Origin of the sequence: Marivita sp. S0852 (genome assembly GCF_046591575.1) — a bacterium.
GTDB lineage: Bacteria > Pseudomonadota > Alphaproteobacteria > Rhodobacterales > Rhodobacteraceae > Marivita.
Genome location: NZ_JBIQWA010000001.1, coordinates 566,086 through 623,756 on the forward strand (window position 1 = coordinate 566,086; position 57,671 = coordinate 623,756).

Here is a 57,671-nt window from a genome sequence, read left to right on the forward strand (position 1 = left end):
CAGGGGCAAGGCGGCAAGGCGGCGATCCTGTCGGGCTCGTGCTCTACCGCGACGCGGGGCCAGATCGCGCATCACCTTGAACGGCATCCGGGGTTGAAGATCGACGTGGCACAGGTGATCGACGGCACGCAAACGCCCGAAGAGGTGGCGCGCTGGCTGGTCGGGGCGGATGGCCTGCCGCTGGCCTACAGTTCCGCCGACCCCGGAGAGGTGCGCGCCGTGCAGGACACGCATGGGCGCGAGGCATCTGCCGATGCGCTCGAATCCTTCTTCGGCGCTGTCGCACGGCATCTGGTGGAGATGGGCGTGACCCGGCTTTTGACCGCGGGCGGCGAAACCTCGGGCGCGGTGGTCGAGGCGCTGGCCCTCGACAGCTTGCGTATCGGCCCCGAGATTGACCCCGGTGTGCCTGCGCTGCGCGCGCGCGACGACCTTGTTCTGGCGCTCAAATCCGGCAATTTCGGCAGCGAGGATTACTTCGAAAAAGCCGCCGCGCTCCTGGAGCGGGACGCATGAGCGACACCGCGCTCCGCGACCAGATCTGCCTGCTGGCCAAGTCCCTGTTCGACCGGGGCCTGACGCATGGCAGCACCGGCAACATCTCGGCCCGCACCGAGGATGGCGGGCTGCTCGTCTCGCCCACCGGGACCAGTTTCGGCAGGCTCGATCCCGCGCGTCTGTCGCGTTTCGATGCGCAGGGCACCCTCGTCGACGGCGACCCGCCCACGAAGGAGATGCCCCTGCATACGGCGTTCTATGACACACGCAGCACGGCGGGGGCGGTGGTGCATCTTCATTCATGCCATTCCGTCGCGTGGTCGATGATGCCCGACGCGGACGCCGATGATTTCCTGCCGCCGCTCACACCTTACGCGATCATGAAGCTGGGCCGTGTGAAGCTCTTGCCCTTCTTCCTGCCCGGCGATCCGGCCATGGGCGAGGCGGTGCGCGGGCTTGCGGGCAAGCGCAGCGCGGTGATGCTGGCCAATCACGGCCCCGTGGTGGCCGGCAAGGATGTGGAAGCCGCCTGCAACGCGGTCGAGGAACTGGAGGACACCGCGCGCCTTGCGATGCTGCTGCGCGGCACGCAGGCGCGGGCGCTCACCGATGCGCAGGTGCAGGCGGTCGTCAACAAATTCAACGTGGAGTGGGACACATGATCCGCCTGTCGGCCAATCTTGGCTTTCTGTTCACCGAACTGGCCCTGCCCGACGCCATCCGCGCGGCCGGGGATGCCGGGTTCGATGCCGTGGAATGTCATTTCCCGTACGATACGGACGCCGGGGCCGTACGGTCTGCGCTTGAGGAAACGGGCCTGCCCATGCTGGGTCTCAACACCTGGCCCGGCGACCGGGACGCGGGCGATTTCGGGCTGGCCGCCCTGCCCGACCGCGTCGACGAAGCCCGCGCCGAGATCGTCCGCGCGGTGGACTATGCGGCGGCGACAAAGATCCAAGCGGTGCATGTCATGGCGGGGCGCACGGATGGCGGTGCCAAGGCCGAAGAGTGTTTCCGCGACAACCTGACATATGCTTGCGATCTGGCGAAAGAACATGGTCTGACCATTCTGATCGAGCCAATCAATACCCGGGATGTTCACGGCTATCACCTGTCGGACACAGATCACGCAGAACGTATTCTGGACGCGCTGAACAGGCCCGAGCTAAAAATCATGTTTGACTGCTATCACATGCAGATCATGCAGGGCGATCTGGCGACAACGATCCAGCGACTGTTGCCGAAGATCGGCCACATTCAAATCGCAGCGGTGCCTGATCGCGGCGAACCAGATCAGGGTGAGGTCGATTACACATGGCTGATGGGGCAGCTGGCTCTGCTGGGCTATGAAGGTTTTATTGGTGCGGAATACCGCCCAAGGTCTTCGACATTGAACGGATTGGGCTGGCTTTCTGCATATCGCGACCAGGCAATTGATCAAAAGCCAAACAAATGACGGTCATGAGACCCTGTCGCGGGTCTCATACTCTCTTTGTGCGAACGGTGCGGTTAGACGCTGAGGCAGACATATTTCATTTCAAGGAATTCCTCGATGCCGTGATGGCTGCCTTCGCGGCCCAGACCGGATTGTTTGACCCCACCGAATGGGGCTAACTCAGTTGAGATGATGCCGGTGTTCACGCCCACGATGCCGTATTCGAGTGCTTCGGCCACCTTGTAGACGCGGCTGAGATCCTTAGCATAAAAATAGCTGGCAAGCCCGAAAATCGTGTCATTCGCCATCGCGATAACATCGTCTTCGTTTTCGAATTTGAACAGGGGTGCCAGCGGGCCAAAGGTTTCTTCGGTCGAGAACGCCATGTCCTGCGTCGCGCCGGTGACGATGACGGGGTTGAAGAAGTTGCCACCGGCTTCATGCGCTTCACTGCCAAGGATCACATCCCCGCCTTTGGCTTTTGCGTCGGCGATATGCTCTTGCACTTTGTCCAAAGCATCATTGTTGATCAGCGGGCCAAGATCGGTGCCGTCTTCAAGCCCGTCGCCGACTTTCATCGCGCTGACCTTGCTTTTAAGCTTTTCAGCAAAGGTATCATACACACCTGCCTGCACATATATGCGATTGGCGCAGACACAGGTTTGACCATTGTTGCGGAACTTGCACATGATCGCGCCTTCGACGGCGGCATCTATGTCAGCGTCATCAAACACAATGAACGGTGCATTGCCGCCCAGCTCCATAGAGCATTTCATCACCTGATCCGCCGCCTGACGCAGCAGGATACGGCCCACCTCGGTCGATCCGGTGAAGGTGAGTTTGCGCACCGCCGGATTTTCGCAGAATTCCTTGCCCACTTCAGAGGAGGACGAAGACGGAACAACGTTGAACACACCTGCCGGAATGCCTGCGCGGTCGGCCAGCACGCCCAGCACAATGGCCGACAGCGGCGTTTCAGCCGCAGGTCGGGCCACAAAGCTACAACCAGCCGCCAAGGCCGGGCCAGCCTTGCGCGTGATCATGGCGTTGGGGAAATTCCACGGGGTGATCGAGCCCACAACGCCGATTGGCTGTTTCATAACCATGATGCGTTTATCGCGCTGGTGGCCCGGAATTGTCTCTCCGTAGACCCGCTTGGCTTCTTCTGCGTAGAACTCGACGAAAGACGCGCCATAGCCGATTTCACCTTTGGCTTCGGCCAGGGGTTTGCCCTGCTCTGCAGTCAGGATTGTTCCAAGGTCGTCTTGGTGTTCGATCATCATATCGAACCATTTGCGCAGAACGGCGGCCCGTTCCTTGCCTGTCCATTTGGCCCAGTCTTTCTGGGCGGTTTCAGCAGCGGCAATCGCTTCGGCGACCTGACCTCGAGACAGATCAGCCACGTCAGCAATGGTGTCGCCGCGGGCCGGATTTTCGACGGAAAACGTGCCATCCGCGCCATCGACCCAAGCTCCGTTTACATAGCCGCGTGTCTCAAGCAGCGACGGGTCATTCAACAGGCTGGCCAGGTTTGTGGTTTGGTCTAACATAGTCCCCTCCGATTTTTGCTGACAACGGTGGTACACTTGCTAGATGCAATGGCAAGGGTTGATCTTTTGGAGAACAGACGTGGATTGGGACGACGCCTACGCCAATGCAACGCACATACCGGGGGGTGCAGACTTTCCAGCGCAATGGCGCAGGGACTCGGATGCATTTCGCAAGACCATGTCTGTTCTGGGTCGCGCGCGGCTGGGGGTGATGTATGGCCATGGTCCGCGAGAAGTGGTCGACATCTTTTTACCGGACAGAACACCCAAAGGCGTTTTGATCTTTGTGCATGGCGGGTTTTGGCGGATGTTTGACGGCGCGTCCTGGTCTCATTTTGCAAAAGGTGCCCAAAGCGCCGGTTGGGTGGTCGCAATGCCGACCTATGATCTGTGCCCCCGCGTGCGTATCGCCGATATCACCCGTCAGATCGCGCAGGCGATTTCGGTGGTCGCGCATGAATTTGCGGGGCCGATACGGCTTTGCGGACATTCCGCCGGAGGACATCTTGTGTCCCGCATGCTGGCGCCTGGGCTGTTGCCGAAGGACGTTCTGAGCCGTATCCAGAAAAGCGTCCCGATCTCGCCGGTGGCGGATCTGCGACCCTTGCTGAACACCCGTATGAATGACGATTTCCAACTTGACGCAGCCTCGGCAGCGGCGGAAAGCCCGGTTCTTATGCCCGCACCTTCCGTTGCGGTGACGGTTTGGGTCGGTGGCGATGAACGGCCTGCATTTCTGGATCAGGCCCGTTGGCTGGCCGAGGCGTGGAATTGTGAGCACATTATTGAGCCGGGAAAACACCATTTCGACGTGATCAATGGGCTTTTGGATGCGAATAGCCCGCTGATGCGGTCACTTCTGGAACCGGTCGACGCATAACACTGTACCCTTTGCCAAAGGGGGCCACAACTGTGCGCAGCTCTAGGCGTGCCGGTTTATCGGCTGGCTCTGATTTACGCTTGCCCAAACGATGTTTTCGGGCATTGTGCGCCTGTTGCACACGCATGCAGAAAGGGGCCCGTGTCTGGTTTTCAATCTGAAAAACGCCTGATCCTGGATTATTATGCTGCTCTTTCACAGGCAGGACAGGATCAACTTCCTGGTGTTTTGTCGCAATTCTGCGCACCTGACCTGATCTGGCGCGGTTATCATCCATTCGGTCTGTTGACCGGGCCAGAGGCCGTGGCCAACCGGTTTTGGTGCCCACTCAAGCAAGCGCTGACGTCACTCCAGCGTCGCACAGACCTGTTTTTTGCAGGTCGACATCTTTTTGACGCCAACGGCGCGGTCTGGGTTGCGTCGATGGGGCATCTGATAGGCCTTTTCGACACGCCGTGGCTGGGCATCCGCCCGACCGGGAAACTCGCCATGCTGCGCTACGGCACCTTTCACAAGATCGAGGATGGCAAGATCACCGAAGAGGCGATGTATTTCGACATTCCGCATCTGATGGTGCAGGCCGGGCAAAACCCGTTCTCGCCTCAAACGGCACAGCATCTGGTGCAACCCGGTCCGATGACCCATGACGCGGTGCTGTTTCAGGATGCCCCCGAAGCCGAGGGACGCGCAACGCTGGACGCGATCGAAGCCATGACGCGCGATCTTGGGACCTGGCAACTGGGCCTTCCGCTTGAAGAGGAATTGCGGCGCACCTGGCATGAGGACATGCTGTGGTGGGGGCCAGAAGGCATCGGCGCGACCTACACGATCCCGCGCTACGCGCAGCAACATTCCGGCCCGTTCAGGGCGGCCTTTGCCAACAGGTCCAAAACCAGCCATATCTGCCGCACCGCCGAGGGGCATTTCGGGGGGTTTTTCGGCTGGCCCAACTTCACCGCTGAACACAGGGGCGGGTTTATGGGAATGCCGGCAACGGCGGGGCCAATTGAATTTCGGGTGATCGATTTTTATCGCCGGGAGGGGGATAAACTGGCTGAAAACTGGGTATTCATTGACCTGCTGCACGTCTGGGCGCAGCAGGGAGTTGATATTCTGGCGCGGACCACCGAAATTGGCTGAGCCCTGATAACCGGGCTCAGACCATGGATTGAACGGCGTCTTTATTGATGCGGGAAGTAATCTTCACACTCACCATCGCGATAGACATCAGCCGTACAGCAATGCAGGCCGCCGCCAAACGCATAGGCATCGCGCAACTCCACAGGGATCACTTCCATGCCAAGCTTGTCCATCTGTTCGGCCTGATAAACCTCAGACGCTTCGACGCAGACGGTCTTGGGATCAAGCACCAGAACATTCATGCTGAGCCAGGTTGAGGAATAGCACAGCGGTGGCGGCGTGTTATGGGCAGGCTGGGCTGCATCGACGATTTCCCAATCGTTCTTGTTGAAGTATTCACGCTGCTCGTCCGGAAGGCGGCGGTTGGGATTGTTCAGGATCAGACCAGGACGCAAGGGCGTAAAGGTGGCGTCAATGTGGATCGGGTAGGGATCACCGGGGAAATTCACGGCGCGCACACGATGGTCCGGATAATGGCGGCGCAGCCATTCGATGCCTTTGAGGTTTGTCGTAAACCCGTGCTGCACGATCAAATCCTTGCCGAACCGCAGCACATCGGCGGCATCGAACAAGGGTTCTTCCTCGGTTGTCACAAAGTGCTTTTCCGCCGTCCATTGCAGACGTTTTTCGATGCCGATTTTTTCCGACAGGTAGTCGTCGTGATAATCCGCATCTGACAGGCGGGGCTTGGGCGCGGTTTCGTGCCGGAAATTACGATCTTCATCGAAGTATTGCTGCATCAATGGACGATAACACAGATATTCGAACCAGCGGCAGCGATAGGACATCGTCGCCTCAAGGATCTCATGACCTACAGTCAGCAGCACATCGCGCGGGGGCATGCAGCCGAATTGACTGTCGGTGTGGAAATCCGGGGTTGTGACCGGCAGGCTGAAATCTGTCGGCGTTGGTCGATCCACCCGCACACCGCGCTTGGTCAGCATGTCTGCAAAATTGTCCAAAAGCTCGTTCGCACGATCAATGGTTTCCTGAGGCCGCCGCCCCCACTGACCGCGCATGTCGCTGTCTTCGGGAACCTTCGCATCCAAGGCAGGTTCTTCCGGTGGGATGTGACAATCATCCGCTTTGCCGACGATCACGTGGCGCAATGTGTCCCATTCATTCCAGCTTTTGACTTGTGTTTTTTCTGGCGACCAATCCATGTCAGTTCCTTTCCGTCTTTTGCGCAAGCCATGCGTGACACGGCCTGGAACAGCAAGCCCAAGTTCGCAAAAAGCGGCTGTTTGTGGGATTCAATCCAGACAGGCCAAGGGGAGGCTTGACCGTCAGTCCGGCTTATTGTCCAAAATCTGCAAGAGCGTCGAAATCAACCCGCTTCATCGCGTCCAGCAGCAACGTATTGTCCCGTCCCTCGACAGTGACAAGAATGCGATTGTTCACCATGGCCATCGCCTGACCGTCACCCACCGCGACACGCTGGCGGCCGATCCGTTCCAGTTGCATGCCCATGGCCGCGGCATTCGCAACCATCGCGCCCATGCTGGATACCATCGCGTTATCGGCCATCAACGTGATCGAATAAAACTGCGACCGGTCTGCGGAATGATAGCTGGCACGTGCCCCCATACCGCCGCCCATCATGGCCAGCCCGGCCTGCGTGTCATCATCCACCTGGCGCTCCCAGCCTTCTGGGGCTTCGGGGAGAAATTCCTGAAAGGCCTCGGCCTGAATCGCCATCATTTTCTGGCGGGCAAAATCCAGTTCTTCCAGCGCATAGGTGATATCGCCCTCATTATAGGCTTCGATTGCCGCTTGCAGCGTATCGGATATTTCATCGGCTTGTGCGGTCAAAGGCAGGATCAGCAATCCGGTCATCGCTGCGGAAATAAGAAGGTGCATGGCAAAATCTCCTGTATTGAAACACCCAGCAGCGTGACCCGTGGTTGTGCGCAGTTCAACCAAAATGCGCATCACTCCGCTATTTTCGACCTGTGATTTGCGAGATCTGGAAAACCGATCCCAAGGAGACGTGTGAATCACAGTGATAACCATCGCGTTCAAAACACAGATTTATCCGGCAAAGCGGCGACGCGCCGCTTGTGGAACCGGTGCCAATCCGCGACGATGCCCTCACGCGGGTTGCCGCCTGGGGCCCGGTTCGGAGGTAGGGTATGTTTGCATTTGGTCGGCTTTTGGTGATCGCGTTCCTGGTGCTGAGCGTGGTCTATATCAGCCTTTCGCTCTATTCCCGCGCAGTGCGGCGGGACAAGCTGGAGAAAGAATGGGACGAAGAGATTCAGCAAGGCGATAAGGACACGTTTGTTGAAGCCGGATTGCGCGAATATGATGGGTCTTTGCGGCGCAAGCTCATTCTGGGGGTGTATATCGTGCCGCTGACGCTTATGTCTGCGATCATCTATTTCACGAATTTCCACTAAGGGGGCGTGACCGTGAGTTATATCAAATGGGCAATTATTATCGTGTTTTGGGCCGCGTTGGGCTCGCTTTTGCACTACACCCTGCCCCAGAATGATGTGGTGCGGATCGTGAACACCTATGAGGAACGCCAGGACCTGACCGACTGGACACGCATTTTCTGGTCCGTGCCCGACAATCAATCGGTCAACCTTGCCAATCGTGATGTGCAGTTCATTCAAGCCGTGCTGCCCAATGGCAGCGCGATGGTCTATCGCAACGAGGACACCGGGTGGGGTTGGCCGCCCTATTTCAAATTCGATACCGCAAATCTGTATACCGAAGCCAATGATGCGATTTCCAACAAGGCCGAACCGGAATGGTATGCGATCAAGCATTACGGATGGCGCAATGAATTTCTGTCGATTTTCCCCAATGCGATCAGTGTGAAACCGGTGGCGGGCCCGGATGTGCGGATCATTCCCTGGGTCAGCATCATTGTCCTGACGCTGCTTGCCGCGCTGTTCTGGGCGATATGGGTCCGCTGGCGACGGTTCCGGCGCGCACGGATTGACCCGGTTCTGGAAGATGTCGAAGGCGGGTTCGAGGCGATGGGTGACGGCATTGCACGGCGGCGCAGCCGCTTTCGCCGGTGGCTGGACAGCCGGAAGTCGCACTAACGCGCTTGCCAAAACCTGCGCTTGGGGTCAGAGTTTTGCAAACGCGTGCAAGGGGGAACGATGGTTGGTGCAAGACCCGAACAGGCCGCTCTGACGCGGGATACGGACCTGTCCAAAACCGACGACACCCGTCGCGTGATCGAAGCGATGGTGGATGGTCTGAACGATCATCGGATTGCCGATATCGGAGAGTTCTTTGCCCAGGGCTTTCGCTGGATGGGCAACACCGGCTGTGGCACAAAGGACGGCCTGCGGGAATTTCAGGACAATTGGCAAAAGCCGTTTCAGGCCGCGTTCTCTGACAAGGTCTGTATCGACGAGGCGCGCCTGTATATGGGCGAATGGGCCGCTGCGTTCGGGCGACAGGAGGCTGTGCATTCCGGCCCGTTCATGGGGGTCGACGCGACCGGCAAAAAGGTCACGATCCGCTATATGGATTTCTGGAAAGTGGTCGATGGCAAAATCGTCGACAACTATGTGATGGTCGATTTTCCCGATGTTCTGGCCCAGCTTGGTGTTGATGTGTTCAATGGGCAAGGCTGGGAAGCATATGACCGGGGTGACCGGACCCCACCAGAGCCATGAGCACGGCAGGCAAAGTCACATCGCTTGATGTGGCCAAGCGCGCGGGGGTGAGCCGGTCGGCGGTCAGCCGGGTGTTTACCCCGGGTGCATCCGTCAGTGCGCGCACCGCCCAGAAAGTGCGCGACGCAGCCGACGCATTGGGATACCGCCCCAACGTGCTGGCCCGCGCCATGCTGACCGGCAAAAGCAAGATCATCGGCCTCGTCGTGGCCTATCTTGATAACCATTTTTATCCAACAGTTCTGGAATTGCTGTCAGACGCATTGGAACGTGAAGGCTATCACGTTCTTGTCTTCATGGCCTCGCACGCGGCCAGCGACGTGGAAGAGGTGGTTGGCCAGATCCTGGATTATCAGGTGGATGGTCTGGTTCTTGCCTCGGTCGCCCTGAGCTCTGATTTGGCGGACCGGTGTCGCGCCTCGGGGGTGCCCGTGGTTTTGTTCAATCGCAGGGTGGAAACAGAGGGTGGCCTCGCCATTGTATCCGACAATCACACCGGCGGACGGCTTGCGGCCGCGCATCTGGCACGTTTGGGTCGCACCCGGATTGGCCATATCGCCGGATGGGAAGGGGCCAGCACACAACGCGACCGCGAGGCAGGGCTGATGGAGGGTCTGCGCGAGGCAGGGCTTGGGCTTTTTGCGCGCGAGGTCGGGGATTTTCGCCTTAACCGCGCTCAGAACGCGGCGCGGCGAATGTTCGATACGGATGTTCGACCAGACGCGGTGTTCGTGGCCAATGACTATATGGCGTTTGGCGTGATGGATGTTTTGCGTGCTGAACTTGGGCTATCCGTGCCCGACGATGTTGCGGTGATCGGCTTTGACGATGTGCCGGCAGCCGCGTGGCCCGCCTATGGGCTGACAACAGTGCGCCAGGATGCAGAGGCCATGGTCGCGGCAACGGTCAAGGCGTTGATGTGCGACATTCAGGGACACAGTACCAAACCCAAGCCCCCTCTGCCCGTTACCCTGATCCAGAGAACCAGCGCCTAGACATCGCCGGTGGCAAGCAGGATCTGTTTCCAGATCGCAGTCTCGTCAATCAGTGTCCATTCCCTACGCAGGCCGTATGGCCCGAATTCTGCGTGGGTGATGCCCATGATGTAAACCGGGGCCTGGGTCGGCGGGCCGAACATGCCCCAACCGCTATGCGCTCCGAAAAGCGACCAACGCACAGCGGCGCGCGGCGGTGACAGTGGGTCTTCCACGCCAATCTTGTGGTCAATCGAGAATTCCGCATTCGGAAACGCGGCGTGCAAGGCCATCCAGAACGCGTCGGCATCGCCATGCCCCGCACCATCCCTATGGCCGGGATAGGCCAACTCTGCCGCGCGGTCGTATTGTTTGGGGATGATCGAGAACTCGGCCTGTGCGATGCGGGTCAGCAGGTCTGCCAGCGTGTGCCCCCATGGATCGTCGTTGCCGGTGCCTTGATAGGGGCCGGGCATGTCCGTCTCGGGGGTGAGCGGTTTGACACAGGCCTCTGGACCACCTTCGCGCACGATCAGGGCGCGGGTCCAATCCACAAGGTCGTGGCCCATCTGGCGCACCACGGCGCCTTGATCCCGCACCAGCCATTCGTCTTGCACACCGTTGTCGCGGCACCAGCAATCGGCCAAAATGCGATAGGCCAATTTGCGCCCGGTTGGCGCGCCGTACATGCCCGCGCCTTCATGCGTGGCGGTGCAGTAAAGGCGGTGCGACGACAGGAAACTGTCCTCGCCGGTGGCGCACCAGATCACGTCTTCGCCCAGCAATTCGCGGTCGGGAAACTCGGCCAGTGTTGCTTCGGTGGCAGCAATGATGCCCCTGTTGCCTTTGATCACCGACGCAGGCGACCGCACGATCAGGTCAGGCCCGTAATAGTCGTGCAGGGTGTGAATGCCCCTGTCTTCCCAGATGTCCTTGGTGATCCCCAGAATGTAGTCCGGCACATTGGCCCAGCGCGGATCGAACCCCGGCATGAATGACATGGTTTAGCGCATCCCGTAATAGAGGCCGACAACGTGTTCGGCTTCGGCAAAGAACAGCCAGCGCGACACCAGCACGCCAGCGATATGGCTCAGCAGGGCCAATACGCCAAACACATGCGGATAGGGAAGCATCAAAAGGATCACCGGAATTACCAGCATCAGCGCCAGCGCGATGAGACGCAGCTTTTCGGCGTGGCGGCGGCCGATGGTGTAGACCATTTCATCAAGAAGATAGTTGGTGCCGGTATGCGGCGGCTCGAAGGCGCGGACCTCGCCGATGGTGCCAAGGCCGGTGGCGGTTTTCATGTCGGTGCCGCTTTGCTTGAACCGCGTGTCGCCGGTTTTCCACCACAGGAATTGCAGACCTCCGGCGATGACCAGAAGCACCAGCGCGATGGTCACGCGCCCCGACAGAAGCGCGCCACCCGCGATCGAAATGGCCAGAAATAGCGCCGAGGTCAGCGCCGTGTTCCAGCGCGGCACTGTCTTGAGCTGCGCATAGATCATCGACGTGGTGTAGACCGTCAGCAGGCAAAACACCGCGCCGATCCAGCCGAGGACGTGGATTTGCGTGTCAAAGAAGACCAGCAGAAACGCGTAAATCCCCATCGTGACAAGGGCTGCGACCGCGCACCACGCCTCGCGCGACAGCCAGCTTGTCTGCCATTGCGTGAACGCCTTGATCGCGCGTTCCGGGCGGCCAAGGTGGAAGGTGGACGAGATCAGGCCGCCTACGGCCAGCACGTATCCGATGGCGAAGAACGCAAAGCCCACCCAGCCGGTTGGCGCGGTTGTGTCGATGCCCAGCCAGAACAAGAGGCCAAGGCCAAGGCCCGAGAAGGTGCTGAAGGCGATGATAGACGGGGCTGGATGCATCAGAGCTTCTCCAGCGTTTTGTCGAGCCAGCCGAGGAAGCCCTTGGGCTCTTCCGCGACCGGGGCAAGCAGCGGTGCAAGAATGTCGATCTCTTCGCGCGGGCCTTCGTTCAGCGTGTCCTTGGGACGCGGTGGCAGGTACTTGTTGACAGGCTTGGTGCCTTGTTCCGGCATCAGGTCCATCCCGCCGCGTTCGGCAACCAGTTGGCTCACCTCGCTGTCAGGGTCGCCTAGATCGCCGAAATGCCGCGCGTTCGACGGGCAGGTGCGCACGCAAGCGGGCACGCGGTCTTCCTCGGGCAGGTTTTCGTTATAGATGCGGTCCACGCACAGGGTGCATTTCTTCATCACCCCTTCGGCCTGGTCCAGTTCCCGCGCGCCGTAGGGGCAGGCCCACGCGCAAAGGCCGCAGCCGATGCAGTCCTTTTCATTGACCAGAACGATCCCGTCCTCGACCCGCTTGTAACTGGCCCCGGTGGGGCAAACCGTCACACAAGGCGCGTCGTCGCAATGCAGGCAGGACTTGGGGAAATGGATCAACTGCGCCGGGCCACTTTCGGGCTGCACCTCATAGGAATGGATGCGGTTGAGGAAGGTGCCGGACGGGTTCGCGCCATACGGGTCCTGATCTGACAGGGGCGCACCGTAGTTTTCGGTGTTCCAGCCTTTGCAGGACACGACGCAGGCGTGACAGCCCACGCAAGTATCAAGGTCGATCACGAGGCCCATCTTGCGCTCGGTCTTTTGTGGAAGCTGGGTCATGGATGGCCTCCGTCGGATTTGCATATTTTTGAAAAGAAGAAGCAGGAGGTCATGCCTGGGCCTCCACGGGTGCGGGCATCAGGACAACGGGCTCTTCCGCCTCTTTGTCCCAGGTGCTGACGAACCAGATGAAGGACACAGCCATGCCGATCAGGACCACGGCAATCAGGATCAGGGTTGCTTTCATCGCGGTATTCATGGGTCTACCTTCCAACGCAGTTCATCGGGGCCTTGGCCTACCGGCGATTTGAGGGGCGGCTGTGCGGGTTGCGCCTCGGCCGGGGCGGCGACCTTTTCGATCTTCACGCGCAGGTCGAACCACGCGGCCTGCCCTGTGACTGGGTCCGAGTTGGCCCAGCGCAGCCCATCGCCTTTGGGCGGCAGGAGTTCGTGGATCAGGTGGTTGAGCAGGAAGCCTTTGGTCGCCTCCGGCGCGTCGGTGTCCAGTGCCCAAGCCCCCTTGCGTTTGCCGATGGCGTTCCATGTCCAGATCGTGTTCTCGTTCAGCGCGGCCATATGGGCGACCGGGACTGTGATCTTGCCATGGGCAGAGGTCACGCGCGCCCAGTCGCCGGTCTTGAAGCCCTGCTGTTCCCAAAGCTTCGTCGGCAGGTACATCGGGTTATGCCCATGAATCTGCCGCAGCCAGGCGTTCTGGGTGCCCCAGGAATGGTACATCGCCATGGGCCGTTGGGTCAGCGCGTGGATCGGGAATTCGGCGGTATCGACGCTGTCGTCCTCGAACGGCGGATACCAGATCGGCAGCGGATCGAGCGTGTGTTTGATCCGCGCGCGCAGGTGGTCCGGCGGTTGGCGGTCGCCATGCCCTTCGGCGGCAAGCTGGAACTTGCGAATGGGTTCAACATAAAGCTGGAAGATGTAAGGCGCGGGTGCGTCGTAGAGGCCGATATCGACCGCCCAGTCCTGATAGGCCTTGTTCCACGGTTTGTAGTAAAGACCTTCCTCGGGAACGTGGCTCATCCAGAAGCCGCCATTGGCGATGTAGCTGTCCAGCTGCGCCTCGTTCACATCGCCGCGCCCTTCGGTCAGCCCGTCCTCGCCCATGCGCCAACCCGCCAGTGGCCCAACACCGGGGCGGCGTTGGTGGTGGGTGATGTAATCGGCGTAATCGGCGTATTTCTGGGTGCCGTCCTCGTTCACGAACCCCGGCAGGTTCAGCCGCGCGCCAAGATCACACAGCACCGACTGGAACCCGCGCACATCGCGGTCAGGTTCGACCACAGGCCAGCGGATCGCATCGGCGGCGGCATCGGCCTCGCAGATCGGGCGGTCGAGGAGCGAGATGCAATCGTGCCGCTCAAGGTAGGTCGTGTCCGGCAGGATCAGATCAGCATAGGCCACCATTTCCGAGGAATACGCATCCGAGTAGATGATGCGCGGGATCACGTAATCGCCGTTTTCATCCGTATCCGTCAGCATCTTCATCACGCCGGTCGTGTTCATCGACGAATTCCACGACATGTTCGCCATATACATGAACAACGTGTCGATCTTGTAGGGATCGCCGGCATAGGCGTTCGAGATGACCATGTGCATCAGCCCATGCGCGCTCATCGGGTTTTCCCAGGTGAACGCCTTGTCGATGCGGGCAGGGGTTCCGTCGCCTTTCAGGCAAAGGTCATCGGGGCCGTGCACAAAGCCCAGATGCGGGCCGTCGAGCGGCGCGCCGGGTGTGACCTTGCAATGCGGCTTCGGGTGCGCGGTTGCAGGCTTGGGATAGGGCGGTTTGAAGCGGAAGCCGCCGGGGACTTCTACACTGCCCAGCAGGATTTGCAGCACATGCAGCGCGCGGCAGGTCTGGAAGCCGTTGGAATGCGCGGAAATCCCGCGCATGGAGTGGAACGACACGGGCCGGCCGACCATCTTGGCGTGTTTTTCACCGCGGAAGTCGGTCCATTCCTGATCAATCTCGATCGCCTGATCGAAGGCCACATGCGCAATCTCGGCCGCGATGCGCTTGATACGCTCGGCGGAGACGCCACAGGTCTCGGCCACTGCTTCGGGCGCGTATTGTGGATCAAGGTAGCGTTCGGCCAAGAGGTGCATCACCGGCTTGTGCGTGACCCCGGCATGGCGGTAGCTGGCGGCAAGGTCGGGCTTGACGCCCGGCTGGTCAAACGGCGTCAGCTTGCCTGTCACGCGGTCTATGACCAGCGGCTTGCCATCGTCATCTTTCAGGAAGAGGCCGTGCTCCGGCGACTTCGGATCGCCATTCACCAGAACCGGCGCATTGGTGAAGCGGGCAAGGTAGTCGAGGTCGATCTTCCCGGCTTTCAGCAGCTCATGCACAATGGCGAGGATGAACAGACCATCGGTGCCGGGTGTGATGCCGACCCAATCATCCGCCACAGCGTTGTAGCCGGTGCGGATCGGGTTCACGCCGATGACCTTGGCCCCCCGCGCCTTGATCTTGCCGATGCCCATCTTGATCGGGTTGCTGTCGTGGTCCTCTGCCACACCGAACAGCATGAACAGCTTGGTATGGTCCCAGTCGGGCTGGCCGAATTCCCAGAACGCGCCGCCCATGGTGTAGATGCCAGCGGCAGCCATATTAACCGAACAGAAGCCACCATGCGCGGCATAGTTCGGCGTGCCGAAGTTCTGTGCCCAGAAGGAGGTAAAAGACTGCGACTGGTCGCGGCCTGTGAAGAAGGCCAGCTTTTCGGGGGCTTCGTTGCGGATCGGCTTGAGCCACCCTGTTGCGATCTCAAGCGCCTCGTCCCATGAGATCTCTTCAAACTCGCCCGACCCGCGCGGACCAACCCGTTTCAAGGGCGCGCGCAGGCGGGACGGTGCGTTGTGCTGCATGATGCCGGCGCTGCCCTTGGCGCACAGCACACCCTGGTTCACGGGATGGTCGCGGTTGCCTTCGATATAGGCCACCTTGCCATCCTTCATATGCACGTTGATCCCGCAGCGGCAGGCGCACATATAGCAGGTCGTCTTGCGGATTTCGTCTGACACTTTCGGTGACAGATCAAGCTCTGGCTGGACGTGACCCATAGGTTTCCTCCCTTTCCTGCCCGGATGCCGCCCCGTGCAGAGTTTGCCATAGTGTTCATGTTTCCGCGCCAATCGTAAAGCGGCAAAATGCAAGCGCTTACATGAGATTTGTTTACTCCGGTTTTTCTTGACCTTCCTGACGGACGGTGGCTCCTCTGACACTAAATTTGGAGGTCAGTATGAGCGCCTTGAACACCGCGCGTGCAGTCGCCGCATCGGTTAACGCCAGAGTTGTGTTTCCAGAGCTTAACGATCCGCGCGTCGCAGAGGCCGCGTCCCGCCTGCGCACCGACGGCCTTTGTACGCCCATCCCGGTTTCCGATGAGATCACCGAGGATCTTGTGGTCGCAATGACGCAGGCCCGTGGCACCAAAGAGGCCATTGCCCGCAGGCTGTTGCATAAGCCGCTATATCGCGCCGCTGCCATGGTTCGGGCGGGCCAGGCAGACGCGATGATTGCCGGGGCCGATAGCCCCACGCGGCGGGTCATAGAAGCGGCCAGTATAGGTATCGGGTTTGCCAAGGGCGTCAGCCTTCCATCTTCTTGTTTTTTGATGGTATTTCCGGACGGACGGGAATTTATCTTCGCAGATTGCGCTGTGAATGTTTCGCCCGATGCCGTCGCATTGCAAGCCATCGCACAGGCATCAGAACGCACCGGGCGCGTCTTGTTGGGAAAGGCCAGCGTGGCGCTTTTGTCGTTTTCAACCGGAAGCAGTGGCGCAGGCGAAAGCGTGGATAGAGTGCGCGCGGCAGCAGATGCCACCGGTTTTTTGGGTCCGATCCAGGCCGATGCCGCCTTGAACGCGGCAATTGCACACAAGAAAGGCTTGGGCGATGGGGCGGCAAACGTGCTGGTCTTTCCGTCGCTCGATGCGGGCAACATTGCATACAAGTTGTGCCAGGAACTTGGAAACGCCCAGGCGATTGGCCCGTTTTTGCAAGGGTTTGCCCATCCCATCTGCGATCTTAGCCGTGGTGCAACGGTCAACGATATTGTTGAATCAACTCTTGTGACCATTGCATTGACCCAAGCCAAGTAAATCATTCGGCTGACAAAAGAGCCAGCGCATCCAGCGCAATCATCTGCTCTTCTTGGGCCGGAATGACCCAGGCTGCGACAGGGGACGCGTTGGTGTGCAAACGCGAGCGACTGCGCCGATTGCCATCTGGATCAACCTGCACACCCGTCCATTCCAACCCACGCAAGATCCGCGCGCGCACATCGACCGCGTTTTCGCCGATGCCGCCGGTAAAGGCGATGGCGTCCACGCCTTCCAAGGCGGCAATCAAAGACCCGGCGTGACGCAATGTCCAATAGCAGAAATGCTCGACCGCAAAGGCGCTATCCTCAGACGCATCAAGCATCAGCTTGCGCATGTCTGACTTGCCGCCTGACAGGCCCAGCAAGCCGCTTTCGTGGTTCAGAAGCTCTTTGGTGCGCTCCAACCCGTTTTCCTCGACCAACCGCAGCACCGCATTGGCGTCGATCCCGCCAGAGCGTGTGCCCATGGTCAGCCCATCCAGCGGCGAATAGCCCATCGTGGTTGCAATGGACTGCCCATCCTTGATGGCGCACAAGGACGCACCATTGCCAAGGTGAAACGCGAGCAGTCGCGACGGAAGTGGCATCCCCGAAATCTCGGGCAGACGGCGCACTAGGGACGCATAGCTTAACCCGTGGAACCCGTAGCGCCGGATTCCCTTGGTTTCGATCATCTTGGGGATGGCATAGCGCGTGGCGACACTTGGATTCGTCGCATGAAAAGACGTGTCAAAACTGGCAAATTGCGGCACGTTCGGGGCCAAACGCGCAAGGGCATCCATCGGGGCGAGGTTGTGCGGGTTGTGCAGCGGGGCAAGCGGTGTGCAATTGGCGATTTCGGCGCGCACATCGTCGGTGACGCGCATCGGGCGGGTCAGGTTCGGCCCGCCATGCACAACGCGATGCCCCACCGCGCGCAGGGTATCGGGCGTGATACCCCGGTCCGCCAGCGCGTCAAGGATGGCCGCAAGCGCCCCGGCATGATCCGCCAGAGCGACATCGCGCGTCTCATCCCCGATCCGAAGTGTTGACGCGCCGCCGATGGCGTCTGTCATGCCGGACAGGGTTTCCGTCAGGTCCGCGTCGAACACCGCGAACTTGATCGAGGACGACCCCGCATTCAGCACCAGAATGGAGGCACCGGAAGCGGGGTCGGTCATGGTCAGGCGACCTTTTGCGGGCGCATATCGGCAGGGTCGATCCCCGCCACGGCAACAGGCGCTTTCATCGCGTCACGGCGGAACGGCTCACCGAGTTCCTGATTGATCATCGCTTCGATCAGGGTGGTTACGCCGTTCTCCATCTGGTCCTTGATCGCGGTGTTCAGGGCATCGGTCAGCTCTTCCATCGTGCGCGCGACAACGCCTTTCAGACCACAGGCCGATGCAATCGCGGCATAGCTGACGCCTTCATCCAGTTCGGTGCCGACGAAGTTGTCCTGATACCAAAGGGTCGAATTCCGCTTTTCCGCGCCCCACTGGTAGTTGCGGAACACGATCTGCGTGATCGCGGGCCATTCGGGGCGGCCAATCGCGGTGAGTTCAGGCACAGAGATGCCAAACGCGCCGTCGCCTGCAAAGCCCACCACGGGTGTGTCCGGGCACCCGATCTTGGCGCCGACGATTGAGGGCAAGCCGTAGCCGCAGGGGCCGAACAGACCGGGTGCCAGGTATTTGCGGCCTTCCTCAAACGATGGATAGGCGTTGCCGATGGCGCAGTTGTTGCCGATGTCGGACGAAATGATCGCCTCTTTCGGCAGCGCAGACTGGATCGCGCGCCAGGCCATGCGGGGGCTCATCCAATCCGGTTTCGCCGCGCGGGCGCGTTCGTTCCATGTAGTGCCGGGATCGTCATCTTCGTGATCCATGCTGGACAGCTGCTGCGCCCATGTCGATTTGGTTTTGGCGATGGTCGCCTTGCGCTCTTCCCGGCCTGCATCCCCAGCGCTGTCGGACAGGCGCGCAAGGATACCTTCGGCCACCTTCTTCGCATCGCCGACAATGCCGACACTGACCTTTTTGGTCAGGCCGATGCGATCCGGGTTGATGTCGACCTGAATGATCTTCGCGTCCTTGGGCCAGTAGTCGATGCCGTAGCCCGGCAGGGTCGAGAACGGGTTGAGGCGCGTGCCAAGGCACAGCACCACATCCGCCTGAGAGATCAATTCCATGCCCGCCTTGGACCCATTGTAGCCCAAAGGCCCGGCAAACAGCGGGTGCGAACCCGGGAACGCGTCGTTGTGCTGGTAGCCCACGCAAACCGGGGCAGTCAGACGCTCGGCCAGTTCCATCGACGCCGGGATCGCGCCGCCAAGGACAACGCCCGCGCCGTTCAGGATAACGGGGAATTTGGCGTCGGACAGCAACTCCGCCGCTTTCTGGATCGAGCTTTCGCCACCAGAGGGACGCTCGAATTCGACGATTTCGGGCAGGTCGATATCGACCACCTGAGTCCAGAAATCGCGCGGCATGTTGATCTGCGCCGGGGCAGAGGCGCGCTTGGCGTTCAGGATCACGCGGTTCAGCACTTCGGCCACGCGGGTGCGGTCACGGACCTCTTCCTGATAGGCCACCATGTCTTCGAACAGTTTCATCTGCTCGACCTCCTGAAACCCGCCCATGCCAATGGTTTTGTTCGCGGCCTGCGGTGTGACCAGCAGCAGCGGCGTGTGGTTCCAGTAGGCGGTCTTTACAGCCGTCACGAAGTTGGTGATGCCCGGCCCGTTCTGTGCGATCATCATCGACATCTTGCCGGACGCGCGGGTGTAGCCATCGGCCATCATCCCGCCCGAGCCTTCATGCGCGCAGTCCCAGAAGGTGATGCCCGCTTTGGGGAAAATGTCGGAAATCGGCATGAAAGCAGACCCGATGATGCCGAACGCATGTTCGATGCCGTGCATCTGGAGGACTTTGACAAACGCTTCTTCGGTGGTCATTTTCATGGTGGCTCTCCCAAACAAGGACGCAGGCCAAGCAGCCAGCGCGATTGCGGCAGACATAACGGCGAGTCAGAGTCGCCGATAGGTCCACCTGGCACCCCAGGTTATAGCCAATTCACAGCAGTTTCAGCAGCCGCGATCGGATAAAAGACCGCCTTTCGCACCATGGTTTTGCTACATTCCGGTGCTATTTGAGACGAAATCAGGATGCAGTATACAGGTCTGCAAGGGTGACAAGCCCGTCCGAAACGTTTCGTAGGGTCGCAAAGACACAGTCGCGACCTTGTATCAGGCCAAAGGCAGGCAAAACGATGCCAAACGCACTGGCAACCCTCACGTTGGCGCTTTGGCCGGTGGTGACGGTGGTCCTTTTTCTGAAACTTCCGCCGGGGCGTGCTGTGATTGCGACGCTGTTGATCGGTTATCTTTTCCTGCCTGAACCCCCCGCCGGGTTCGATTTTCCGCTTGTCCCCCCTTTGACGAAACATACGATCCCGGCGCTGAGCGCGCTTGTGATGTGGCTTTGGCTCTACGGACATCAGAAGAACTTTCTGCCTCGATCGCCCGTGACCAACGGATTGTTTTTGCTGTTTATCTTTAGCCCCATCGCCACCACCATATTGAACACGGAACCCGTGGAATGGGGTCAGTTTCAAATTCAGGGCATGGGACTTCGGGATGCGCTGGCCATCGTCATTCAGCAAGTTCTTTTGATCATTCCGTTCTTGCTGGCGCGGCGTTTCCTGGCAACAGCCGAGGATCAACGCGATCTGATGTACGCCTTTATGATCGGGGGGGTCATTTACGCGCTGCCTATGCTGATTGAAATTCGGCTGTCGCCGCAATTGAATTTCTGGATCTACGGATATTACCAGCATGACTTTATCCAGACGATCCGGTTTGGCGGTTTCCGACCGATGGTGTTTTTGTATCACGGCATCTGGGCCGCGTTCTTCTTGCTTATGGCGATCTTGTCCGCCTATGCCTTGTGGCGAACGGAAAAAACAAAACGGAACTGGATTCTTCTGATTATCGCCGTAGCCCTGACCGGCGTGCTGATTCTGGCGAAATCACTTGGAGCGTGGCTGTTTGCGGCTGTGCTGATACCTGTCGTTCTGTTTATCGGGTCCCGATGGCAGATGCGACTGGCGGTGTGCATCGCCACATTTGCCGTAGCCTATCCGGCCTTGAAAGGCGTTGATCTGGTGCCCCAGGACCGTCTTTTGGAATTCGCCGAACGCATTGATCCGGCGCGCGCGCAATCGCTGGGCTTTCGGTTCGGGAACGAAAACCAACTGCTGGAACGCGCGAGCGAGAAGCCATTTTTTGGTTGGGGGAACTACGACCGAAATCAAATCATGAACCCCGCAACCGGGGAAATCGAAACCGTCACAGATGGCCGCTGGGTGATCTTGATCGGCCAATTCGGATGGCTGGGCTTTCTTGCCGAATTCGGGCTTTTGGTGTTGCCGATCTTTATGTTGTGGCGCGAAACGCGGTATCGAACCCCCGACAGCTATTCGCTTTTGATCGTTCCGATGTCTTTGATATTGGCGGTCAACGTGTTCGACATGTTGCCCAATGCGACCCTGACACCCCTGACATGGTTAATGGCAGGGGCATTGACGGGCTACGCCGAAACACTGAAAACAACGCGGTACACCTACCCGACGGAAGACAGGTTGCAGTGGAAACCAGTGCTTTGAACCAGCGCGGTTCTGGTCGGTTTGTCATGCAGATTTCAACAATGTCGCGATTTACGGCAGGCAGGAAACCCGCCTCTCGAATGTCGCAAAGCAGCGCCGATCCCAACCAATATTGACGTTACGTAACAGACTGTTTCCAGATTACTCATTGCTGACACACCGGCGCAACGGCTATCAAGGCTGAACGGTGTGGGGCCGTAATGTAGTTTAGTGCTCTGGTGAAAACCCGAATAGACGAAGACTCATCAGCCATAGTGCATGTGCCGGACACAGTGTCGTCCCGATCCGAGGTGCGCCAGTTTCTGGTTGCGCTGGCGGGCGTCGCCTTTGTGCTTTCGACGTTGGGAACCCGTGACGGTGGCCCGATGGCCTTTGCGGCCGACATCGTTCTTGTCTTGTGCGGTGGCTGGTGCGCGAACCAACTGATCCGTGGAATTCCCATTTTCAAGGAACAGGCCATCTGCGTTCTGCAGGCCTATTTTGTTGGACTTTTGTGCTGTTCAACCGTTCTGTTTCTGGTTGGGTGGCTCGTCTTTTTGCCAAGCGAGTATCTCCACCTTGGCCGGTCCCTGCTGTTTGCAGCGACATTCACCACCAATTTTGAACTCGCCCTTCTGCCCCAAGACGCGCTTTTGCGCTTTGATGGGCTTTTGGACCATCTTTGGGTTCCGGCATTGATCGCGCAATGTTGCGGGCTTCTTGTTGTGTTATGCTGGCTGTTTCGGAAAAACACACAGCGGTTGTTGCTGACACTTGGCGTGCTTGCCGTGGCATCTTTGATCGCCTCCACGTCCGAGTCTCCATTTGTAGAATTGCTTCCCATCGGGGGATTGTGGGCCTTTTTATGCGGGGCCACTCCGTTTTTTGCGTCAAACCGTTACCGCATCTTGCGATATTCCCTATTGCTGGGGATCATCAACCTTTTGACAGGAATACTGGCGGTCACGGCGACCGGGGATACGCTTTTTGCAAGGGTGTTTTTCGCACTTGCAATCGCATTCCTGTATCTTGGAAGCCGGCCCAGAGCATCAAGAGCAGGTGACACGCAACGCCGCCGCCGGTGGTTTGGCATGGCGCTGCATTTGTTTTTGTGGGCGGTTCCTTTGGCGCAACTGACCGCGGCGCTTGATATCATGGACCCAAGCGGACCGGCCTTTACCGCACTTTTGATACCCTGCCTGCTTTTGGCGCTTCTATCCTGGTCTGTCTGGCAAAAGGTCGAACACAGCATGAAACTTGACCGGATCACGCCAACGGCCGTGATCGCGGGAATTCTCTTTGCCAATGGAATCATCAGCCTAAGCGCGCAAGGCATGCAATTGCGCTATTCGGAACGCGCCAGCGCCTATATTCACGCCCTCGATCAGACGCGCCACACCGAGCTTTGTCCGATCCGCGAAGACGGTCCGCTGGCGGGATTGCGCGTTTGCCAGGCAGGCCCCAAAGGGCCTCCGACTGTGCTTGTTTGGGGCGACCATCAACTGCTTGCCATGAAGAGCGGCTTTGCCGAGGCTGCGCGCCGTGCGGGTGTCTCGACACTTCTGATCGCGCAACCGAATTGCGTGCCGCTTGACGGGTTGCAAACCCGCTTTGCCACGGCGGGCAAAGTCAGCGGCCGCAGCTGTGACCAGCACTCTGCACAAGTGCTGCAGGCATTGCCCCATCTAAGCAGCATCCGGCAGGTCACCCTGGTTGCCGATTGGCTATACTATCTTGGTGACACCCAGGCAGAGTTTCAGCCACGCCCGCCCCTGCGGCTTGGTCCGGTGGACGGGACACCGTTTAACATCTCTCGGCAGTCTGAATATGTAGAGACAGCGGTTCGCCACACCGTTCAGTCGCTGGTCGATACAGGTCTGCGGGTTTCGGTCTTGCGCCAGGTTCCGGCGCTTCCTCGGTTCAACGCTGAAATTGCCGCCCGCTCCAGCGCGCCTGGACAATGGCTTTACCATTCTATGCCGTCGCTGGCGGATTTCGTGCCTGTCAATCAGGCGCAAGAGCGGCACACGCAGGTTGATGATATGTTCCGCATATTGTCTGCCAAAGGCCGCTTGACCTATGTCGACAGCTGGCCCGCATTTTGCACAGCCTCGCGATGCGACGCGCGGGGGGGGCTGTCGAGCGACTATGCCTCATCCACCTTGCTGACCCCATCCGGGGCATTGTCGCTCAGCGGCATCCTGACTAAAGACCTCAAACGCGCACAGACGCATGTCGCGATCCGCCGCGACACGCTCAACTGATCCTCGGCTGCAAAAGTCGCACTTACGCCGCTTCGGATGTCATCAGTTCCTTCCACCGATGGCAGGACACATCATGTCCTGACCCATCGGTTTCCAACGTCGGTTCGACCCTTTTGCAATGGTCAATCGCAAACGGGCAGCGGGTGTGAAACTTGCAACCTGTCGGCTGATTGGTGGGCGACGGGATTTCCCCGGTCAGCTTTTGCGCCGAACCCCGGTCATCGGGATCAAGAGACGGGATCGCCGAGAAAAGCGCTTTTGTGTAGGGGTGGCGCGGCGCTTCAAACAGTTTGCGGGTTGGCGCGGTTTCCACCAAGCGCCCCAGATACATCACCGCGACGTGGTCACAGGTATGTGCCACAACTGACAGATCATGGCTGATGAACAGAAAGGTGAGGCCCATGTCGGACTGGATCTGTTTCAACAGGTTCAGCACATCCGCCTGGATCGACACATCCAACGCCGCCACGCTTTCATCCGCCACGATAAACTTGGGCGCAGACACCAAAGCACGCGCGATGGATATGCGTTGCCGTTGGCCGCCCGAGAACGCATGAGGAAAGCGGCGCAGGTGTTCGAGGTTCAAACGGCATTTCGCCGCGATCTCGCGCACGCGGGCATCCGTTTCCTCGCGCGTGCGGGTCAGTTTCATCACCTCCAACGGTTCGGCAATGATATCGCGCACCGTCATGCGCGGGCTAAGCGCTGCGTAGGGGTCCTGAAAGATCAGTTGCGCCCGTTTGCGATAATCTTTCAGTTGCTCTTTGGTGATGTTTTCAAGGTCATAATCGACCTCGCCATCGCTGTAATGCGCACCACCCGAGGTGATTGGCGCCGCCTTGAGCAACGCGCGCCCCAGCGTTGTCTTGCCAGAGCCGCTTTCGCCAACCAGCCCAAAGAACGATCCCTTTTCGATATCAAGCGACACGTTATCGACCGCCTTCAGCACCTGTTTGCCGAACAGCCCGCCCCCGATAGGAAAGCCCACCGACAGTTTATCGGCGCGGATCAGGACATCGCTCATGCGGGCACCTCGTCATAGATGTGGCAGGCCACGTGATGTGTTGCATCCACAGCGTGATCTTTCGGCACCGATTGCGCGCAAACATCGCCGACCACCTGCTGACAGCGGGTGTGAAAAACACAGCCTGACGGGCGTTCCAAAGGCGAAGGAATATCCCCCGGCACAGGCGTCAGCGGCGCATCCAGATCATCGAGTTTCGGCAACGCCGCCAAAAGGCCCTGCGTATAGGGATGCTTGGCGTTGCGGATCACCTCGCGCACCGGGCCTTCCTCGATCATGCGGCCCAGATACATGACGTTCACCTTGTCCGCGGTTTGCGCGACGACACCCAGATCATGCGTGATGAACACGATTCCCATGTGAAACTCGGCCACGAGGTCTTTCATCAGGTCAATCACCTGCGCCTGAATGGTCACGTCAAGCGCTGTGGTCGGTTCATCCGCGATCAGCAGCTTGGGCTGCGTTGACAGCGCCATGGCGATCATCGCCCGCTGACGCATGCCGCCGGACAGTTCAAACGCGTATTGATCAAACCGCTTGGCCGCGTCGGAAATACCCACGCGGTCCAGCATTTCAACAGAAATCGTCTTGGCCTGTTGCTTGGAATAATCGCCATGCAGTTGAAGCTGCTCGACCATCTGTTTGCCAATGGTGATGGCGGGGGCAAAGCTGGCCATCGGTTCCTGAAAGATCATCGACACCGCGCCACCGCGCACGATGTTCAGCTCGCGCGGCGTTTTCAGCGACAGCACATCCACTGCGCCGGCCTCAGAGTGCAGCGTGATCTTGCTTTCCGGCGTATAGACCGCGTTTTTGGCGTTCAGGTGCATCAACGCCTTGGCGGTCACGGATTTGCCCGACCCGGATTCTCCGACCAAACCCATCACCTCGCCTTTGTTTACCGAAAAGCTGACGTTATCGACGGCAGTGATCAGACCTTCGTCTGTCCGGAATTTGAGCGTGAGGTTTTCTACTTCTATCAGCGCAGTCATTTGTTGTTATCCGAGTAAGGGTCTGCCGCGTCGCGCAAGCCGTCGCCGACAAACACAAAGGCCATCACCAGCGCGATGAAAAAGATCACCGGGATGAAGTACCATTGGTAGTTCAAAAGCACATCAGCGCTGGTCACATTCTGAAGCATCACACCAAGACTGTTCACCGGGTCTTTGAGGCCAAGACCGATAAAGCTCAGCGCGGTTTCGGACAGCACCATGTAGGGGAATGAAATCACCAGATCGACGATGATGTAGCTGGTAAAACTGGGCAGCAGATGCCGCCGGATCGTGTGGCCCGAAGACGCGCCGCACAGTTGCGCGGCAAGCACATATTCCTGATTGCGTTCTGTCAACAGATGCGTGCGAACCCGTCTTGCCAAGGTGGGCCAGCCAATTAAACCCAGTATCAGGGATATATAGAAGAACCGTTGCTCCGCCGTCATCTCGGGCGGCATAAAGGCCGCGACCGCCATGAAAAGTGGGATGGCAGGCACGGTTCGCACGGCATCGGTGATCATTTGTAAGAAACTGTCGATCCATCCGCCGTAATACCCGGATATCCCCCCGATCACGAGCGCCAGCACAAAGGCGATGAACACGCCAATCGTCCCGACCTTCAGGGATGTCCAGATCGCGTGGAAGGTACGCGAGAAGATATCTTTGCCACTGGCATCTGTGCCGAAGACGTGGACAAAGCCCTCTTTGGTGCCGAACAGATGCGTGTCCATCGGGATAAAGCCAAACAGCTTGTACTCCCATCCTTCGACGAAAAAGTAGACATAATTTCGTTCGTCTTCATTGATTGTGGTCACCCACCGGAAATTGGTGGCCAAAGACCGCTCTCGTTCGACGGCATGCACAAACGGGCGCATGGAACAGCCGTTCACGTCACAGAACATCGGAACCTGCGGTGCGCCATTCAGATAGGCGTCGTTTTTGCCCGCAATCGTTGGGTCGTATGGCGATAGAAAAGGGGCGAAAATTCCGGATAGCACAAGAACGGCAAGCACACAGGCCGCAACCATCGCAGCACGTTGCTTTTTGAACCGCGCCCAGATGAGCTGTCCTTGCGACGCGGTAAAATACGCTTCTTTTGACTTTTGAATCGAAGTGTCTTCGTTGGGCAAAGACAGGATATCGTCGGGTGTTGTTACCATATCATCACCTCACAATGCTTTTGCGGACACGCGGATCAAGCACCGCAAGCAACACGTCCGTCAGGAAATTCAGCGTCACAATCGACGCGGTCAAAAGGAAGATGATCGCACCGGCCAACTGCTGGTCATTGGACCGCGCCAGCGCTTCGATCAAAAGAGCGCCCGCTTCGGTCAGCGTCAGGATCAACGCGACAATGGGCAATTCGTTAAAGATCCGGTTCAGGTCAAAGCCAAGGCTGTTCACAATCGGGCCCAGCGCGTGCCGGGCTGGATAGTTCCAGAGCAACTTGCGCCCGTGCACACCACGCGCGGCGGCGGCGGTCACGTAGAGCTTGCCGATCTCGTCCGACATCAACGCGCGCACGGTTTGAAGCGCAAAGGCGGTTGCCGACCAGCCAAGAATAAAGATGGGCAGCCAGGCGTTGCTCAGCAAATCTTTCACCCGGCCCCAACTCCAGTCTGCGTCCCGGTATTCGGCCGAAAACAGGCCTGTCAGGGTGTCCCCGAAATAGACGGTCGAAAACAGCATGATCATCAACGCCAAAAGAAAGTTGGGCATTGCCAGACCAAGATAGCTGAACAGTCGCAGCGAATTGTTCAGCACCGCATTGTCAGACGCGGCGGCGATGATGCCCACCGGCAATGCGATGGCATAGGCCAAAACGAGAGACGCCAGGCACAGACCCAGCGAGATCCAGAACTTGTCACCCAGAAGCTGGGCGATGTTCACACGCAGGATACAGCTGTCGCCGAATTCACCCTGAAAGGCCCCGACGATCCACTTGCCCCAACGTTCCAGAAACGGGCGATCAAGCCCAAGCCGGATGCGTTCGTTTTCGATATCGGCAACCGAAATACCGGAACCTTGTGTATTTTTGAACGCCAGATAGCGTTCGGCACAATCCCCTGGCACCAACTCCATGAGCGAGAACACAACCAAAGACACGATGACCAAGGTAATCATCGCGAGAATTGCGCGCGTCATCACGAAACGTGCGAAGTTTAACATGTAGTTTGTCCCTGCATGGCGTCTGGCCTCTCGTTCGTGTCGAGATGTGATTCAGACTGCGGTCGTTGCCTTGAATGGGCACGGGCGGCCAAAGCCGCCCATGCCATGATCATGTGGATCTATTCGTCCAGCCACCACTGCGACGCCCGGTATGGATATGTCCGGTAGTACTCGTAAGAATGCGTCTTGAAGTCAGTAAAGTTTTTCAGATCATTATTCTGATAGATCGGCGCAGGCGCGTTGACGGTGCCGATGAACATCATGTTTTCGACCTTGGCCTTCACCAGATCATTCGCAAGCTGCTCAAACTCCGGCGTGCCCTGTGCTGCGGACTGAAGCGCGTTGATGTTATCCATCATGTCTTTCGCCCATTGCGGCGGCTCGACTCCTGCGGACCCATCGGAATCCACCCATTCGGCCCAAAGCATCGCGTTGCGGACGCCAAAGTAGTTCTCGTATGGCGGCACCCAGAGCTCGTTGTTGCCCAGAACAATCGCCAGCGGCTGCGACTTGCGCCACATTGCGACGTCCAGCTGGTTCGAAGATTGCGCAGACCGGTATTCATCCGGCGTCACCTCTTTGACCACTGACTGAATGCCCACATCGGCCCAGCTTTGCGCTACAAGCTCAACTGTCTGACCGGCAACGCCCTGGGTCGAGAAGTTGAGGTTCAGCACCAGTTTTTCCCCATTCGGCAATTCGCGGAAACCGTCGCCATCCGTGTCCGCCATGCCCAGCGCATCAAGCGCCGCATTGGCCGCATCGGGGTCATACTCGGCTTTATAGTTCAGCCAGCTTTGATCAACGAATTCCGGCAAAGGCGAAAAGCCGACATATTGCTGGGGCGTTCCCTGACCGAAGAAGCCGATCTCGTTCAGCTCTTCGCGATTTATGGCAACTGACATCGCTTCGCGGAACGACAGATCGCTGAATACGGCGCGCTTGGCCTCATCGGGGTGCGTGACGTTGAACGCGAACACCGACTGTGTGATCTCGGGCCGAAGGTGGATTGTGTAATTCCCGCTTTCCTGGTTCTCAAGAAGGATCGGAGCAGACGCCAGCTGCAGCGACTGCGATTTATAATCCACCTCACCATTCACAAGCTTCAGGATGCGCACTTCGTTGTCGTTGATGAACAGCTCATCCTGGGTCGAGATATACGGCAATTGCTGACCGGTTGGGTCAACCTGAAAGAAATACGGGTTCGCCACCAGTTTCCGACCTTCGGTCGTGTCGCGAATGTAGATGTGGCTTTCCAAGGTTGGATAGGTTGATTTCGGCAGACCATCGGCAATGTCCGCACGCGACAACATCGGTGTTGGCGTATCCGTCCAGTCCGAATTGCCGTAATAGGCAAGGATCGCGTCATAGCCGTTCTCAAACCCAAGGCTTTGGGCATAGCTGTCCGCATCGGGGTTAATGTCGGGATGGAACTGGCCAAGAAAGTGCTTGGGCATGAACGGTTGCGAATAATGGGTCGCAAAATGCGCAATCAGACCGGGCTTTGGCGCTGGCAGGTTGAAGATCAGCGTCGTGTCATCCGGCGTTTCAAGCGTCATCGGCTCACCAGCAACAGTGATATAGTCCTTTGGCGTCTCGAAAATGTTGGTGTCTAGCATCAGATTGTCATGCCAGAACGCAACATCCGCAGATGTGAACGGCGCACCGTCAGACCACTTATGACCTTCGCGCAGCTTCATCGTCAGCTGGGTGTAATCATCGTTCCATTCCCATGACTTTGCGACATTGGGCACGATTGTCTGCAGGTCATCGGAGTACCGCACAAGGCTTACGTGCCGCACCGACAAAAAGTCGGAGGTTCCCGCTTCGGTGGCGTTCGACAGCACGTTCAATTCACCGCCATAGGTTCCAATGCTGTCATACGGGATGACAACCAAAGGCTCCGACGGCAAACGCTCGGCCAATGGGGGCAGGTCCGGGTTGCCCTTGATCATCGCGTTCAGCGCTACGATCTCGGGATTGGCTGAAAACTCCATCGTGCATCCGGCAGCTTCCTGAAAGGCGGCCGCTTCATATTGCTGCGGGAATTCTCCGGCTGCGATACCTTGCATGTCGGCCACTGTCACAGCCGGGCAATTGGCATAGGCCGCAGCCGGCAGCGCAATGAAGGCCACGCCTGAAAGTAAAATCCGTTTCATTTTATCTCCTGTTGGTTCCAAGTGGTGTCGGGGGTTTTCCCCCTTTTTGTTGTCCTGACCCGGTTACAGGTCAGTCAAAGACGTGGTTGCAGATCGCACGTATGTTTTGGCAGTTCGCATCGCACGAAAACTGCATCAGCTCAGCATCTCCTTTTCTTCCTGGTTCGGCATCGCATCCGCTGAACGGTTTATGTCTGACAACGGTGACACCCACGTGACACGGCCTACAGTCATCTATGAGGCCACCTTCACGCCGTCTTCCGTAATCAGGGTTCGCGAAAACGTGCCGTCTGTGTTAATCATTCGATGGCAAAGCAATTCTTGCATCAAATCAAGCATTGTCTGCATGTGATCCGGCTTTTTTGCCAAATTATGGTCTTCTTTGCCTTCGGAAACATCCATCAGGATCGGATCAAGCCCTTCGGCAAACTGGACCAGACGCATCGTGTCTTTGCGCAGCACAGCAAGATTCGCACCATCCAGCGACACACCAAGCCTCTGTTGCCACAGGGTCGGAGCAACCGGATCGGCAAAGTCCAGCTCTGAAATGGTGACGCGTCGCCAGTCTGGTGGGGGCGCACCGTTCAGGAAAGGCCGAAGGCTGCGCCCGTCCATCGAGTGTGGAATCTTTGCGCCCAGACAGTCCAGAATTGTCGGGGTGACATCAATGGATTCCGTTGCAGCGGTGACCGTTACACCTTTCTCGGACGCCTTTGGGTCGCGTATGATCAACGGGACGTGAAATGCCGCATCGTGAAATGTGCGTTTGCCCCAAATCCCATAATCGCCAAGCAGTTCACCATGATCAGAGGTCACCACGATCAGCGTGTCATCATATTGCCCACTGCGCTTGAGCCAGCTCACAATGCGGCCGATGTGATGATCGACCTCGGTCGCCAACCCGAAATACAAAGCGCGGATCATCTTTGTGGTGTCGTCACTCTCCTTTAGATCAGGAAATCCTTCAACGACACGAGACACCGGCGAAACCGCACGCGCCGGACCAAGGAAATCATGCCAGTCCGGATCGTTAGCCGCTTTTGGTGCGGGCATGGCATCTGATGCGTAAAGTGAATTGTAAGGCGCGGGTGCCACAAAAGGCGGATGCGGTCGAATATAGGTCAGATGCGCAAACCATCCCTGTGGCTGATCGGCCAGTACGTCCAGGGTGCGATTTGTCAGAAACGCCGTATCGCTGTGTTCGGCGGCATAGAACGCCGGTGTATCCGGTGTATCGCCGACAGGCTGGTACAAATCGGGAAACGGAGCGGGTGCGTATCCCTGTGCTTTCAGATAGGTCTCCCACTCGGAATAGTCGCTTTCAAACCGCATCCGTACGGCTTCGCGGAAACCTGCCGCCAGCTCTTCATACGAAAACAGACGCGGATCATCCGGGGCCAGAAAACGCGGGTCATGTGCGGTGTCGGTATATCCGAACAACAGCGGATCATACCCGTGGTCGCGTGCTGCCGTGGCTAGGTTCGGCGTATCGCGCTTGAGCGGCGTTCCATTCCGTATGGCCCGATGGTTCGACGCGTATTGCCCGGTCAGCATTGACACGCGCGACGGGCCACATGGGGCGGTGACCGAATAATGATTGTGAAACGACACCGCATCAGCGGCCAATGCGCGAATGTTTGGCAGCTCAAGATACTGCGCCAGAGGGCCGAACACACAATCGGCGCGCAACTGGTCAATGACAATAAAAAGCGTATTCAGCTTTGTTTCAGTCACGATACATCCCAAATATTGGCCGATCATGACAAGTCAGCAACATATGTAAAGATGCATCATTACTATACTTCCATAGCCAAAGCCTATGGATGATCCGATCGCGCCGATACTTGCACCGCTTTCAAAAAGCCTCGGATCAGGGGCACATCGCGCCGCACCGACAGGGTGATGAGCGATTCAGACATGCCAATGTCGACATCTGTGAACGGGATAGCCCGCAATCGCCGGTCATGGCCGAACTCCGCCTCGCTGATGAATCCGATGCCCGCACCGGACGCCACCACTTCGCGCATCGCTTCGCGCCCTTCAACTTCAATCGATGGCGACAGGGCCAGTTTCAGGCGCGCGGCCTCTTCGACAACCTTTGACCGGGTGCGAGACCCCTCTTCGCGGTAAATCAACGGATAGGTGCCAAGATCACCAAAACGCAATGTCGTGACAGAGCGTGGAAAGAAATCATTTGCCACTAAGGCAAGGATCGGCGTGCGGCCCAAATCCACACGATCAAGGTCAGGGGCGGAAATCGCACTGCCAACAACGCCAATCTCGGCCTCATAGTTTCGCAAACGCCGCAACAGATCTTCGGTATTGCCGGTCTGGATTGTGACAAAGACGTCAGGATTGGCCTCACGAAAACGTCGGACCGCATCTGTAACGTGCATCGCTGAATCCGCCATGATCCGCAACGTCCCACTTAACACGGCGCGGTTTTCGTTGAACAAGGCACCAATCCGCTCTTCCACCTCGAACATCTCGCTGGTCAGGCGAAACAAGGCTTCACCGGCTGCGGTCATGCGCACTTGGCGGGCCTCCCGATAGAACAGCAGAACATCATGGGCTTGTTCCAACTGGCGGACCTGATCGGAAACCGAAGGTTGCGAGATATTGAGCGCCCGTGCTGCCCGCGAAAAACCGCCATGCAATGCAACATGGTGAAAGGCACGAAGCTGAGTGTAGCGCATGAACTGTCCTCAAGACGCAATGACGTCATATAAGTTTACCCTATCAATCAATAGAAAACAAAGATTTTACATATGCAAAAGCGCGGCTCATATCCGGTGGCCAAACAGCTTTGGAACATTGCCATGTCTGACACATCTCTGCCGCCCCCTGAACTTGGCGAACCCTATCTGCTGACGCCTGGACCGCTGACCACATCTTATGCCGTCAAGCAGGCGATGCTAAAGGACTGGGGAAGCTGGGACAGCGACTTTCGCGACATGACTCGTGATATGCGATCAAAATTGCTGGCCTTGATCGGTGATGGCGCATCCGAGTACGATTGCGTGCCGATCCAGGGCTCTGGCAGCTATGCCGTCGAAGCGATGTTGGGCAGTTTTGTTCCAAAAGAGGGAAAAGTGCTGGTCCTTGCCAACGGAGCCTACGGACTGCGCGCCGCGCAAACTCTGGACTATCTGGGGCGGGCGTATCACCTTTTGGACAAAGGGGATTACCTGCCACCGTCGGGCAGCGAAGTTGCGCAGATCCTGTCGAATGATCCCGCCATCAGCCATGTTCTGGCGATCCATTGCGAAACCTCCAGTGGAATCCTTAACCCGATTGAAGACATCGCCGCAGCCACACGGGCGGCGGGTCGGACGCTTCTGATTGACAGCATGTCCGCCTTTGGCGCCCTGCCATTGAACCCCAAAGCGCTGGGTTGTGCGGCGTTTGTGTCATCCGCCAACAAATGCATCGAAGGCGTGCCCGGATTTGGCTTTGTCATCGCGCGCATCGACGACATCAAGGCGGCCAAAGGCAATTCGCATTCCCTGTCTCTGGATGTTCACGCGCAATGGGCGACGATGGAGAAAACCGGACAATGGCGGTTTACGCCCCCGACCCACACAATCGCTGCATTTATGCACGCGCTTGAACTGCACGCGGCAGAAGGCGGCGTTGCGGCGCGTGGGGCGCGATATGCCAAAAATCGCGATGTCATAGTCCGCGGTCTGCGCGATATCGGGTTCGAGACGTTATTGGATGACCGCTGGCTTAGCCCGATCATCGTGACGTTTTTCTGCCCTGCCGACCCGAATTTCACGTTCCAGGGGTTTTACGACGCCATGAAAAAACGCGGTTTTATCATCTATCCCGGCAAGCTGACCGTGGTAGACAGCTTCAGAATTGGCGTGATTGGCCAGATGGATGAACACGTCATGCGCCGGGTTGTTGATGCGGCGCGTGATGCGCTGACTGACGTGAATGTAAGCAGCGCGGCACCCCCCGCCGCCGCTTTGGAAGAACGCAAGAAACTCGCTGCCTGAAGGACCAGACATGCCCATCTCGAACCCCGTGGTCGCCAATGACCGCACCTATGCCATCCCGAAAACCTGCGCGATTGCGATCTGTCTGGACGGCTGCGAACCCGAATATCTTGAGGTTGCTATTGCCGAGGGCCTGATGCCCACGCTCAAACGTATCCGCGAGACCGGGACAGACCGTCTGGCCCATTCGGTGATCCCGTCGTTTACCAACCCCAACAACATGAGCATCGCCACAGGCCGCCCGCCAAGCGTTCACGGCATCTGCGGCAATTTCCTTTATGACCCCGAAACGGGCGAGGAAGTCATGATGAACGATGTCCGCTTCCTGCGCGCGCCGACCGTGTTCTCCAAGTTCTACGAAGCAGGCGCACGGGTTGCGGTTGTGACGGCCAAGGACAAGCTGCGCGCGCTACTGGGCGCTGGGCTGAAGTTCAATGAGGACCGCGCCATCGCGTTTTCCTCTGAACGCTCCGGCGACACCACCAAGGCAGAACACGGCATCGACAAAGCAAGCGACTGGCTCGGCATGCCCGTGCCCGAGGTCTACTCCGCCGACCTGTCGGAATTCGTCTTCGCCGCCGGTGTGAAGCTGCTCAAAGAGTGGAAACCGGACGTCATGTACCTCTCCACCACCGATTACATCCAGCACAAATTCGCCCCCGACGAACAAGGCGCAAAAGAATTCTACGCCATGTTCGACCGCTACCTTGCGCAGCTCGACGAAATGGGCGCTGCCATCGTCGTCACCGCCGACCACGGCATGAAGCCCAAGCACGACGCCAACGGCGACCCAGCGGTGATCTACGTACAAGACCTGCTCGACGACTGGCTCGGCAAAGACGCCGCCCGCGTGATTCTGCCGATCACCGACCCCTATGTCGTCCACCACGGCGCGCTCGGCTCGTTCGCAACCGCCTACTTGCCGGACGGCGCAGACATACAAGACATTCTGACCCGCCTCGCCCAGCGCGACGAAATCCTGGAGGCTATCGACAAAACTACAGCGGTCAGCAAATACGACCTGCCCGCCGACCGCATCGGCGACATCGTCCTTATTTCGACCGAAAACATGACCCTTGGCACCTCCGCTCACCGCCACGACCTCGCCGCGCTCAAAGAACCCCTGCGCAGCCATGGCGGGCTGACCGAACAAGAGGTCCCCTTCATCGTGAACCGCAAGATCGACCTGCCGAACGCGCCGACGCTTCGCAACTTCGACGCGTTCTTCTACGCCACCGCTGCAGCCGCGCTGGAAGAGGTGCCCGCATGACCGAAATTCGCCACGACCAGATGCGCATCGGCGGCGAGAAGGTCGACACAAAAGACCGCCTCGAGGTCCGCTACCCCTACACGAACGAGGTGATCGGCACTGTCCCCATGGGCACCGCCGAACATGCACGCAAAGCGTTCGAAATCGCGGCGAACTACCAGCCTAAACTCACCCGCTTTGAGCGCAGCCAGATCCTGCAGCGCACCGGAGAGATCATCGGCGAACGCCGCGACTACCTCGCCAAATGGCTGACGCTGGAACTCGGCATCTGCCACCAGCACAGCATCTACGAGACAAAGCGCGCGCAAGACGTTTACCAATTCGCCGCCGCCGAGGCGCTCAAGGACGATGGCGAGATCTTCTCGTGCGACCTCACCCACAACGGCAAGGCGCGCAAAATCTTCACCATGCGCGAACCCGTCCGCGCCATCAGCGCGATCACCCCGTTCAACCATCCCCTGAACATGGTCAGTCACAAGATCGCGCCGTCCATTGCGACGAACAATTGTATGGTGTGCAAACCCACGGAACTGACCCCGCTGACCGCGCTCACGCTGGCGGATATCCTCTACGAAGCCGGCTTGCCGCCCGAGATGTTCCAAGTGGTGACAGGGATGCCGCAAGACATCGGTGACGAGATGGTCACAAACGACAACATCGACATCATCACCTTCACCGGCGGCGTGCCCGTCGGCAAGATCATCGCGTCCAAAGCTGGCTACAAACGCACCGCGCTTGAACTGGGCGGCAACGACCCGCTGATCGTCTGCAACGATCTGACCGATGCCGACCTCGACAAAGCTGCGACCATCGCTGTCGCCGGGGCCACGGGCAATTCCGGCCAACGCTGCACCGCGATCAAGCGTATACTCGTACAGGACAGCGTTGCGGACAGGTTCGTGCCGCTCGTGGTCGAGAAAGCCAAGAAGATCAAATTCGGCGACCCGCAAGACCCCGCCACAGAACTCGGCTGCGTGATCCACGCCCAAGCGGCCGAACTCTTCGAAAAACGTGTTCTCATGGCCGCCGACCAGGGCGCGGACATCCTCTACCACCCAGAACGCCAAGGTGCGCTGCTGCCGCCCATCGTGGTCGACAACGTCCCCCATGACATTGAATTGGTGATGGAAGAAACCTTCGGCCCCATCATCCCCATCGTCCGTGTCCCCGACGACGACACCGAGGTGATGCGCATCTCCAACAGCACCGACTTCGGCCTGAGCAGTGGCGTCTGCACCAATGACCTGAACCGCGCGATTGCCTATATCAACGGCCTCAATGTCGGCACCTGCAACATCTGGGAACAGCCGGGCTACCGCATCGAAATGTCCCCGTTCGGCGGCATCAAGGACAGCGGCAACGGCGTGAAGGAAGGCGTGATCGAAGCGATGAAGTTCTTTACCAACGTCAAAACCTACAGCCTGCCTTGGCCATGATCGAGTGACCCTTCCCGTCCTCGGCATCGTCCTCACAGCGGCGCTTTTGCATGCGCTGTGGAATGCGCTGGTCAAGGCGTCGGGGGATCGGACTGTTACTCTTGGCTTGATCGCGTTGGGGCATTGTGTCCCTGCGCTTTTGCTGGTTCCGTTTGTGCCCGTTCCGAACGCTGTTGCGTTCTGGTATATCCTGGCATCAACGATCATTCATTGGGCGTATTACTACTTTCTTAATGTGGCTTACAGGTTCGGTGACCTGTCTTTGGTCTATCCGATCGCAAGAGGCACGGCACCTGTCATGGTTGCGTTCGGCGCCATGATTTGGGCCGATGAAACGCTGAGCTGGCTGGCATGGTCCGGCATATTTGCCGTGTCCGCCGGAATCATGGTTCTTGCCACTGTCAAACACGCTGACAAACGTGGCGTTGGAGCGGCCTTGATAACCTCGACCATTATTGCGGCGTATTCGATTGTCGATGGTCTTGGCATCCGCGCATCTGGCACACCGGTGGGCTATGTTGTGTGGTTGTTTGCAGCAGAAATCAGCGTGGCGGCCTTTGTTCTTGCCACACGCCTTGAACGTTTCCGCGGTCTTGACGTAAAAAGCCGAATGCTTGGATTGACCGGTGGCGCAATTTCCGGCGTGGCGTATGGCCTTGCTCTTTTCGCCAAGACCCTCGCTCCGATTGGCATTGTCTCTGCGGTGCGCGAGACTTCCGTTATCTTTGCCGCTCTGATTGGTGTGATCTGGATGAGTGAAGGGCCCGCCAATCGCCGTTTGCTTGCTGCGGGTATTGTTGCCATTGGTGTGATGATCCTCGCTCTGTCCTGAAGCCTGAAAGTTTTATGCAGATCCTTACTTTCCTCATCCATCTGGCAGGCGCAGTTCTGTTGCTGCTGTTCGCCGTCCGAATGGTCCGCACCGGCATTGAACGGGCGTTGGGGCCGCGTCTGCATCGCACGGTCAGCAAACCGCGATCTCCGTTGACCATGATGGCGTCTGGTTTGCTGATGGCGATGGTCTTGCAAAGCTCTGCGGCCGTCACTCTTTTGGTTGCGGGCTTTGCCGGGACCGGCAGCATTGGGTTTGTTCCCGGTCTGGCGATGGTTCTGGGCGGTGACCTTGGCTCAGCCTTGCTGATCATGCTGCTGTCACTGCAAGTCGAAGCGCTTGTTCCTGTGTTTCTTACGCTTGGCGGCCTTCTTTTCCTCAAATCCAAGACCAGAAGCTGGAAACAGGCCGGACGCATCCTGTTGGGCGTTGCCCTGATCCTGATCGCGCTCAGATACCTGCGCGAGGCCGTTGAACCCATTCGCGACAGCGCGGTCCTTCCGGCGCTGGCGGCCTATTTTGAACGAGACTTTGTTACCGCGTTCCTCACCGGTGCCGCCTTGGCCTTTGTCATGCACAGTTCGGTGGCCACAATTCTGATGACGGTGGCCGTGGTCGGCATGGGTGCCCTTCCCTTGGCGGCAGGAGTGTCTCTGGTTCTTGGGGCCAATCTCGGCTCGGCTGTGATTCCCGTATGGCTGACCCGCAATGCCGATCCCGGCACCCGACGTGTTCCATTGGCCAACCTTATCTTGCGCGGCCTGGCTGCGATAACTGCAGCGATTGTCATTGACGCATTTGGCCTGCCCCCGCAACTCGACCCGCTTGGCAACGGAGCAACACTGGTGGCCGTTCATATCGCGTTCAATACGGCGGTTCTGGCGCTGATCGTGTTCGCCATGCCAATTGAAAAACTGCTTTTGAAGCTGCTTCCGAACCCGATCTTGCTGCAAGAAATCAAACCCCTTCACAAATCTCATCTTGATCCGGGCACCATAGATGTTCCGGTTCGTGCGCTGGCCAGTCTAAGACGGGAAGTGATCCGCATGGCAGATGTGCTGTCTGAAATGCTTGCGCCCACGATGGAGCTTTACCAGACCTACAACGCCGATGTTGCCCGCGACTTGACCGAAGAGGACCAAGTGTTGAACAGCGCATTGAGCAATATTCGGGTTTTCGCCGCCGACCTGCCGCATCATGCCATGCAAAAAGAGGAAAAACGCGAACTTCGCGCGTTGGTGGATTACGCGATTGCCCTTGAGGCATCCGGAGACCTGTTGGTCAAACGATTGCTGCCCCTGGCACGGGAAAAATCTGAAAACGCATTGCGCTTCTCTAAACAAGGTTTTGAGGAACTGTCGGATTTGCACAGCCGCGTCAGCCAAAACCTTGCCACGGCGTCAAGCGTTCTGGTCAGCAATGATTTGCTGGGCGCACGCATGCTGCTTGAACAAAAGAAAGAGATTGCCCAGCTAGAGCGCAAAAGCCGCAAGGCGCATCTGAAACGGCTCAATGCCGGGATGGATGACAGTTTTGGCTCCAGCGATATCCACATCGAAACCGCCTATACGTTGAAAGAGATGCATTCCTGGATCGTGACCGTGGCCCATCCGATCCTTTACCGCGAGGGTCAGTTGCTTGAAAGCCGCCTTGCTGATGATGCCACCGGCAACAGTCCGGCCTCAGGTTGATTTGCGGAAAATGCGGGTTGACTGGAACATGTCTTCCAACGCTTCCATCCGGTCCCGCGCACTGTCGGGAACGCGCGTTTGCACTTCTGCAATCAAGGCCTCGATCACCAGATTGATCGCAAGCGTCGAATCCCAGCTTGATGGCACCTCGATCAGCGCATTCACCACGTGATCGGCAAGCTGCGAAATCGGAGATCCCCATTGGTCTGTAAACAATATGATCTCGGCCTCACGGTCTTTTGCCAATGCACACAGGCGTTGCAGGTCTTGTTCATAGCGACGAATATCGAACACGATCAGGACGGATCTGCGGTCCATATCCAGTATGTATTGCGGCCAGACATTGGGGGATGCGCCCAACAAGGTCACACCGGGGCGGATGATCTGCAGATGGTTGTAAAAGTAATCCGCATTCGACCGGGTGATCCGCCCGCCGGACAGGTACACAGGCCGCTTTGTGTCAGCCAGAACGCTGGCCAAAGCATCCAATCGGCCCGGTTCCAGCCTGTCAATTGTCCGGCTGAGGTTGTCAAAAACCGCCTCGGCAAAGGCTTTGAAGGCGGCAGAGCCGGGTTTTGCATCCCCCCACCCGTCGCGTTTGCGGATCGGTGTTTTGAATTGCGCTGACGCTTCCTCACGCATCGCGGCCTGAAGCTCGGGAAATCCGTCAAACCCAAGCTTGCGCGCCAAACGGATGACTGTGGGCGTGGAAACGCCCGCCGCATCGGCAATCTTGGTAATCGATTGCAACCCCCCCACCGGGTAGTCGCGCATCAATACGCCGGTCAATTGCCGCTCTGCCGGGGTAAGCGCGGCCGCGTGATCTTGCAAAAGCTCCTTGACGGAAACGGGCTTTGGCATGGGTGTGTCCACCTTTGTAGCAATTGCTACAGACTAGTCGATCAAAGTAAATAATTCAACTAAATTTGCTTGACAGGTGAGATGCCTGTCCTCCTAATGCCTGCGTGACACCCGCTGATCCTCATACGATTCTAAGCCATGATGAACGCCGGGTTGCCGAGGTTATCAACCCCACCGGCACCTCGCCGATCTGTCTGGTCTGCGAACATGCAAGCGCAGTGATCCCCGCATCCCTGTCGGATCTGGGGCTTGCTCCGCAACATCGGCACAGCCACGCCGTGTGGGATATTGGCGCTCGCGATCTTGCGGTGGCATTGTCAAATACGCTCAACGCGCCGCTGGTCGCATCGCGGATTTCTCGACTTGTCTATGACTGCAATCGCCCGCCCAGCGCGCCCGACGCCATCCCGGCCAGGTCCGAAGTCATAGATGTACCCGGAAACCTCGGGCTAAGCGATGCTGACAAAGCCGCGCGCGTTGCTGACGTCTATGCACCGTTCCGCAGTTTGCTCAGCCAGACCCTCGACGGTTTTGCTTTTGCACCGACGCTTGTCACGCTCCATTCCTTCACGCCTGTCTGGCACGGCAAGCGGCGCGACGTTGAGCTTGGGTTGCTGCATGATCGTGATGACAGGCTGGCCAAGGCCATGCTGCAACACGCACCCGAAACGGTCACAACCCGCCTTAACGCGCCCTATTCGGTTACAGATGGCGTCACCCATACCCTGCGCGAACACGCCATTGCGCGGGGATTGCATAACGTGATGATCGAAGTCCGCAACGATCTCATTTCAGACCAGCAGGGGGTTACACGCTTTTCCGACATCCTGAACGATATGCTTTCCAAGGCGCTCACGACACTTGCGGCGCAGGCGGTCACATGACCAGACTGCTTCAGCGCTATGTCGCAATCATCGACCCGATGAACCGTACGATCGGCCGGATCGTAATGTACGGTATCTTCGTGATGATGGGCATTCTGCTCTGGTCGTCGGTGTCGAAAACCTTCTTCCTGCCATCGCTCTGGACGCTCGAAATGGCGCAATATGCGCTGGTCGCCTACTACGTCCTTGGCGGGCCATACGCGATCCAGATGGGCAGCAACGTGCGCATGGACCTGATCTACGGCGAAATGACCGACCGCCGCAAAGCCGCCATCGACGCAGTGACGGTGGTTTTCCTGCTGATCTACCTCGGCTTCCTGCTCTATGGCGGGTTGGCCTCGACCGCCTATTCACTGGGCTATTTCGGCTCTGAGCCGTTCAGCTTCTTCACCGGCCTCATCACAGGCTCCGAAGAACTCGGCTTCCTCGAACGCAGCCCAACGGCGTGGCGACCGTACCTTTGGCCCATCAAAACGGTAATGGTCATCGGCATCCTTCTGATGCTGCTGCAAGTCCTTTGTGAACTGGCAAAAGATATCCTGCGCCTGCAAGGGCACGATATGGGGGCCAAGGTCTGATGCCGTACGAGTTGATCGCCATCCTCATGTTCTCGACCATGATGCTGATGCTGCTCACCGGGCAACGGGTGTTTGGCGCGATTGGCTTTGTCGCGGTCATCGCCGCGTTCCTGTTGTGGGGCGATCGAGGCGGATACAACCTTGGCTTTTCGGCCGCGATGAAGCTGATGAAATGGTATCCGCTCCTGACCCTGCCGATGTTCATCTTCATGGGCTACATCCTCAGCGAAAGCCGCATCGCGGATGACCTGTACCGCATGTTCCATGTTTGGTTCGGCGGCGTCTCGGGCGGGCTGGCGATTGGCACCATCGGCCTCATGGTCCTGATCTCTGCCATGAACGGCTTGTCCGTCGCAGGCATGGCCATCGGCGCCACCATTGCCCTGCCTGAACTGCTCAGGCGCGGGTACGACAAACGCATGGTCACAGGCGTGATCCAGGCCGGATCATCCCTCGGCATCCTCGTTCCACCCTCTGTTGTGCTGGTCCTCTATGCCATGATCGCCCGCCAGCCGGTTGGCCAACTCTGGCTTGCAGGCGTGATCCCCGGCCTGATGATGGCTGCGATGTTCATCGTCTACATCACGATCCGCTGCAAACTGAACCCATCCCTCGGCCCCGTCCTGCCCGCCGCTGACCGCGACATCCCCAAGGCCGAAAAATACCGCCTCCTCGGCGCAGGCCTGCTGCCACTGGGCATCTTTTTTACCATGATGATCCCCTTCGTGAACGGCTGGACCTCGCTTGTCGAAAGCTCCGCCATCGGCGCCCTCGCCGCCATGCTCGCCGCGATCCTCAAGGGGCGCATGACGCGCGAAGTGTTCGAGAACTCGGTCCGTAAGACCCTTGGCATCACCTGCATGTTCATGTGGATCATCCTCGCCGCTCTTGCCTTCGGCGCAGTGTTCGACGGCCTCGGCGCGGTGAAAGCCATCGAAAGCCTGTTCACAGAACAGCTTGGCCTGAACCCCTGGGTGATCCTGATCCTGATGCAACTCAGCTTCATCATCATGGGCACGTTCCTGGACGACACCGCCATGCTGGTGATCGTCGCACCGCTTTACGTGCCGCTGGTGGGCGAACTTGGCTTCAACCTGATCTGGTACGGCATCCTCTACACGATCACGACCCAGATCGCCTACATGACGCCGCCCTTCGGCTACAACCTGTTCCTGATGCGCGCGATGGCCCCGCCCGAGATCGGCCTCAAGGACATCTACACCTCGATCATCCCCTTCGTTCTGGTGATGGTCTGCGCGCTCGCCATCGTCATGATCTTTCCGGAGATCGCCCTTTGGCTGCCCGGAGTTGTTTACGGAAATTAACCAACCAGACCCCGAACAAACGGGGCATTTCACACCAACCGAGAGGATTTGAAAATGACCACAAGACGTAAGTTTCTCACCACCGCCGGTGCAGGCGTCGCCGCCGCACCCCTCGCGGCCCCGGCCCTCGCGCAATCGACCATCACATGGCGCATGCAAACCTACGCGGGCGCGGCACTGGCCGAGCACGTGATCGATCCAGCGATTGAGATGTTCAACAAGATCGCTGGCGACCGCATGCAGATCGAGTTGTTCTACGCCGACCAGCTTGTCCCCACAGGCGAACTCTTCCAGGCGATGCAACGCGGCACAATCGACGCGGTGCAATCCGATGACGACAGCATGGCGTCGCCCACCGAAGTCACCGTGTTCGGCGGCTACTTCCCGTTCGGCTCGCGCTATTCGCTCGACGTGCCAGTGCTGTTCAACCAGTACGGTCTGAACGAGATCTGGGACGAAGAATACTCCAAAGTCGGCGTCAAACACATCTCTGCCGGTGCATGGGACCCGTGCCACTTCGCCACCAAAGACCCCATCCGCTCTCTCGCAGACCTGCAAGGCAAGCGCGTCTTCACCTTCCCGACTGCTGGCCGCTTTATGAGCCAATTCGGCGTGGTCCCGGTCTCGGTCCCATGGGAAGACGTGGAAGTCGCCCTGCAAACCGGAGAGTTGGACGGCATCGCTTGGTCCGGCATCACCGAAGACTACACCGTCGGTTGGGCGGATGTGACCAACTACTTCCTCACCAACAACATCTCGGGCGCATGGGCCGGGTCGTTCTTTGCGAATATGGAACGCTGGAACGAACTGCCCGAAGACCTGCAAACCCTGTTCCGCGTCTGCTGTGACCAATCGCATTATTACCGCCAGTGGTGGTACTGGGGCGGCGAAGCCAACCTGCGCGTCAACGGTGACAAACTGCAACTGACGTCCATCCCGGATGAAGAATGGGCCACGGTTGAGGCCGCCGCGCGCGAATTCTGGGACGAGATCGCGGCCGAGTCTGAGACCAAGGCCCGTGTTGTCGAGATCTTCAAACAGTACAATGCCGACATGGAAAAGGCGGGCCGTCCGTACCGTTACACCTAATCGCCAAAGATCGGCCCCGACCTTGCGTTCCGGGGCTGATTTTGTTCGAACAAAATCACCAGCTCCTGTGAAGGGGCTGGCACCCAGACCACCCAAGAGGACCCCCATGACATTCGAAGACCTCAAAGCCCTAGCCGAAACCGGCGAGATCGACACGGTGCTTGTCTGCATGGTCGACATGCAGGGCCGCCTCATGGGCAAACGCTTCCACGTTTCGAACTTCATCGAGAACGCGTGGAAAGAGACCCATTGCTGCAATTACCTGCTGGCCACCGACCTCGAAATGGCGACTCCCGAAGGGTACAAATCAACCAGTTGGGAATCTGGGTATGGCGACTACGTAATGAAGCCCGACATGCACACGCTGCGTCCGATCCCATGGCTTGACGGCACTACAATGGTGCTCTGCGATATCATCGACCACCACACGCATGCCGCCGTCCCACACTCGCCCCGCCAGGTGCTCAAAAAGCAAGTTGCGCGGTTGGCCGAGATGGGCCTGACCCCGATGATGGCGACCGAACTGGAATTCTTCCTGTTCGAAAACTCCTTCGATGACATTCGCAAAGGCGGCTTCCGCGACCTCGCCCCGATCAGCGGCTATAACGAGGATTACAACATCCTCCAAACCACCCGCGAAGAGCACGTCATGCGCCCGATCCGCAACCATCTGGTGCGCGCCGGTGTCCCGGTCGAAAACTCCAAGGGCGAAGCCGAAACAGGCCAGGAAGAACTCAACATCCGCTACGCCGATGCTGTCGCTTGTGCCGACAACCACACCATCGCGAAACACGCGGTGAAAGAGATTGCGCAGCAACAGGGTCACGCCGTGACCTTCATGCCCAAATGGCGCGCTGATAAAGTCGGCAGCGCCGCGCATATACACCAGTCTCTGTTCAAGGGGGGCACCAACGTCTTCCACGATGCTGATGCGCCGCTGACCATGTCGGACCTGATGAAATCCTATGTCGCGGGCCTGATCAAATACGCCCCTGACATGACCGTCTTCCTCGCGCCCTATGTAAATAGCTACAAACGCTTTTTGCCGGGCACCTTTGCGCCGACGAAAACCGCGTGGTCCGTTGACAACCGCACCGCAGGCTATCGCCTTGTTGGCGAGGGCACAAAAGGCGTCCGTATCGAGTGCCGTATCCCCGGCTCGGACATCAACCCCTACCTTGCCTGCGCCGCGCAACTGGCTGCTGGCATCAAGGGAATGGAGGAAAAGCTTACCCTTGACGATCCGGTCACGGGCGATGTCTACAACATGAAAAACATCCCCGAGATCCCCAACACCCTGCGCGCCGCAACCGAAGCCCTGCGCGGATCAACCCTGCTGCGCGAAGCGATGGGCGAAGATGTGATCGACCACTACACCCGCTGCGCCGAAGTCGAACAGGAAATGTTTGACGCCGCCGTCACCGACTGGGAAATCCAGCGCGGATTTGAAAGAGCTTAACCCATGACCAAAACAGTTGACCTAATTTCGCCCATCGACGGGTCGGTTTACCTCACCCGCGAGGTGCTGACGCAAGACGCTGCTTTCGCCGCCGCCCAGCGCGCGAAAGACGCCCAATCAGACTGGGCCGCACGGCCCATCGCGGATCGCATTGCCATGGTGCGCAAAGCGGCCGACATTATCGGCAAGCAGCAAGACCGCATGACAACCGAAATCGCGCATCAGATGGGCCGCCCTATCCGCTATGGCGGCGAATTTGGCGGGTTCAACGAACGCCTGACCTATATGGCAGATGTGGCCGAAGACGCGCTCGCGCCAATGGAAATCGAAGACAGCGAGGCGTTCCGCCGCCTGATCAAGCGCGTTCCGTGGGGCACGGTCATGGTCATCGCGCCTTGGAACTACCCTTACATGACCGCGATCAACACGGTCGCCCCGGCCCTTATTGCAGGCAATACGGTGATCCTGAAGCACGCGGGCCAGACCCTGAAAGTAGGCGAACATTTGGCAGAAGCGTTTCACAACGCGGGCGTTCCAAAAGACGTGTTTCAAAATCTTGTCCTCGACCATGACACAACCTCGGCTTTGCTATCCCGCAAAGCTGTCGATTTCGTTAATTTCACCGGCTCCGTCGGCGGCGGTCAGGCCATCGAACGCGCCGCCGCTGGCACCTTCATGCCCGTCTCAACCGAACTTGGCGGCAAAGACCCCGGCTATGTCCGCGCCGATGCCGATGTGGATGCGGCAGTCGAAGGTCTGATGGACGGCGCGATGTTCAATGCGGGCCAGTGCTGCTGCGGCATCGAACGCATCTATGTGCACGAAACTCTTTACGATCAATTTGTCGAAAAAGCCCTTGCTTGGGTCAACGCCCAGACCCTCGGCAACCCGCTCGACCCCGACACAACGATGGGCCCCATGGCCCACAAACGCTTCGCAGCCGAGGTCCGCGCGCAGATCGACGAGGCCGTCGCCCAAGGCGCCAAAGCCCATATCGACTCCATGCCAGCCGATGATGGCGGCGCCTACCTGACCCCGCAAATCCTCACCAATGTCACCCACGACATGCGCGTGATGCGCGACGAAAGCTTTGGCCCCGTCGTCGGCATCATGCCGGTCAAGGACGACGCTGAAGCCACCGCGCTAATGAACGACAGCCAATTCGGCCTGACAGCCTCCATCTGGTCTAAGGACGTGGCCAAAGCCGAAGAGATCGCCGACCAGATCGAAACCGGCACCGTGTTCCTGAACCGCTGCGACTACCTCGACCCCGCGCTCTGCTGGACCGGCTGCAAAGACACCGGGCGCGGGCAGGGCCTGTCGAAACTGGCGTATCAGGCTCTGACACGGCCCAAATCCTACCACTTAAAGAAAGCGTAAATCATGGCCCTGACAGGAAACTGGTCCTACCCCACCGCCATCCGCTTCGGTGCTGGCCGCATCTCGGAAATCGCCGAGGCGTGCAAAGCCGCAAACATCGCCAAGCCCCTGCTGGTCACGGATCGCGGGCTGGCGGATATGGACATCACCACCAAGACGCTCGACCTGCTGGACGCGGCAGGGCTGGGCCGCGCGCTCTTTGCCAATGTCGATCCGAACCCCAATGAGAAGAACGTCGAAGAAGGCCTCAAGGTCTACCGCGAGGGCGGTTTCGATGGCGTCGTCGCCTTCGGAGGCGGTTCCGGCCTTGATCTGGCGAAAACGCTTGCCTTCATGGCAGGCCAGACGCGCCCGCTCTGGGATTTCGAAGATATCGGCGACTGGTGGACCCGCGCCGACCCCAACGGCATCCACCCCATCGTCGCCGTGCCCACGACAGCAGGCACCGGGTCCGAAGTGGGCCGCGCCAGTGTCATCACCAACTCTGAAACGCACGAAAAGAAGATCATCTTCCACCCCAAGATGCTACCAGCCGTGGTGATCTGCGACCCAGAGTTGACCGTTGGAATGCCCAAATTCATCACTGCTGGCACCGGCCTCGACGCCTTCGCCCACTGCGTCGAAGCCTTCAGCAGCCCGCATTACCACCCCATGAGCCAAGGCATCGCTTTGGAGGGCATGAAGCTGGTCATCGACAACCTGCCCGTGGCCTATAACGACCCCACCAACATCGACGCCCGCGCCAACATGATGAGCGCTGCCGCCATGGGCGCAACCGCCTTCCAAAAGGGCCTCGGCGCGATCCACGCCATGTCCCACCCCATCGGCGCGCATCACCACACACATCACGGCACAACCAACGCCGTGTGTATGCCGGCTGTGTTGAAGTTCAACGCCGACGCCATCCGCGACCGCTTTGATCAAGCGGCAGGCTATCTTGGTATAGATGGCGGGTTCGAGGGCTTCCAAGCGTTTGTCGACCAGTTCAACACACAGCTCGCTATCCCGAAAACACTCTCCGAGCTGGGTGTCAAAGACCCAGATCTCGACATTCTGGTTCGCGACGCGTTGAAAGATCCGTCCACTGGTGGCAATCCCGTCAAAATGACAGAAAGCAACACTCGCACCATGATGGAAGCCATATTGTAAAATTCAACTGGCAAAGATCACGGATCGCGTTCGAAAAGCAGACAGTCTTTCAAGCCGCTGTTTTTCTCAAATTCCTTGAAAGCAGCTCAAACCTATCGAGGCTGGCGCTTGGTCCGCGTCTTCTTCTTTTTTGAAATATGCCGGGGGGTGCGGGGGGCTGGCCCCCCGTGTCTCGACGGGTTCCGGCACGGCGACGCCAGTATAATCAGGCTGCTACGTCAACAGAATGTGCATCAAATTTTGTAATAGTCACGATACCACGCCACAAACCGCGCCACACCGGTTCGGATGTCGGTTTGTGGCGCATATCCGGTCAGGTTTCGCAACAGCGACGCGTCGGCCCAAGTGGCAAAAACGTCGCCCTTTTGCATGTCCATGTAATTCCGTTTGGCGGTGATCCCGGTTTCCGCCTCGATTGCTTCGATAAAATCAAGCAATCGTACCTTGTCTGAATTGCCGATATTGACCACCCGGTAAGGCGCTGCTGGGCTCAGCGTATCATTGTCCACGGCTGTGTCAGGTGCGCCGGGGATCGTGTGCATCAACAATCGAATCCCACGCACCAGATCATCCACATAGGTAAAGTCCCGATACATGTCGCCATGATTGTAGATGTCGATCGGCGTCCCTTCGAAGATCCCTTTGGTGAATTTGAAAAGCGCCATATCCGGGCGGCCCCATGGCCCGTATACCGTGAAGAACCGAAACATCGTGGTCGGGATTTGCCACAAATGCGCATAGGCATGGGCCATCGCCTCATTCGCTTTCTTCGTCGCGGCATAGAAGGTCAGCGGCGTGTCGGCCTTGTCCGTCTCGCGAAATGGCATCTGATCGTTGGCCCCATAAACCGATGACGTTGACGCCATCAGCAGATGCGCAACCTGCAAATGCCGCGCGGCTTCCATGACGTTGAACGTGCCCACCAGATTGCTGTCCAGATAGGCACGCGGGTTTTCCAGCGAATAGCGCACTCCGGCCTGCCCCGCGAGGTGAACGATGATATCCGGCTCGAACTCTATCGCGACCTGCGAGAACGTTTCGTTTTCCTCCAGACTGGCTTGCGTAAAACTGTAGTTTTGCGATTGCAGCAGCATTTGGTTGCGACGCTGTTTCAATGTGACATCATAGTAATCTGTCATCGCGTCATAGCCATGAACCACATAGCCCTCACCAAGAAGCAACCGGGCCAAGTGGTATCCGATAAAGCCGGCCGTGCCGGTGATGAGAACGCGGGTCATAATGAAACTCTTGGGTGTCGTATCAGCCAAAACACGCCTATCACGCCGCGTGTATCACCGCCATAGACGCACCTTCACTGCCCGTGCTTACTCTCTTAACGCGACCTGACCAGTGATTTCGCAAACGGACTGGTACAGGGCGGACCGTGGACATACATCCACTTTATGAGACTTCGTTCGCTTTTCGAAAAATCCAAGCGTTCTACTGTGGCTGTTCCCTATGACCCAATCGCACCGGATGGAGCGTTTTGTGTCATCGGCGACATTCATGGGCGGTTTGATCTGCTACAGTTATTGGTTGGCGCATTGCCCAAAGGGGTCAGTATCATGTCGGTGGGCGATATGATCGACCGTGGCGCACAAAGCGCGGATGTTCTGCGCTTTGTCAAAGATCATTCCGAAATGTCGGCCTTGATGGGCAATCACGAAGCGATGATGCTGGCCTTTTTGTCAGATCCGGAAACCAATGGCAGCCGCTGGATCAGAAATGGCGGGCTTCAAACCCTGACCAGCTTTGGCATTTCCGGTGCGACCGAAACCGCAAATGCCCAGCAATTACGCGATATGCGCGACGCCTTGTTCAATGCCATGGGCGACGATCTTGTCACTTGGGTATCGGGGCTTGAACATGTCGCCTCATCCGGCAATGTCGTGGTGGTTCATGCCGGGGCCGATCCTGATCTGCCCCTGACCGATCAAACCGCCGATACATTTATCTGGGGCCACCCCCAATTTCACAAGAAACCCCGAAGCGATGGGTTTTGGATTGTGCATGGACATACAATTTTCGATACGCCCAAACTGCGGGAGGGTCGTATTTCCATAGACACCGGGGCGTATGCAACGGGCCAACTGACCGCGGCCGTGTTTTCCAAAGATGGCGTTGAGTTCGTGACAACCTGAACCCGTTCTGCTCAGGACGTTGCGGCAATGTATACCACTGTATGCGGTTTACGACTCGCAGCATTTCTTTTATGGCAAGAGCAAATCCAAGAAAGGCGTGACCCATGGCTGACAATAGCACTCCCGATATCATTTACACCAAAGTAGACGAAGCCCCGGAACTGGCTTCGGCCTCTTTTCTGCCAATCATCCAGAAATTCGCAAGTGCCGCAGGGGTGAGCGTCGGCACCAAAGACATCTCTCTGGCGGGTCGCATCATCGCCACCTTTCCCGAAGTCCTGACACCCGAGCAGCAGCAATCCGATGACCTGGCCGAACTTGGCAAACTGGTTAAAACGCCCGAAGCGAATGTGATCAAACTGCCGAACATCTCGGCCTCTGTTCCGCAATTGGTTGCGGCAATCAAGGAACTGCAAAGCCAAGGCTATGCGCTTCCTGATTATCCAGAAGCGCCCAGCACCGACGCAGAGAAAGCCATCCGCGCAAAATACGACACAATCAAAGGATCTGCCGTGAACCCGGTCCTGCGCGAAGGCAACTCCGACCGCCGCGCGGCCAAGGCGGTGAAATCCTACGCCCAAAACAACCCCCATCGCATGGGGGATTGGTCCGCCGACAGTAAAACGCGCGTTGCGTCGATGTCGGGGGGGGATTTCTTTTCGAACGAAACATCCGCAACTTTGGCCGAAGACAGCACCGCCAAGATTGTTCTTGTCGGACAAGACGGATCAGAAACGGTTCTGAAAGACGGGCTCAGCTATCCGGCAGGCACGGTTGTCGACGCGACCTTCATGTCGGCCAAGGCTCTGGATGCGTTTCTTGAGGACGAGATCGCAAAAACAAAAGCGGACGGAACGCTCTTTTCGTTGCACCTCAAAGCGACGATGATGAAGGTCTCTGATCCAATCATCTTTGGTCACGCGGTCAAAGCCTTCCTCAAGCCTGTCTTCGATAAATACGGCGACGAAATGGATGCGCTTGGCGTTGACCCCAATTCGGGTCTGGGCGATTTGCTGGCCCGGGTTGATGGCAACCCAGAGATCAAGGCCGAGATCGAAAAAGTCATGGCAGATCAACCGCCGATGTATATGGTGGACAGTGACAAGGGCCTGACCAATCTGCACGTTCCCAGTGATGTGATCATCGACGCCTCTATGCCCGCTCTTATCCGCGCAGGCGGCAAGGGATGGGGGCCGGATGGCGCGGAATCTGACGCCAACTGCATAATCCCCGACAATTCCTATGCACCGGTTTATGACGAGGCGATCAAGTTCTTCAAGGAAACCGGCAAGATGAACCCGGCCACCGCTGGCACCGTTCAGAACATCGGCCTGATGGCGCAGAAGGCGCAGGAATACGGATCACACCCAACCACGTTCGAAATCCCGCACCCGGGTACGGTCAAGATGATCCTGGGCGACGGAACGGTCCTGCATGAACATACCGTCGAAACGGGCGACATCTGGCGCTCTGCCTCCGCGCGCAAGGCCCCGATCGAAGATTGGGTGCAACTGGCCATCGACCGTCAGAAAGCGGAGGGCTGCGAAGCGATTTTCTGGCTCGACGCCGACCGCGCGCATGACGCAGAGCTGATCAAATACGTTAAACCGATCCTTGAGGCGAAAGGCGTGGCCGACAAGTTCAAGATCATGGCCCCCCGCGAAGCGACCCGTGCGTCGTTTGAAACAATCACCGCTGGCAAAACGTCCATCGCGATCACCGGCAACGTGCTGCGCGATTATCTAACCGACCTGTTCCCGATCCTTGAATTGGCAACGTCGGCCAAGATGCTGTCTATCGTCAAATTGATGAACGGTGGTGGTCTTTTTGAAACCGGCGCGGGCGGATCGGCCCCAAAGCACGTCCAGCAGTTGGTGGAAGAAAACCATTTGCGTTGGGACAGCTTGGGCGAATTCTGCGCACTTGGCGAAAGCCTCCAGTTCCTTGCTGACGCGCGCAACAACGAAAAGGCGCGCGTTCTGGGCAAGGCGGTTGATGCGGCAACGCAGGGCATCCTCGACAACAACCGCTCACCTTCGCGCAAGGTGGGGGAACCCGACAACCGCGACAGCCATTACTGGTTCGCCCGCTACTGGGCCGAGGCGCTGGCGGAACAGTCCGACGATGCCGAGCTTGCGTCACATTTTGCGCCCATAGCGAAAGAGCTGGCCGATAAGGAAGACGCGATCCTGTCTGAGCTTGCAGCGGCACAAGGCAAGCCAGTGGATATCGGCGGATACTATCACAGCGATCCCGCAAAGACGGCGGCGGTTATGCGACCGTCCAAAACGTTGAACGCAATCATAGGCTAAACAATCTAGGTCGGGCAAACCTGTCCGACCTACCCCAACGCCCCGTCATTGGTGCGGTCAGGGCATCTCAGATCCTCGACGATGCTGAAGCGTTCCCAGACGACCATCATGTCTTCGGAAAAACCACCATTGCGCAGGAAATACGCGCGGTGGTCAGCGGCCCAGGCCTCTCTGGTTTCCCTCTCGCCCTCTGCCAGCGCCATGTCATCGGTCACGTCCAAGAAGCGGCATTTCACAACCTCCTCTGTTTTGATGACAAGTTCCGGATCACCGCTCCAGTTCAGCACGATATCGCACCGCCCCGGTTCAGGCAGCGGTTCCCCCTGCTCAAAATCCCGTAAGGCTCCGGTTGTCGCGGTTTTCTTGCCCACACGCACAAGACGGATCAACCTTGCGCTCAAATCGGCAGAGTCGCCGAATTTGAACGTCACCGCACCCGAATAGCGGCGGTGCAAATGCAGCAGATCTTGGGACAAAGCCATACGCCTTCTATACGTTTAATGGGCTGTTTCTCCGGTCAGCTCTACAGTAAAGAACCAATCTTCATCGGCGTTTCTGGACAGCATCTCGTCTGGGACAACTTCTGGACCGGACAGGAAAACATTCGATCCGAAGTGATGATGCAAGCGTGACAGCTTTTCCAATCGTGCTCCAGTCAAATCTGCATAGAAATTCGCGTAATTTTCGGTCGCGCGCAGCGCGTCGATCTTGGCGCGGTGCGCTTTGACGGCGGCATCATGCGCCGCGGCAATCTCGGGGTCGGCCATCAGGCGTGCCAGCTCTTTGCGCATCATCGGCAGGCGGGTCTGGATCGACAGCTCTTCTTCGGCGTTGTTGTTCATGCGAAACCAGTAGGCGAGCCCCTGATCCCGGTCCACGTGGTTCACCCGCCCGCGATCCCGCTTGACCAGAAAGCTCTCGGCAGAGCGCACGGCGTAATGGTTCAACTGCACCAGATCATAGCCATAGGTATCGGTCGTCGACCGCCAGCCATTGCGGAACATCTCACGCGGGAGCGGTTGGCCAGATCCGTTGACCCAGTTGATCTGTTCCCAAAGCTGCGGGTTCAGCCCCTTGGGCCGGTGCACGCCCAGTTTTTTGAACAACCCGATGTTCTGGAACAGCGTCTTGAACCCCCAGGCCTGATGCGGCTTGCGGGCGAACTCGGGCGCGCAACGCAGGAATTGTTCGGTGATCGGGCGGTCGCTGTATTCATGCACATCCCCGTTGCCGAACAGCCGCCAGGTCATCGCGATCATGTTGGCGTTGGGCACCGCGTCGAACAAAGCGTCGAGAGTGCCGTCGCCGACCTTGATGTTCACGAACTCGTCCACGTCGATGCACGTCACCCATTTGGCGTTCTTGATGACGGGCTCAGTCTCTGACGCCTGCAATGCTGCGTGCTGCGGTTTCAGGCCACTCTCCCGAAACGGATTTTCGCGATGCTGCACCAGCCCTTTGCGTTCGAGCATTTGAAGCATCGTGTCGGTGCCGTCGGTGCAGTCATTGGTGTAGACGATAATGTCGTCGAACCCGATGGCGTGATGATAAGCCAGCCATTCAAGGATGAACGGCCCTTCGTTTTTCATCGTCGTCACAATCGCCCGCCGCCCTTTGCCTTTTGGCACGGGATCAGGCTCTAACTCGGGCATTCTGACGGGTTTGTGGCCCCAATAGCTCTCTGCCATCTCCAAAAGAGGCGGATGTTCGATCAACGAGGTTTTCGGCACGATCTTGGAAATCGACGGCGTCGGGTGCCGCAGTGCCATATGACGGTAAAAGAGCTGCGTGCGCGTGCGGTCCGGCACCGCGTTGCCGATGCGGATCAGCCGCCATATCGCCGCCTCGGGCGCTTTGGCAGGGGCGATACACCAACGCTGGCGGCCCCCCTTGGCGTCGAACTGCACACAGATATGGTCGGCAAAGCGCGTCGGCTGACCCTTGCGCACACGCCACGGATAGCAATGTCGCCCGATCAGCGCGATCACCCCGCCTTCAGCCGCGACAGCACTGTCAAAGACATTGGGCGCGTCCACCGGCATCAGGTCATGCACATCAAGGTTGGCCACCGCCCGCGCGTCTTTCAGAAACCGCGCGCGCAGGATTTCGTAAAGCGACATCGCGCCAAGCGGGGCATCCCAAGGCGACGGCGGCGGCACCTCCATCCGGTCCTTGCCCGGAGCTTCGGGCACGTTGAACGGATGCGCCTCGGCGGGGGCATCGGCTTTGCCCAAGGGCAGGTCGCTGCACAGGATCACGACCTGCATGTCGGGCAGATCCGCAGCTGCAAGTTCGCGCGCAAAGTCCGGGTCCGACCCCGGTTGCGCACGATCCACGATCACAGCGGCTTGCAGGTTTTGCGTCGTCGCATGATGCCGCAGCCATGTGGCCACTGTGCCCGCGTCTTCCCCATTTCGTATGGCGGCAAGGGTGTTTTGGCCTTCAAACAATCCGTGTTCCGCAGCAAACGGAGTGATCTGGGCCTCTGCGCCATCAACACAAAGCGTCACCGACGTGTTTGGGGGGGCTGCATAGGTGGCACAAACAGCGCCACCGACGCTGATCTGCGAAAGGGCCTCTGCCCCGCGATTGACCACAAGCCGGGAAACATCACTGCCAGCGGCAAAGAACAGCGTGGTGCAAGAGATGCCGTCGACAACATCGCACACGGCATCGAGCACTGTGACCGCCCCAAGGCGAACCCCTGTCATGCGCCGTTCAATAATCTTGGCCATAGCGTCTCGCATGTGTGTCCAGGTGCAAACCTACGGGATGTTCTGAAACCTTGTCACCCGCTCGCGACCAGGCCGGCGGTGTGAATGGCAATTGAGTCACAACCTGACCGCCGTTCCCACGCTTTGGCGTAACTTTTCTTTACAGATCCGCAATGTCCTTCCACCATAATGCGACATGAGCCCGACAAGAGGCAGAGCAGAGATCCCGAATATGGCCCTTCCAGACACCTTCGCGGTGCGGTTGATCGAGACCGTGAAAGAAAACAATCTGTCAGACTGGATCGCCATATTGGGTCGTCAATGCCGGAAAACACACAATGACAAGAGGCGCACAGCATGAAACGTATCGCAGAAGATGGGTGTCACCTTGCGACGGGCCTTCAGTATTTGTCATTTTTCGAGAGGCTTCATCAGACGGTAAAGCCAGACTGGTATCTTGAGATTGGCACCCAGACCGGCGCAAGCCTGGCACTGAGTTCCGCAAAGTCGATCTCGGTCGATCCCGTCTACCGCTTGCGGCAAGAGGTCGTGGGGCAAAAGCCCGCGTTATATGCGTTTCAGGAAACAAGTGATGCGTTCTTCGAGGCTGACAGGCTCAAAACGCTGGGCGCACGTGTCGATATGGCGTTTCTGGACGGCATGCACCTGTTTGAATATCTGTTGCGCGACTTTATCGGGACAGAAAAACACGCCTCCCAAGATGGTGTAATCCTGCTTCACGACTGCCTGCCATGGAATGTCGCGATGACATCAAGGAAGCGGGGGCAGACGAAAACGTCATCCTGGACAGGGGACGTTTGGAAGATGGTTCCGATCCTGCAAAAATATCGACCAGACCTGACACTCGAAATCGTCGACGCGGCTCCAACCGGACTGGTCATTGTCAGCAGTCTTGATCCAAGCAATCGCGCACTCGAAAAGAACTACGACGCGATATTGGAAGAGTTCCTTGATGTGGAACTCGACAGCTATGGGGTGGACAGGTATTTTTCATCGTTCCCGATCCAAGATGCACAAACCTCGCGCTGGATGTCTGAATATCCGCTCGATCTTGGTGCCGGGTGGGAAAATAACCCCGATATTTGCATTAAAATCGCGGCACCTTCGCAAGCCAAGATCGAAAACTGGGGTGATTATCACTTTGCCAGGGGTCTGGCGCGTGCCTTCTCGCGGCAAGGACACCGGACGACGATTGCATCCAAAGACAATTGGAATACGCACACTACACCGGGCGGTATTGACCTTGTGCTGCGCGGGCGTGCCCAGGTGCCTCGCATTCCGGGTCGGAAAACCCTGTTCTGGTGCATTTCAAAGGGGATGCGCGATATGAATTATGACGAAGCCGATCATGTTTTCTGGGCCTCACCCACGGAAATGAAAGAAGGCATGAAGGGCCGCGCGCAGGGCATATCAACTTTCCTGCCGCAAGCCTTTGATGCCGACCTGATGCATCCCGGCGACGCCAAAACCAGACGCGGGATCGTCTTTGTCGGACGTGCCCGCGCCGGAGAAGAGCGCAAGGCGATCAAATTCGCAAAACAGGCCGGAGAAGATGTCAAGATCTGGGGGCCAGGCTGGCGCGACGGGCCGTATGCAAACTACGTGGTCGACGATTCCGTTGCCAATGCCGATCTGCCCGCGATCTATCAGACGGCCGAGATCGTTCTCAACGATCACACGCCTGTCATGCAGTCTCGTGGTTTGCTGTCCAACAGGGTGTTTGATGCCCTTGCGTGCGGTGCCATTCCCGTTTCGGAAGATGTCGGCTTTCTGCCTGATGATATTGCGGAATTTGTCTACACCTTCCACGATCAGGAGAGTTTTGAAACCGCGATCAAGAAAGCGCGTTCCGAAACCGCAAACAAACGTAAAAAGCGCGTTGCATTTGCCAAGGCGTTGGCCAAAGCACATTCCTTCGATGCCCGGGCACGGTCTATTCTAGACGTTGCGGCATCGGTCAATCAGAATCGAAAATGGGCTGCCGAATGATCTTTGTCGGGGTCAAAGCGACGCTTTGATCCCATCCACCAACGCATCCATATCCGGGTCCATGCGCAGGGACGCCGCCTTGCGCTTGTGCCATTCAACGGCGCGGGTGTGGAGGTCTTTCAGGACCGGATCGGATTTCAGCTCGCGCGCCAGTTTACCCGCCTTGGCCTTATAGCGGTCGATCGACGTGTCCTCTTCGTCGTTCAGATTGAACCGCTCCCAATAGTCCAGCCCCAGCACATGGTGCGAATGGTTCGCGCGTCCCCGTGCGCGTTTGACAAGAAAACTGTCCATCGAGCGCAGCGCATAGTGGTTGACCTGCGCGTGCGTAAAAAGCGGCGGGTTGTCCGTGCGTTCCCCGTTGACGATATAGGGCGCACCACCGGGCAAAACGCGGAGCGTGTCATTCACATGCTCGTCCAATGACACCGGCGCGTGCAGGCCCATGCGCTGAAACTTGTGCTGATTGGTGTAAAGCGATTT

General features: G+C 58.2%; 49 protein-coding genes (2 of these 49 only partly in view). 27 read left to right on the forward strand and 22 right to left on the reverse strand.

Annotated features, from left to right (window positions below):
• The 3 genes in view from otnK to ACG74X_RS02805 are tightly spaced (each overlapping or abutting the next) and all read left to right on the forward strand, a layout consistent with a single transcriptional unit that may run on beyond the window.
• Positions 1–516: the end of a 3-oxo-tetronate kinase gene (gene otnK / locus ACG74X_RS02795; protein WP_411232574.1), read on the forward strand. It extends 714 nt beyond the left edge of the window; 516 of the gene's 1,230 nt are visible here — the last part of the coding sequence; the start codon falls outside the window, past its left edge; its stop codon occupies positions 514–516.
• Positions 513–1,160 carry an aldolase gene (locus ACG74X_RS02800; RefSeq protein WP_411232576.1) on the forward strand — a complete coding sequence of 216 codons (648 nt, stop codon included), beginning with the start codon at positions 513–515 and terminating at the stop codon, positions 1,158–1,160. The genes otnK and ACG74X_RS02800 overlap by 4 nt, the downstream gene beginning before the upstream one ends.
• Complete coding sequence (locus ACG74X_RS02805; protein ID WP_411232879.1) at positions 1,160–1,954, forward strand: hydroxypyruvate isomerase family protein; 795 nt, start codon at positions 1,160–1,162, stop codon at positions 1,952–1,954. The genes ACG74X_RS02800 and ACG74X_RS02805 overlap by 1 nt, the downstream gene beginning before the upstream one ends.
• A 53-nt stretch (positions 1,955–2,007) precedes the next feature.
• Here ACG74X_RS02805 and ACG74X_RS02810 read toward each other — a convergent pair whose 3' ends face one another.
• Positions 2,008–3,483: an NAD-dependent succinate-semialdehyde dehydrogenase gene (locus ACG74X_RS02810; protein WP_411232577.1), complete on the reverse strand. Its 1,476-nt coding sequence runs from the start codon at positions 3,481–3,483 to the stop codon at positions 2,008–2,010.
• 79 nt (positions 3,484–3,562) lie between these two features.
• Between ACG74X_RS02810 and ACG74X_RS02815 the strand changes: the two genes are divergently transcribed.
• Positions 3,563–4,363, forward strand: a complete 801-nt coding sequence (locus tag ACG74X_RS02815; protein WP_411232579.1) for an alpha/beta hydrolase — start codon at positions 3,563–3,565, stop codon at positions 4,361–4,363.
• A gap of 141 nt (positions 4,364–4,504) precedes the next feature.
• On the forward strand, positions 4,505–5,503 hold the full coding sequence (locus tag ACG74X_RS02820) for an ester cyclase (RefSeq protein WP_411232580.1): 999 nt from the start codon (positions 4,505–4,507) through the stop codon (positions 5,501–5,503).
• A 41-nt stretch (positions 5,504–5,544) separates the two neighbouring features.
• Here ACG74X_RS02820 and ACG74X_RS02825 read toward each other — a convergent pair whose 3' ends face one another.
• Positions 5,545–6,666: a serine/threonine protein kinase gene (locus tag ACG74X_RS02825; protein ID WP_411232582.1), complete on the reverse strand. Its 1,122-nt coding sequence runs from the start codon at positions 6,664–6,666 to the stop codon at positions 5,545–5,547.
• 133 nt (positions 6,667–6,799) lie between these two features.
• Positions 6,800–7,363 carry a hypothetical protein gene (locus ACG74X_RS02830; RefSeq protein ID WP_411232584.1) on the reverse strand — a complete coding sequence of 188 codons (564 nt, stop codon included), beginning with the start codon at positions 7,361–7,363 and terminating at the stop codon, positions 6,800–6,802.
• A 272-nt stretch (positions 7,364–7,635) separates the two neighbouring features.
• Between ACG74X_RS02830 and ACG74X_RS02835 the strand changes: the two genes are divergently transcribed.
• Genes ACG74X_RS02835 through ACG74X_RS02850 form a run of 4 tightly spaced genes read left to right on the forward strand, consistent with a single transcriptional unit; the run spans position 7,636 to position 10,139 of the window.
• Positions 7,636–7,902, forward strand: a complete 267-nt coding sequence (locus ACG74X_RS02835) for a hypothetical protein (protein ID WP_411232585.1) — start codon at positions 7,636–7,638, stop codon at positions 7,900–7,902.
• A gap of 12 nt (positions 7,903–7,914) precedes the next feature.
• Positions 7,915–8,559: a DUF1523 family protein gene (locus ACG74X_RS02840; RefSeq protein ID WP_411232586.1), complete on the forward strand. Its 645-nt coding sequence runs from the start codon at positions 7,915–7,917 to the stop codon at positions 8,557–8,559.
• A 60-nt stretch (positions 8,560–8,619) separates the two neighbouring features.
• Positions 8,620–9,144: an ester cyclase gene (locus ACG74X_RS02845; protein WP_411232588.1), complete on the forward strand. Its 525-nt coding sequence runs from the start codon at positions 8,620–8,622 to the stop codon at positions 9,142–9,144.
• Positions 9,141–10,139: a LacI family DNA-binding transcriptional regulator gene (locus tag ACG74X_RS02850; RefSeq protein WP_411232590.1), complete on the forward strand. Its 999-nt coding sequence runs from the start codon at positions 9,141–9,143 to the stop codon at positions 10,137–10,139. Before ACG74X_RS02845 ends, ACG74X_RS02850 begins: the two co-directional genes overlap by 4 nt.
• Here ACG74X_RS02850 and ACG74X_RS02855 read toward each other — a convergent pair.
• Genes ACG74X_RS02855 through ACG74X_RS02875 form a run of 5 tightly spaced genes read right to left on the reverse strand, consistent with a single transcriptional unit; the run spans position 10,136 to position 15,780 of the window.
• Positions 10,136–11,110 carry an ester cyclase gene (locus tag ACG74X_RS02855; protein ID WP_411232880.1) on the reverse strand — a complete coding sequence of 325 codons (975 nt, stop codon included), beginning with the start codon at positions 11,108–11,110 and terminating at the stop codon, positions 10,136–10,138. The genes ACG74X_RS02850 and ACG74X_RS02855 overlap by 4 nt on opposite strands.
• Positions 11,111–11,122: 12 nt before the next feature.
• Complete coding sequence (locus ACG74X_RS02860) at positions 11,123–11,995, reverse strand: dimethyl sulfoxide reductase anchor subunit family protein (protein ID WP_411232591.1); 873 nt, start codon at positions 11,993–11,995, stop codon at positions 11,123–11,125.
• Positions 11,995–12,756 (reverse strand): 4Fe-4S dicluster domain-containing protein, encoded by a 762-nt coding sequence (locus tag ACG74X_RS02865; RefSeq protein ID WP_411232592.1) that lies wholly within the window; start codon positions 12,754–12,756, stop codon positions 11,995–11,997. Before ACG74X_RS02865 ends, ACG74X_RS02860 begins: the two co-directional genes overlap by 1 nt.
• A 49-nt stretch (positions 12,757–12,805) precedes the next feature.
• Positions 12,806–12,955 carry a hypothetical protein gene (locus tag ACG74X_RS02870; protein WP_411232593.1) on the reverse strand — a complete coding sequence of 50 codons (150 nt, stop codon included), beginning with the start codon at positions 12,953–12,955 and terminating at the stop codon, positions 12,806–12,808.
• The gene (locus tag ACG74X_RS02875; protein ID WP_411232594.1) at positions 12,952–15,780 is read right to left on the reverse strand and encodes a molybdopterin oxidoreductase family protein; all 2,829 of its coding nucleotides are present in this window, start codon (positions 15,778–15,780) and stop codon (positions 12,952–12,954) included. The genes ACG74X_RS02870 and ACG74X_RS02875 overlap by 4 nt, the downstream gene beginning before the upstream one ends.
• A gap of 179 nt (positions 15,781–15,959) precedes the next feature.
• Here ACG74X_RS02875 and ACG74X_RS02880 point away from each other — a divergent pair, with 179 nt between their 5' ends.
• Positions 15,960–16,823 carry a phosphate acyltransferase gene (locus ACG74X_RS02880; protein WP_411232596.1) on the forward strand — a complete coding sequence of 288 codons (864 nt, stop codon included), beginning with the start codon at positions 15,960–15,962 and terminating at the stop codon, positions 16,821–16,823.
• 1 nt (position 16,824) lies between these two features.
• On the opposite strand, the gene ACG74X_RS02885 is transcribed toward ACG74X_RS02880, so the two are convergent.
• Entirely contained in the window at positions 16,825–17,985 is a 1,161-nt protein-coding gene (locus tag ACG74X_RS02885) for an acetate/propionate family kinase (RefSeq protein ID WP_411232597.1), read from the reverse strand.
• A 2-nt stretch (positions 17,986–17,987) separates the two neighbouring features.
• On the reverse strand, positions 17,988–19,766 hold the full coding sequence (gene xsc / locus ACG74X_RS02890) for a sulfoacetaldehyde acetyltransferase (RefSeq protein ID WP_411232599.1): 1,779 nt from the start codon (positions 19,764–19,766) through the stop codon (positions 17,988–17,990).
• Positions 19,767–20,074: 308 nt separating this feature from the next.
• Here xsc and ACG74X_RS02895 point away from each other — a divergent pair, with 308 nt between their 5' ends.
• Together ACG74X_RS02895 and ACG74X_RS02900 are read left to right on the forward strand one after the other, a co-directional pair.
• Positions 20,075–21,469, forward strand: coding sequence for an O-antigen ligase family protein (locus ACG74X_RS02895; protein WP_411232600.1), 1,395 nt, complete (start codon positions 20,075–20,077; stop codon positions 21,467–21,469).
• Positions 21,470–21,723: 254 nt separating this feature from the next.
• On the forward strand, positions 21,724–23,712 hold the full coding sequence (locus tag ACG74X_RS02900) for an SGNH hydrolase domain-containing protein (protein WP_411232601.1): 1,989 nt from the start codon (positions 21,724–21,726) through the stop codon (positions 23,710–23,712).
• A 22-nt stretch (positions 23,713–23,734) separates the two neighbouring features.
• On the opposite strand, the gene ACG74X_RS02905 is transcribed toward ACG74X_RS02900, so the two are convergent.
• The 7 genes from ACG74X_RS02905 to ACG74X_RS02935 form a co-directional block, all read right to left on the reverse strand.
• Positions 23,735–24,736: an ABC transporter ATP-binding protein gene (locus tag ACG74X_RS02905; RefSeq protein WP_411232602.1), complete on the reverse strand. Its 1,002-nt coding sequence runs from the start codon at positions 24,734–24,736 to the stop codon at positions 23,735–23,737.
• On the reverse strand, positions 24,733–25,728 hold the full coding sequence (locus ACG74X_RS02910; protein ID WP_411232603.1) for an ABC transporter ATP-binding protein: 996 nt from the start codon (positions 25,726–25,728) through the stop codon (positions 24,733–24,735). Before ACG74X_RS02910 ends, ACG74X_RS02905 begins: the two co-directional genes overlap by 4 nt.
• Positions 25,725–26,888, reverse strand: coding sequence for an ABC transporter permease (locus tag ACG74X_RS02915; protein WP_411232604.1), 1,164 nt, complete (start codon positions 26,886–26,888; stop codon positions 25,725–25,727). The genes ACG74X_RS02910 and ACG74X_RS02915 overlap by 4 nt, the downstream gene beginning before the upstream one ends.
• Positions 26,889–26,892: 4 nt before the next feature.
• Complete coding sequence (locus tag ACG74X_RS02920; RefSeq protein WP_411232605.1) at positions 26,893–27,897, reverse strand: ABC transporter permease; 1,005 nt, start codon at positions 27,895–27,897, stop codon at positions 26,893–26,895.
• 119 nt (positions 27,898–28,016) lie between these two features.
• The gene (locus ACG74X_RS02925; protein ID WP_411232606.1) at positions 28,017–30,056 is read right to left on the reverse strand and encodes an ABC transporter substrate-binding protein; all 2,040 of its coding nucleotides are present in this window, start codon (positions 30,054–30,056) and stop codon (positions 28,017–28,019) included.
• A gap of 234 nt (positions 30,057–30,290) precedes the next feature.
• Positions 30,291–31,817 carry a sulfatase-like hydrolase/transferase gene (locus tag ACG74X_RS02930; protein WP_411232607.1) on the reverse strand — a complete coding sequence of 509 codons (1,527 nt, stop codon included), beginning with the start codon at positions 31,815–31,817 and terminating at the stop codon, positions 30,291–30,293.
• A gap of 56 nt (positions 31,818–31,873) precedes the next feature.
• Positions 31,874–32,752: a LysR substrate-binding domain-containing protein gene (locus tag ACG74X_RS02935; RefSeq protein ID WP_411232608.1), complete on the reverse strand. Its 879-nt coding sequence runs from the start codon at positions 32,750–32,752 to the stop codon at positions 31,874–31,876.
• A 123-nt stretch (positions 32,753–32,875) separates the two neighbouring features.
• Between ACG74X_RS02935 and ACG74X_RS02940 the strand changes: the two genes are divergently transcribed.
• From ACG74X_RS02940 to ACG74X_RS02960, 5 genes are read left to right on the forward strand one after another with little or no spacing between them, the layout of a single operon-like run.
• Positions 32,876–34,057: a 2-aminoethylphosphonate--pyruvate transaminase gene (locus tag ACG74X_RS02940; RefSeq protein WP_411232609.1), complete on the forward strand. Its 1,182-nt coding sequence runs from the start codon at positions 32,876–32,878 to the stop codon at positions 34,055–34,057.
• A 10-nt stretch (positions 34,058–34,067) separates the two neighbouring features.
• Entirely contained in the window at positions 34,068–35,327 is a 1,260-nt protein-coding gene (gene phnA / locus ACG74X_RS02945; protein WP_411232610.1) for a phosphonoacetate hydrolase, read from the forward strand.
• Entirely contained in the window at positions 35,324–36,763 is a 1,440-nt protein-coding gene (phnY, locus tag ACG74X_RS02950) for a phosphonoacetaldehyde dehydrogenase (protein WP_411232611.1), read from the forward strand. Before phnA ends, phnY begins: the two co-directional genes overlap by 4 nt.
• 4 nt (positions 36,764–36,767) lie before the next feature.
• Complete coding sequence (locus ACG74X_RS02955) at positions 36,768–37,595, forward strand: hypothetical protein (RefSeq protein WP_411232613.1); 828 nt, start codon at positions 36,768–36,770, stop codon at positions 37,593–37,595.
• A 14-nt stretch (positions 37,596–37,609) separates the two neighbouring features.
• Positions 37,610–39,286, forward strand: a complete 1,677-nt coding sequence (locus tag ACG74X_RS02960) for a Na/Pi cotransporter family protein (RefSeq protein WP_411232614.1) — start codon at positions 37,610–37,612, stop codon at positions 39,284–39,286.
• On the opposite strand, the gene ACG74X_RS02965 is transcribed toward ACG74X_RS02960, so the two are convergent.
• The gene (locus tag ACG74X_RS02965; RefSeq protein WP_411232616.1) at positions 39,278–40,147 is read right to left on the reverse strand and encodes a MurR/RpiR family transcriptional regulator; all 870 of its coding nucleotides are present in this window, start codon (positions 40,145–40,147) and stop codon (positions 39,278–39,280) included. The genes ACG74X_RS02960 and ACG74X_RS02965 overlap by 9 nt on opposite strands.
• 104 nt (positions 40,148–40,251) lie before the next feature.
• Here ACG74X_RS02965 and ACG74X_RS02970 point away from each other — a divergent pair, with 104 nt between their 5' ends.
• From ACG74X_RS02970 to ACG74X_RS03000, 7 genes are all read left to right on the forward strand, one after another.
• Positions 40,252–41,031, forward strand: coding sequence for an N-formylglutamate amidohydrolase (locus ACG74X_RS02970; protein ID WP_411232617.1), 780 nt, complete (start codon positions 40,252–40,254; stop codon positions 41,029–41,031).
• Entirely contained in the window at positions 41,028–41,609 is a 582-nt protein-coding gene (locus ACG74X_RS02975; protein WP_411232618.1) for a TRAP transporter small permease subunit, read from the forward strand. Before ACG74X_RS02970 ends, ACG74X_RS02975 begins: the two co-directional genes overlap by 4 nt.
• Entirely contained in the window at positions 41,609–42,934 is a 1,326-nt protein-coding gene (locus ACG74X_RS02980) for a TRAP transporter large permease (RefSeq protein WP_411232619.1), read from the forward strand. Before ACG74X_RS02975 ends, ACG74X_RS02980 begins: the two co-directional genes overlap by 1 nt.
• Before the next feature lie 54 nt (positions 42,935–42,988).
• A complete protein-coding gene (locus ACG74X_RS02985; protein WP_411232620.1) occupies positions 42,989–44,023 on the forward strand; it encodes a TRAP transporter substrate-binding protein in 1,035 nt (344 codons plus the stop codon).
• 106 nt (positions 44,024–44,129) lie between these two features.
• Positions 44,130–45,482 carry a glutamine synthetase family protein gene (locus ACG74X_RS02990; RefSeq protein WP_411232621.1) on the forward strand — a complete coding sequence of 451 codons (1,353 nt, stop codon included), beginning with the start codon at positions 44,130–44,132 and terminating at the stop codon, positions 45,480–45,482.
• A 3-nt stretch (positions 45,483–45,485) separates the two neighbouring features.
• The gene (locus ACG74X_RS02995) at positions 45,486–46,862 is read left to right on the forward strand and encodes an aldehyde dehydrogenase family protein (RefSeq protein WP_411232623.1); all 1,377 of its coding nucleotides are present in this window, start codon (positions 45,486–45,488) and stop codon (positions 46,860–46,862) included.
• Between the two features lie 3 nt (positions 46,863–46,865).
• Positions 46,866–48,011, forward strand: a complete 1,146-nt coding sequence (locus ACG74X_RS03000; RefSeq protein WP_411232624.1) for an iron-containing alcohol dehydrogenase — start codon at positions 46,866–46,868, stop codon at positions 48,009–48,011.
• 233 nt (positions 48,012–48,244) lie between these two features.
• Here ACG74X_RS03000 and ACG74X_RS03005 read toward each other — a convergent pair whose 3' ends face one another.
• Positions 48,245–49,249, reverse strand: coding sequence for a GDP-mannose 4,6-dehydratase (locus ACG74X_RS03005; RefSeq protein WP_411232625.1), 1,005 nt, complete (start codon positions 49,247–49,249; stop codon positions 48,245–48,247).
• A gap of 207 nt (positions 49,250–49,456) precedes the next feature.
• Between ACG74X_RS03005 and ACG74X_RS03010 the strand changes: the two genes are divergently transcribed.
• Complete coding sequence (locus ACG74X_RS03010) at positions 49,457–50,152, forward strand: metallophosphoesterase (protein ID WP_411232627.1); 696 nt, start codon at positions 49,457–49,459, stop codon at positions 50,150–50,152.
• 104 nt (positions 50,153–50,256) lie between these two features.
• Positions 50,257–52,464: an NADP-dependent isocitrate dehydrogenase gene (locus tag ACG74X_RS03015; RefSeq protein WP_411232628.1), complete on the forward strand. Its 2,208-nt coding sequence runs from the start codon at positions 50,257–50,259 to the stop codon at positions 52,462–52,464.
• A gap of 29 nt (positions 52,465–52,493) precedes the next feature.
• Here ACG74X_RS03015 and ACG74X_RS03020 read toward each other — a convergent pair whose 3' ends face one another.
• Positions 52,494–52,946 carry an ASCH domain-containing protein gene (locus ACG74X_RS03020; protein ID WP_411232630.1) on the reverse strand — a complete coding sequence of 151 codons (453 nt, stop codon included), beginning with the start codon at positions 52,944–52,946 and terminating at the stop codon, positions 52,494–52,496.
• A gap of 15 nt (positions 52,947–52,961) precedes the next feature.
• A complete protein-coding gene (locus ACG74X_RS03025) occupies positions 52,962–55,211 on the reverse strand; it encodes a glycosyltransferase family 2 protein (RefSeq protein WP_411232632.1) in 2,250 nt (749 codons plus the stop codon).
• Positions 55,212–55,535: 324 nt separating this feature from the next.
• Here ACG74X_RS03025 and ACG74X_RS03030 point away from each other — a divergent pair, with 324 nt between their 5' ends.
• Complete coding sequence (locus ACG74X_RS03030) at positions 55,536–57,188, forward strand: class I SAM-dependent methyltransferase (RefSeq protein ID WP_411232633.1); 1,653 nt, start codon at positions 55,536–55,538, stop codon at positions 57,186–57,188.
• Positions 57,189–57,200: 12 nt separating this feature from the next.
• Here the strand turns inward: ACG74X_RS03030 and ACG74X_RS03035 are convergent, their stop codons facing one another.
• Positions 57,201–57,671: the 3' end of a glycosyltransferase family 2 protein gene (locus tag ACG74X_RS03035; protein WP_411232634.1), read on the reverse strand. Its footprint extends 498 nt past the window's final position; the window shows 471 of its 969 coding nt (coding positions 499–969); its start codon lies off the right edge, out of view — the gene reads right to left on this strand; its stop codon occupies positions 57,201–57,203.

Coding starts and splice junctions, on each gene's coding strand:
- ACG74X_RS02800 (WP_411232576.1), top strand. CDS start 513: ATGAGCGACACCGCGCTCCGCGACCAGATCTGCCTGCTGGCCAAGTCC.
- ACG74X_RS02810 (WP_411232577.1), bottom strand. CDS start 3,483: ATGTTAGACCAAACCACAAACCTGGCCAGCCTGTTGAATGACCCGTCG.
- ACG74X_RS02825 (WP_411232582.1), bottom strand. CDS start 6,666: ATGGATTGGTCGCCAGAAAAAACACAAGTCAAAAGCTGGAATGAATGG.
- ACG74X_RS02830 (WP_411232584.1), bottom strand. CDS start 7,363: ATGCACCTTCTTATTTCCGCAGCGATGACCGGATTGCTGATCCTGCCT.
- ACG74X_RS02835 (WP_411232585.1), top strand. CDS start 7,636: ATGTTTGCATTTGGTCGGCTTTTGGTGATCGCGTTCCTGGTGCTGAGC.
- ACG74X_RS02845 (WP_411232588.1), top strand. CDS start 8,620: ATGGTTGGTGCAAGACCCGAACAGGCCGCTCTGACGCGGGATACGGAC.
- ACG74X_RS02850 (WP_411232590.1), top strand. CDS start 9,141: ATGAGCACGGCAGGCAAAGTCACATCGCTTGATGTGGCCAAGCGCGCG.
- ACG74X_RS02855 (WP_411232880.1), bottom strand. CDS start 11,110: ATGCCGGGGTTCGATCCGCGCTGGGCCAATGTGCCGGACTACATTCTG.
- ACG74X_RS02860 (WP_411232591.1), bottom strand. CDS start 11,995: ATGCATCCAGCCCCGTCTATCATCGCCTTCAGCACCTTCTCGGGCCTT.
- ACG74X_RS02865 (WP_411232592.1), bottom strand. CDS start 12,756: ATGACCCAGCTTCCACAAAAGACCGAGCGCAAGATGGGCCTCGTGATC.
- ACG74X_RS02870 (WP_411232593.1), bottom strand. CDS start 12,955: ATGAATACCGCGATGAAAGCAACCCTGATCCTGATTGCCGTGGTCCTG.
- ACG74X_RS02875 (WP_411232594.1), bottom strand. CDS start 15,780: ATGGGTCACGTCCAGCCAGAGCTTGATCTGTCACCGAAAGTGTCAGAC.
- ACG74X_RS02880 (WP_411232596.1), top strand. CDS start 15,960: ATGAGCGCCTTGAACACCGCGCGTGCAGTCGCCGCATCGGTTAACGCC.
- ACG74X_RS02885 (WP_411232597.1), bottom strand. CDS start 17,985: ATGACCGACCCCGCTTCCGGTGCCTCCATTCTGGTGCTGAATGCGGGG.
- xsc (WP_411232599.1), bottom strand. CDS start 19,766: ATGAAAATGACCACCGAAGAAGCGTTTGTCAAAGTCCTCCAGATGCAC.
- ACG74X_RS02895 (WP_411232600.1), top strand. CDS start 20,075: ATGCCAAACGCACTGGCAACCCTCACGTTGGCGCTTTGGCCGGTGGTG.
- ACG74X_RS02905 (WP_411232602.1), bottom strand. CDS start 24,736: ATGAGCGATGTCCTGATCCGCGCCGATAAACTGTCGGTGGGCTTTCCT.
- ACG74X_RS02910 (WP_411232603.1), bottom strand. CDS start 25,728: ATGACTGCGCTGATAGAAGTAGAAAACCTCACGCTCAAATTCCGGACA.
- ACG74X_RS02915 (WP_411232604.1), bottom strand. CDS start 26,888: ATGGTAACAACACCCGACGATATCCTGTCTTTGCCCAACGAAGACACT.
- ACG74X_RS02920 (WP_411232605.1), bottom strand. CDS start 27,897: ATGTTAAACTTCGCACGTTTCGTGATGACGCGCGCAATTCTCGCGATG.
- ACG74X_RS02925 (WP_411232606.1), bottom strand. CDS start 30,056: ATGAAACGGATTTTACTTTCAGGCGTGGCCTTCATTGCGCTGCCGGCT.
- ACG74X_RS02930 (WP_411232607.1), bottom strand. CDS start 31,817: ATGATCGGCCAATATTTGGGATGTATCGTGACTGAAACAAAGCTGAAT.
- ACG74X_RS02935 (WP_411232608.1), bottom strand. CDS start 32,752: ATGCGCTACACTCAGCTTCGTGCCTTTCACCATGTTGCATTGCATGGC.
- ACG74X_RS02940 (WP_411232609.1), top strand. CDS start 32,876: ATGTCTGACACATCTCTGCCGCCCCCTGAACTTGGCGAACCCTATCTG.
- phnA (WP_411232610.1), top strand. CDS start 34,068: ATGCCCATCTCGAACCCCGTGGTCGCCAATGACCGCACCTATGCCATC.
- phnY (WP_411232611.1), top strand. CDS start 35,324: ATGACCGAAATTCGCCACGACCAGATGCGCATCGGCGGCGAGAAGGTC.
- ACG74X_RS02960 (WP_411232614.1), top strand. CDS start 37,610: ATGCAGATCCTTACTTTCCTCATCCATCTGGCAGGCGCAGTTCTGTTG.
- ACG74X_RS02965 (WP_411232616.1), bottom strand. CDS start 40,147: ATGCCAAAGCCCGTTTCCGTCAAGGAGCTTTTGCAAGATCACGCGGCC.
- ACG74X_RS02975 (WP_411232618.1), top strand. CDS start 41,028: ATGACCAGACTGCTTCAGCGCTATGTCGCAATCATCGACCCGATGAAC.
- ACG74X_RS02980 (WP_411232619.1), top strand. CDS start 41,609: ATGCCGTACGAGTTGATCGCCATCCTCATGTTCTCGACCATGATGCTG.
- ACG74X_RS02985 (WP_411232620.1), top strand. CDS start 42,989: ATGACCACAAGACGTAAGTTTCTCACCACCGCCGGTGCAGGCGTCGCC.
- ACG74X_RS02990 (WP_411232621.1), top strand. CDS start 44,130: ATGACATTCGAAGACCTCAAAGCCCTAGCCGAAACCGGCGAGATCGAC.
- ACG74X_RS02995 (WP_411232623.1), top strand. CDS start 45,486: ATGACCAAAACAGTTGACCTAATTTCGCCCATCGACGGGTCGGTTTAC.
- ACG74X_RS03000 (WP_411232624.1), top strand. CDS start 46,866: ATGGCCCTGACAGGAAACTGGTCCTACCCCACCGCCATCCGCTTCGGT.
- ACG74X_RS03005 (WP_411232625.1), bottom strand. CDS start 49,249: ATGACCCGCGTTCTCATCACCGGCACGGCCGGCTTTATCGGATACCAC.
- ACG74X_RS03015 (WP_411232628.1), top strand. CDS start 50,257: ATGGCTGACAATAGCACTCCCGATATCATTTACACCAAAGTAGACGAA.
- ACG74X_RS03020 (WP_411232630.1), bottom strand. CDS start 52,946: ATGGCTTTGTCCCAAGATCTGCTGCATTTGCACCGCCGCTATTCGGGT.
- ACG74X_RS03025 (WP_411232632.1), bottom strand. CDS start 55,211: ATGCGAGACGCTATGGCCAAGATTATTGAACGGCGCATGACAGGGGTT.
- ACG74X_RS03030 (WP_411232633.1), top strand. CDS start 55,536: ATGAAACGTATCGCAGAAGATGGGTGTCACCTTGCGACGGGCCTTCAG.